The sequence below is a fragment of the Capilliphycus salinus ALCB114379 genome, from assembly GCF_047276495.1.
Lineage (GTDB): Bacteria > Cyanobacteriota > Cyanobacteriia > Cyanobacteriales > Microcoleaceae > Capilliphycus > Capilliphycus salinus.
In genome coordinates, this window is record NZ_CP178543.1 from 7,399,559 (window position 1) to 7,457,229 (window position 57,671).

The window sequence follows — 57,671 nt, forward strand, 5'->3', positions numbered from 1 at the left end:
CCCCTTCTCATTGGCGGAGTTCTCCCGACGGTTTACTCCCGCAGGATCAGCCGTAAACGGTGAAGATGCAGCAGTTCAAACTCCTGGTGGCTCACTTGTTCTAACATATAGACTATTTGTTCGGGACGCAGTTGAGTCCCATCGTTACGACATCCTCCGACATAACGTAATGTTACAGTCTGGTTTTGATCGACATCTGGCGAACCCAAATCTTGGCAAGCGCCCACATCAACTAACTCTAACTCAAACAATTGTTCGCGCAAATTAATGTATCGAGTTTTACCAGATTTCGTGGTTTTTTGATAAATCATCTCCTGAGTCTCAAGAATTGCCCCGATCCATTCCAACCACCGGTGCTGTTCTACACCGACACTCGACCTTAACGTTAACAAATACTCTGCCTGTTCCAAAAACTGAGAAGCGGTTTTCGACTTGACATCAAGACGTTCAACCTGATATACCGGCAAATCAGGCGGTAAATGGCTGATTAAAACCTCTCGAAACGCCCCAACCTCCATCGACTCGGTGAGGTCAAACTCAATAATCTCGCCGCTGCTGGTAGCCCCCAAAGCCAAAGCATTCGCCGAATAAATGCGGGGACTCGGATGATAACCCCCGGTAAACGAAATCGGCAAACCAGCCCGTCGGGTCATGCGATCGAGCAATTTCATCCAGTCCAAATGACCCACCAAGGCCATATTCCCCCGTTTTCCCATCACCACCCGCATCCGTTCAACCCGTTGGGACTCGGGGACGGAATGACCGGAAAATTGGGGTATCGCTGGCGGTTCGATGACAATATTGTGACCAAAATCAACCCCGCAAACCCCACAGTGAGAACAGCCTTCAAAAGAACAGTCGGGAACCGTCGCCGCTTCTAACGCCCGTTGTAAATCTTCCTTCAACCATTTTTTCTCAATTCCGGTATCAATATGATCCCAAGGTAAAGGCTGATCGAGGAGGGCTTGAGTTTCTGTTGTTTCCGAGTCGGTTAACTCCATCACATTCCACTCGCCATTCTCGATCTGTCGGTATTTCCAACTCATCCCGGCTTCTTCAATAGCCTGAGTCCAAGCCGCAAACGCCCGATCTTGGCTTTCCCACCAAGCATCCATTCCGGCTCCGAGTTCCCAAGCCCGACGCACCACCGGGGCCAAGCGGCGATCGCTCCGTCCGACAAAATCTTCCATCGCGGAAATGCGAATATCGGTAAAATTCGCCTTTACCCCTTTTAAACGGCGAAATTCGGCTTTGAGTAACTCCTGTTTGCGTTGAAACTCGGCGGTTGAAACCGAATGCCACTGAAACGGCGTGTGAGGTTTGGGCGTAAAATTAGAGATGGTGAGATTAATATTCAACCGTCGCCGCTTGGGGGCGGTGCATTCCCGTAGCAGCCACCGCACGGTTTCGGCTATCCCCAACACATCGGCATCCGTCTCGCCCGGTAAACCGATCATAAAGTACAGTTTCAGCTTATCCCAACCTTGTTCGTAGGCGGTTTTTACCCCCCGCAGGAGTTCTTCGTTGGTTAACCCTTTGTTAACGATATCGCGCATTCGTTGGGTCCCCGCTTCCGGGGCGAAGGTGAGGCTACTTTGTCGCATTCCGCCGACAATATTGGCGATATTTTCATCAAAGCGATCGACCCGCTGACTGGGTAAGGACAGCGAGACGTTTTGATCTTTGAGGCGATTTTTGATTTCGACTCCCAAGGCGGGTAAGGCTAGATAATCCGAACAACTCAGCGATAATAGGGAAAATTCATTATATCCGGTGGCTTTCATGCCTTTTTCGATGGCATCGACAATGGCTTCGGGTTCCACATCTCGGGCCGGACGGGTTAACATTCCCGGTTGACAAAAGCGGCAACCTCTCGTACAGCCCCGCCTAATTTCCATTGTCAGGCGATCGTGGACGGTTTGGACGTAGGGGACCATTGTGATCGAATAGGCGGGCATGGGAGTCGCCACGCGCCGGAGAATGCGCTTGGGAACGTCTGGGCGGTTGGGATGCACCGATCCGTCTGCTGCCATGTCGTAGAATTGAGGCACGTAGACCCCCGGAATTTGTGCCAAGTCCAGGAGTAGGTCTTCTCGGCTTAAATTGTTGGCCTTGCCTTCTTCGAGAATTAGGCCAATTTCGGGTAATAATTCTTCTCCGTCTCCCAAGGCGATCAAGTCGAAAAAGTCGGCGTAGGGTTCGGGGTTGGAGGTGGCGGTTTGTCCGCCGGCAAAGATTAAGGGATATTGTCCGAAGGGAGTGTTGCCGTCGGGGTTTTGCCGTTCTTTCCAAGTTAAGGGAATTTTGGCTAAGTCTAGCATTTCTAGGATGTTGGTTGCTCCGAGTTCGTAGCTTAGACTGAAGCCGAGAATGTCAAAGTCTTGGAGGTGCCGCCGGGACTCTACGGCAAATAGGGGGGTTTCGGTTTGGCGGAGTTTTTCGGCGAGATCGGGGGCGGGGAGATAGGCGCGATCGCAAAGTTGGCGAGGTTGGGTGTTGAGGATGTTGTAGAGAATGATATGGCCCAGGTTGGAGGCGCCGACTTCGTAAATTTCGGGATAGGTTAATGCCCAACGGACTTTGGCTGAGTCCCAGGGTTTATGTTTGGCCCCCAACTCGTTCCCTAAATAGCGGGCGGGTTGGTGTATATCGGGGGTAATGAGTTTTTCGACTGCTACTGCCACTGTAAACCTCGCTGTGCATCAGTTTCTGGGTTCAAAGATAGATTTTACTGAGTCACCGCATCGTTTATTGACTGTTTCAGTGTGACTCTTGTTTGTTGATTGATTAATAGTTCTTCATTATTTTATCGGAATTTTATCGGATTTTTAACGTTATGGATTGAGCAGATCTCGACAAAAGTGGTAAGTTGAGGTAGGGGAGTTGGATGTACGAGCCGGAACAAATTTGTTTGTCCAGCCATCTGAGTTGATCAGATCCGCTTGGGTTGAGTCGGTTGAAAATTGGACATTCTATCAGGGTTTTTGGTTGGATTGCCAGTTTTGGTGATGCAGATCACTTTAAACTTAACTTTAAGATCACAAGCGTCGAACGGTATTCGTTAGAGAATTAACAAAAGCAGAGTTACCCCAATAGCAATCATGGCAGCTACCAATGTAATTCGCCAACTTGTTTCCAAGGCACTTTATTTCAAGCGCTTGACACCTGAGATCGAACAGGAGATCAATACTGAACTCACTCGACTGGGTTATATTTCGGATACGGACTATGAAGCCCTAGAACTGTTAATGGAAGAAATGGATGCGGGGCGGGTTCAACTGGTTCCGAGTCCTTAAAATCAAACCGCAAAACCTAGAGCAATTGGTGCATCTATATGATAAAATATTGCACCTCATTCTAGAACGGTTTTGACTGAAATTTTAGGTTGAATTTGTATAAATAAATTTTATAGAATTCAAGCTAATCTCTGAGTGGTTTCCCGAAAATTGTTCTATTGTGATTGTTTTTGTACGGCAATAGACCCATCGTTTTTGAACGGCTTATTACATAAGATGGTTTTTCAGTCCGATCTGAACCTCTAAAACTCAACTTTTTTGGTATGATCTCTAGGCTATGCCTATCGCCTGTTATGAGCGCTCATGCAATTTGCCAAACGTCTAGAGAAGATTCCCCCCTACTTGTTCGCCGCAATTAACCGCAAGCGAGAAGAATTACTCGCCCAAGGGATAGATCTGATAAATTTGGGAGTTGGCGATCCGGATTTACCGACTCTAACTCCGGTGCTGCAAGCGATGCACGCAGCTTTAGACGATCCTCAAACTCACAATTATCCGCCCTACCAAGGCTTAAATGAATATCGCCAAGCAACGGTAAACTGGATGGAACGTCGGTTTGGGGTGGTTGGACTGGACCCGCAAACGGAAGTGATTTCTTCGATCGGGTCAAAAGAAGCCATTCACAACACCGCTTTGGCTTTTGTTGAACCGGGAGATTTAACGTTAATTCCCGACCCCGGTTATCCAGTTTATCGCACTTCGACCCTATTTGCAGGGGGAGAACCTTATTTGTTACCCTTGAAGCCTGAAAATCGGTTTCTTCCGGATTTAAGTTTGGTTCCCGAAGAAGTCGCCCGTAAAGCTAAGTTACTTTGGATTAATTATCCGAATAACCCCACCGGTGCGGTTGCTTCTTTGGAAGATTTTGCGGAAATGGTGGCGTTTTGTCGAGAATATAATATCCTGCTTTGCCACGATCACGCCTATTCTGAAATTGCTTTTGATGGCTACCAACCGCCGAGTATTTTGCAAGTTCCGGGGGCGAAAGAAACTGCAATTGAGTTTCACAGCTTATCGAAAACTTACAATATGACCGGTTGGCGAATTGGGTTTGTTGTGGGTAATTGTATCGGAATTCAAGGTTTAAGTCAAGTTAAGAGTAATGTCGATTCGGGCGTGTTTAAAGCGATTCAAAAAGCGGCTATTACTGCTTATTCGACGTTAGAAGCCGACCGCGAACCGATGGTTTCTATTTATCAAAAACGCCGGGATATTTTGGTTGAGGGGTTAAAATCGATGGGATGGTTAATAGAAGCGCCGAAAGCCACGCTTTATGTTTGGGTTCCGGTGCCGTCGGGTTATACTTCTACAGAGTTTGTGACTTTACTATTAGAAAAATGCGGGATTGTTGTTGCTCCCGGTAGCGGTTATGGTTTGGCGGGAGAAGGGTTTATTAGAATGGCAATTACGATTAGTGAAGAACGAATTCAAGAAGCGATTGAACGGATGAAAAAGGCGGGGATTTGTTACTGTTAATCACTTCTTTCTACTGTTGATCGACCTCTCCCCAACTTTCTCCGAACGGGAGAAGAGACCGGAAGAGGATTAAATAAGAATTATTTTCCCGAGGTCAATCAAACTAACAGCTTGACTCGGGCTTTGTGATCAAATAATGAACCCTGAAAACTTCATTCTTAGTCGGATTGGGACTGAATAAAAATTGGCGATCAAGTCTCATCTTAACGCATAATAGAAAATGATCAAGTGTTGAGCAGGATTGTAGAGGTCAAAAACATGGTCTTAACAGCCCAACAATTAGAGGCTTTGATGCCAGATGCGTCAGAACTAGAGAGTGATGAACCTGAAATGGAAAGTTCTTTACATTATACCCAGTTATTAATATTGGTGAGTTGTTTAGAATGGCTCTGGCGAGAACGGGAAGATTTTTTTATTGGAGCTAATTTAACGATTTATTTTAGCCGTCAACAATTGCGAAATCGGGAGTTTCGAGGGCCTGATTTTTTTCTAGTTAAACCTACAGAAAAACATCCCCGCAAGTCTTGGGTCGTTTGGGAAGAAGAGGGAAGATATCCCAATTTAATTATTGAGTTACTCTCGCCTTCCACCGCAAATGTAGATCGAACTGATAAAAAAGAACTCTATCAAAATCGATTTCGGACACCCGAATATTTTTGGTTTTCTCCCGAAAATTTTGAGTTTCAAGGATTTAGATTGATTGGCGATCAATATGAAGAAATTTCTCCCAATTCTAATAACTGGCGTTGGAGCGAACAGTTGGGGTTATATTTAGGTGTTGAACAGGAGGTTTTGCGGTATTGGACAGCCGAAGGAAATTTGGTTCCAACACCGACAGAAGCGGCTCAAGAAGCGGAAATTCGCGCCCAAGAAGCGGAACTTCGCGCCCAACAACTGGCCGAACAATTGCGATCGCTTGGTATTGAACCGCAGTAAAATTTTATTTAATTATTTGGAAAATACATCGGGATAAGCTTGCCAAACCTGACCAATAAAAGCCCGCAGTTGTTGATGGGCGGTTGTCGCCGCGTGGGAGGTTTTTCCGTCGGGAGAGTCTAAGCGAACTAACAGGGGAATCACTTCTGTATCCAAAGCGGGTTGAAATAATTTTAACGGCCAAATGAGGTCAGAACTCTCTCGCAAATTGTATAGCGTTTGGGGCGAATTTTCCCACGAGGGAGGTTGAGGAGAATGAGGATCACCTGAAAATTCTAACAACATTAGTGGCCGTACCCAACAAACCTGACGAGCGCTAACGACTTGGATCACTTCTGCATAGAGAAAATAACGCTCGTGGGTGAGTTTAACAATTTGACCGGATTGAAATGGAAAATTGTCCATTGTTACTCGGGTAAACAAAAAAGATCTAATTGATCTATTTTGGATATAAATTTTAGCACCGATCAAGTTCTGTTAAAACAGTGGTTAAATCACCAATCAGATGTTTTGCATTTTGTTTGGCTGAACCCTGACAATAGTTGGCAACGGATAAGGGTTTCCCAATATTAACTCGAACCCGACAACCCCAACGGGGAACAATAGGCGTGTAATGCAGGGACATGGGTACAATTTGAACATTCAGGTTGGCTTGACTGGATTCGGCTTGTAGGGCCAAACGAGCGAGTCCGGGTTTGAGGGGGTGAACTTCATTATCTTGAAAAATATTACCTTCGGGGAAAATCACCATCATTTCTCCCTGACGGAGCAATTCTACCCCATAGCGGAGCGTGGCAATACTGGGATGTCGGGGATTGACCGCAAACCCTCCTAAACGGCGGATAAACCACCCCTGGATGCCCTTCATTTCGTCTTCTGTGACCATAAATCGTAAATCCCGTCCGGAAACACAACGGCCCGTAGCGTAAGGCATCATTAGGGCATCCCAGCGAGAACGGTGGGTGGGTGCGAGAATCACAGGCCCGGTTTTGGGAAGGTTTTCTTGGCCGATGACCTCTATTTTGCGGAAATAAGAGGGTAGGACGAGGAAACGACCAAGCGGATAAGCTAGAGCAGTTAGCCAGGGCGACACCGGAGAGATGGTCAATTTTCCCTTGGGAGAGGTTGGCATTTTCAGGGGTGATTCTTTGAAGTCAAGTGTCATCATAAGTGGATCGGTGTTGAATTGATTTCTTGACTCTAAGGTAAATTTTTTATCCTGTGCTGTCGTTTATCTAAATGACAGTTCTTATACTGTCTTGGCTTGGAGGGGAAAGGGGCCAATTCACTCACCGCCTCCTGTAGGGGCGGGTTCGGCTTACAATCTTTACTACTACTCAAAGATTTACATAAACCCGTCCCCAAGTCGAAGGAAACAGTCAGGGGTATGTATCCTGAGTTGGGCTAAGATTAACCTTTTTTTAACCTTTGAGCCGGTGATGATCCTGACGACGTTCGGCGAACCAGGATTGTAACTGTTGGCGACAAGCTGACTCCAGAATTCCGCCTAAAACCTCCAAACGGTGGAAGGAATAAGCACTATCGGGAATGTTGGCAACGGTGCGAATTGTACCAGTCTTGGGATCGTCTACTCCGTAAATGAGAAGCTGAATTCTCGCTTGCACAATCGCTCCGGCACACATCGGGCAGGGTTCTAGAGTAACATAGAGTGTACATTGGTTTAAATGCCAATCTTTTAGCTTTTGGCCTGCGGTTCGCAGGGCTAAAATCTCTGCATGAGCGGTTGGATCGCTATCGCGTTCTCGTCGGTTTTCTGCTTCTGCGAGTAACTGACCTTGAGCATTAATAATAACTGCTCCGACGGGGATTTCTCCGGCTTCTCCAGCCCTTTGAGCGAGGTCTAAGGCTCGTTTCATCCAGTGACAATGGGTGCTATACCAATCCATATTTTTGGATTTTTGATCGAATCATTGATTGAGCAAACTGAGAGGGTCTGAAAATCATAGTCAAGTTTCTGAGATTCCATCAATTTTTACTGTTATATCTCGATTGTGTTCGAGAGTATAATCATTGAGGATAACTTAATCTTAGCGTTTTGAAAACTGAGTACAAATCTTAATAAGAAGAATGGGTTTGAGATTCAGAAAAAATTAATACAAGCATCAGATAAAATTTTTAAAATAGGAATAGATAGGCTATTGTTTATCGAGTTGGGGGTGAACAGTGATTCCGGTTGGGGTGGGTTCTGTAGGATATGTACACCCGCTTGGGGATTGAACTGAACTCAAGTCACCTCAGCTTAATTTTAGACAAAAATTAGCCGAAAAGCTAGCCGTTGTACAACTTAGCTTCAAAAAGCCGATAATTCGGTGATGAACTCAGTATAAATTTTCACTTCGGGGTGTTTGAAGCATGATTTTCTGAAATTGATTCGGAAGTCTTCGCTCTATTTCAGAAAGTCGATAGAACTTGTCTCTTAACGAGTTAGGATAATCTCATGTTTAATTTTCTCGAAGATGGCTTTGTTTTAGAAAACAAAGTTAATTCATTTATTGTTGACTCCGGTTTATACACCCATCTAGAAAGTTTATCTGTTTCTAGTGATTATGATCGGATATTGAGTTTAGCAGTTTCCGAGTTTCAAGAGATGAACACGGGAAATGAGAACTTAATGGGCAGCGATATTAATGATACCATTACCGGGGGTGAGGGAGATGATGTTCTTGCCGGAAATGGAGGAAATGATGATCTTTATGGCGAGCCGGGTAATGATACATTGTCAGGCGGTTTCGGGGATGATTTTATCGTCGGACAAGAGGGAAATGATCTGCTAGAGGGCGGTATGGGGATAGATTTTTTGCTGGGGGGTTTGGGAGAAGATACTATCGTTTTAATGAACGAAACCCAAGCGAACTCGATGCCTTTTGCCGATGTAATTGTTGATTTTGACCCGTTATCAGATCGAATAAAATTACCGGATAATTTGCCGGAATCTAACCTGCTTTTAGAGCCGATATTTCTAGAAAATGGTGCGATCAACACTTTAATTATTGATCGGTTAAATAATCGGGTATTAGCTTCGGTATTAAATACAATTCCCAGCCAGTTAGATGGTCGTTTAATTGCGACGGCGATCGCATCGGATTCTACTTTAGGTCAAGCCACAAACTTGGGAACGTTAGGAAGCGTTACGGTGAGTGAATTTGTGGGAGATGTAGCCCCCCAAGATATTTATCGGTTTGATATCGAGATTGATAGCGATATTAATATTGTGCTTGAGGGTTTAACGGCGGATGCGGATGTAGTGTTGTTGCAAGATATTAATAATAATCAAGAAATTGATATTACCGATATTATTAATACCTCTCAAAAACCGGATAATTTGCCGGAGTCTTTGTCAATTAATGCTTTGCTGGCGGGAACTTATTACGTTGTTGTTTATCAATATCAGGGCGATACGGCTTATAATTTAACGGTTTCTGCCACACCCAATCCCCAATTTAATAATCCGACAATCCTTGAAGGGTTTGATAGCCGTTTTGGGTACGGTTTAACCGATGCTTCGGCTGCGGTTTCTCAAAGTTTGGGAGTGCCTGATTTTCCCGATGTTGCCGATTTGGGCGGTAATGATTGGGGGCGAGATTTAATTGGTGCGCCGGAAGTTTGGACGCAGGGAATCACGGGAGAAAATGTGGTGGTTGCGGTGATTGATAGCGGCGTTGATTATAATCATCCCGATTTATTTGCTAATATTTGGAGTAATTCCGATGAAATTCCGAATAATGGGATTGATGATGATAATAACGGCTATGTAGATGATAGTCGAGGTTGGGATTTTGTGGAGCAAGATAACGATCCGATGGATTTGAATGGTCACGGAACTCATGTGGCGGGAATTACCGGTGCGAGTAGGGATGGAGTGGGAATTACAGGGGTTGCTCCCAATGCTGAAATTATGCCTGTACGAGTATTAGATAGAAATGGTTTTGGTAAGGTTAGCGATGCTTTAAGGGGGATTCGTTATGCAGTAGAAAATGGGGCGGATGTGATTAATTTGAGTTTGGGAGGAAATGATTATATTAGCGAGGTTTTAGATACGATTAGTTGGGCGGTTGAACAGGGAGTTGTTGTGGTTATTGCTGCGGGAAATGAAAGCAGAAGTTTCCCGTCTTATCCGGCGCGTTTTGCCAATCAATTTGGAATTGCGGTGGGATCTGTCGATCGCAATAATCAACTTTCAAGTTTCTCCAATCAAGCGGGTATTTTACCGCTTAATTATGTGGTTGCACCGGGAGGAGACGGGGGTTTTTCCGATGTTGGGGATATTTATTCAACGGTACCGGTTGCTTCTGGGGTTCCCTATCGATTTCTTTCGGGAACTTCGATGGCGGCGCCCCACGTTTCGGGTGTGGTGGCGTTGATGTTGCAAGCCAATCCCAATCTAACGCCCACTCAAGTTGAGGATATTTTAATTCAAACCGCAGATCCTTCTACAAAGATTGAATTAACATAAATCCGATCTGAGAAACCGGGTTCGATCACGAAAAATAGAGGGGATTCAGCTAAAAGCAGTCGCCAGAAATCCGGTTTGTGATCAAAAATAAAACTCCCCTAGTATCGATACCAGGGGAGATTTGGGGGAACTCAATCAACCTTTGATAGTATTGTCGTTGAAAGAGGGGGTTTGTGGCTTCATCCTAAAGGATTAAATTTCATCCCAACCCCCTACTCCTGAAGACATGACATAACTGGTAACGCTGGCTTCAAAGAAGTTGGCTTTGGTGTGGGCTTCTTTTTTGGTATCTGAAAAACGTTCCAGGTGAGTGTAGGGACTTTTGCTGTACCGGGGTTCAGAATAGAGGGGTTGCAAACCAATTGAACGCAATCTCGTATTGGCGAGATATTTGGTATATTGTTCGGTGCTGGTGTCGGTAATTCCTAAGATATTAGTGCCGACAATATGATTGGTCCAGCGACATTCGTGTTGTACTGCGGTGTCAAACATTTCATAAATTTGTTCGACGGAATGGGGGAAAATTTGTCGGGCTTCGGGAATTAATTTTTGGAACAAACGAACGTGTGAAAGTTCATCCCGATTAATCATTTTGAAAATATCGGCTGACCCCGGCATTAACATTCGAGAGGCGAGGTTATAGAAATAGATAAACCCGTTATAAAAGTAGAGTCCTTCCAGTAAAAAGTCGGCCATTAATGCGACAAAATAGTTCTCGGCGTTGGGATTATCGATGTAGTTTTGATAGAATCGGGCGATAAATTCACAGCGATCGCGCAAAACCGGATCGGTGCGCCAAAAGTCATAAACAAATGTTCGGCGATCCGAGGGAATAATGGTTTCGATCATGTATTGATAGCTTTGGTTGTGCATGGCTTCTTGAGAGACTTGTTCTGCCATACACAAGCTAATTTCGGGGGCGGTCACACTACTTTTTAGGTGGGGAATATTGCAGGTTTGAATGGAATCTAAGAAGGTTAAATAAGACAATATTCCATCAAATGCCCGACGTTCATCTGCGGTTAAATTTCCATAATCAACGACATCTTGAGTAATATCTAGCTTCTCGGGAACCCAAAAGTTCTCTCGCATTTGTTTATACAAACCAACAGCCCAAGGGTATCGAACATCATTCAATTGCATGAGGTTGGTTGTATCTCCAAACCAAATTGAACGGTGTTCGAGATCGTCATTCCCATCCGGGTTAAAAATGGGATTAATGGGCATTTTTGAGGTGGGTTTGCTGTTAAAAGCGTCCAGGGTTGTTGTCATGGTTTGTGAGTAAATTTGAGCGATGTTCCAGTTGATAGGTTTGAGTTAATCGTCGTTAGTTGGCGCGAGTTATAAACCGCAACAACTAACGACGAATTGACAGATTAGTTCGCGCAGGCGGTACAGGTTTCGTCGGCTTCTTTGAAGCTGTCACGCTGTACCGTTCTAATATAATAGATCGCTTTACAGCCTTCTTGCCATGCCAGAACTAAGGTTTCAAAAATATCCTTAGCTTTGATAGAACGTTCGGGTTCCTCGGGGAAATAAACGCCTTGATTTAAGTTGAAAATCAACTCCATCGAAATTCCGGTATCAATCCATTTTTGAATGGTGGCGACGGCTTTAACAACGGTTTGTTGATTGAGGGTTTTATTTTCGGGGTAAAACCAGAAATAATCCCGAATAAAAGGCGGTGCAATGGGGACGGTTCCTTTCGCCCATTTGTCGTAGAAAAAGCGACTGTAACAGGGTAAAATACTGGCCGTACAGCCTTGAACCAAGGAAGATGAAGTATTGGGGGCAATGGCGGTAATATGAGAGTTGCGAATCCCGTATTTTTGGATATCTAAACTCAATTGTTGCCAGCGTTCTTTTTGGTCAGCATTCTCCAAAAACCATTCTACAGGTTTCGCCCCGATTAACTTTCCTTCACTCCAAGAACTTCCTGCAAAAGCCGGATATGCGCCCCTTTCTTTTGCCAATTCCATTGAGGTTTTTGTGCAGTAGTAACCAATATCTTCAAACAGGTGACTGATGGCGTCTAAATCCTGATAAGAACGTCGATTTTTCGCCAACCAATCCGCCAAACCCATCGCCCCAACGCCAATGGTTCGGTATTTTTGATTGTGAATTTTGCTGTCTTCAAAGGGAGGACAAGTTAACTCAATGGTATTGTCGAGTAAACGCACGGCAATTTCACAAATTTCGGCTAATTCTCCGTCTTCGAGATTGGCTAAATTTAAACTATTGAGGTTGCAGGTATGGGCTTCTTTTCCCGGAGAAACGTTTGACCAACTTTCTTGACACAAATTCCCCCCCGGAATATATCCTTCGTGGGAATTGGGGTTGGCGCGATTTGCAGTATCTTTAAACCAGAGATAGGGCATTCCGGTTTCAACCTGCGATCGCATCATGGTTTTAAACAGTTCCCTAGCATTTATTTTCTTGTAGAGTGTTAAAGTTTTGTCTAAGTTTTGTTCGATTTCTTGATAAGCAAACTCAAACTTTTCACCCCACAATTCTGCCAGTTCAATCCCCAATTTAGTTCGCACCTCAAAAGGGTCAACCAGCGTCCATTCTTCTTTGGCAATCACCCGACGCATGAACTCATCGGGTATTACTAATTGGGGAAAGATATCATAAGCTTTACGACGTTGGTCCGTTAATGTTCATCTTGATTCGCGACATCAAGACTGTCTTCAGTGTCACTTCTTTTTGGGAGAAGAAGTTGTTCTTTTGTAAAGCTTAAACTCGGGGAGATTGAAGACTACTTACACTTTCATGTAAGACCAGACTATATCTTTATCCTGTAATAATTTAGAGATTTTACGACAGGATACCTCCTACTTCCACTCGCTTGAGTGTACTTCCGTTTGGAATAGTCGTTGAACCCGATTCATTTAACAGAATCTCGGCTGCTGATTGCCCATTGTTTCATCTGTTTTATTTTTAAACGTTCACACTGACTATTTCTAGTTATGTTGTCGTTAAAACAGCTTTAGGGTTTCCCAGCAATTCAGGAGGTGCATTCATATCATTACTGATATAAAGGGCTAAAATTAACCATTTTCCGTCTGCATTTCTAGAAATTCTGGCACGTCTAAATGCCAAACATCCAAACTAACCGTAATTGCGCCGGCCCTGCGGCCGCCCTGATTGACTGCGATCGCGGTATCATTTAATAATTTAATCCAAGGAATCACCCCTCCAGAAGTATTTGCTTTGCCCATAACCCAACTGCCGGTGGCGCGAACTCGGCTGACATTTGTACCCACACCGCCCCCATTTTTAGAGATTCTAGCCGCATCTTTGATGGTGTCAAAAATACTCTCTAAGTTATCATCCATGCTGGTAATAAAACAGCTACTTAGAGAACCTTTCGGAATTCTAAGATTCGCTAAAATAGGCGTCGCTAAGGAAATTTTACGCTTGGCAATGGCTTCATAAAATTGTCTTGCCCAATATAATCGTTTTTCCGATTTTTCGACGGAAGCTAACAGCAACGCACAGGTTAATAGAGCTTCTTGGGGCAATTCATCGGTCAACAAATAGCGTTTTGTCAACAACACCGCCCCGGCATAATCATAATCTTTATCCCATTGTGGATCGATCCAAGTTCCCGCTTGTTGCAGTTCTTCTTTGGTGTAGGTTAATATTCTTGAATCATATTCGTGAGTTTTAACTTTTGATTGAACGGTGCGGGCATAGTTTTCGTAGCGATAGCCTCGGTGGGCGAGTGTATCTTTCCACAAACTCCAGATGTGCAGCCTCCCCGCTACATAACGCCAGTCGGGTTCTGAGGGGCTACACAACTCTAACGCACAGTTGATCAGGTTGTCTTGAATTTCGCGGGTTGTCACCCCATCTCGCAGACGAGTTGTTAACCCGGCTTCCAGGGTGATCGGGTTGGCGTCCAAGTCCGCACAAGCCCAATTCACGACTTTACGGATTTTTGAGATGTCCAAGTCGGCTCGCGATCCATCTCGCCGGATCACTTGAATTTCGCTCTTTGTTGAGGGAATGGCCGTTGGGTGTAGGGTCTGCATACTCAAACTTCTTCATTTTAATGACATTTTTCCAATGTACTCTATAACCAGATATAGTGATAGTCATTGACAAACTTTCAAATTTACGCTACATTTGGTGTAATTAAAAGTATAACTTAAGGTAGATTTTTTCAAAATTAGGTATACCTATATACATAAAAATACACTTGATTTCTAAATCAAGAAAGGTGACTAGATTATATTTTAGCGATTGTATTGTTTAAGATAATCTTCCGAATTGTAGGTTCAAAATATTGTTAAAAAAATATTGGGTTGTGACCTCTCCCCCAACCTCCCTCGACCCCTCTATAATCTCCCTCCGATCCCCCCTTAATCCCCCCTTAAAAAAGGGGGTGGGGAGATACAATTGTCCTTAAATATTGGGTTATATCATGTCCGGCTAATCAATCATCATTCTTTCTGTAGGGGCGCGCCTCAGCTAAAATCTTTACTACAACTCCGAGATTAAGGTAAACCCGCCCCCGCCCCCATAACAAGTATTAATCAACCGGACATCATATTATGACCTCTCCCCCAGCCCCTCTCCTACAAGGCGAGGGGGGAATTTTAACACTAATTAAAATTGACAAATAGATTTGGGTTGTACCGGACATTGTTTTTTCTCAATCGGATTTTCTTGTAACCCCAAATAGGTGAGATTATCCAAAGGAGAAAGGGATTCTATCGTTTTAATTTGATTACTCCAAAGGTTAAGTTCGGTTAGGTTGGTTAAACTAGCTAACGGTTTAACGTCGGTAATTTTATTTTCATCTAAATACAAAATCACCAATTCATTTAAATTCGAGAGGGGTTTGACATCAACAATCTCGTTTTTACTTAATCCCAGTCGCGTTAAATCTTGGAGATTTGAGAGGGGTTTGATATCACCAATTTTATTATCAATTAAGTTCAAATCTTCGGTTAAGTTGGAGAGAGAACTTAAGGGTTTAATATCCGAGATTTCATTACTTCTCAGTTGGAGAGTTGTTAAGTTTTCTAAATTAGAAAGGGGTTGAATATTGGTAATGTTGTTTTCGCTCAGACTTAAGGTTTCCAGTTGAGTCAGCGAAGATAAAGAACTAATATTTGTAAGTTTATTACTGTCGAGGTTTAGTTCTTTTAAATTACTGAGATTAGATAAAGAACCAATTTCCTCAATTTCGTTGGTTTTGAGGTTTAATTTCGTTAAATTTGTAAGTTCGGATAAATCGGTTATATTGCTGATTTTATTTGCGTTTAAACTGAGTTGAGTTAAATTTTCTAGATTTGCAATTACACTCAAATCTTGAATTTGATTTTCACTGAGACTCAAATTCGTTAAATTATTCAGTTCTGAAAGCGGAGTAATATCGCCAATTTTATTACTGTCTAAACTGAGTTCGGTTAATCCTGAGAGGTTAGAAAGCGGTTGAATATCTTCGATCTCATTTTTATAAAGAAGTAATATTTCTAAATTCGGTAAATCGGCGAGAGGACTCAAATCTTGAATCAGGTTGCTGCTTAGATTGAGTCGGGTTAAATTGGTTAAAGTCGATAAAGGAGTTACGTCTGTGATTTTATTTTCACTGAGGTTGAGACGGGTAAGATGAGGTAAGGTAATTAACGGAGAAAGATCGCTAATTTTGCTGCGACTGAGATCGATTTCTGTGACTTCCAAAAGTCGTTTTTGAGCTAATTTACAGTCGGTTACTCCGGCGACTTGCAATAAAATATTAACGGTTTGTTGAGTTTCTAACGGCAAAGTTTCACGGCTAGAACACCAATCTGAGAAGGTACGATAATCTTTAGCTTGTGGTGAAGGTGTTGGCTGAGGTGTAGACTCTGAAGACTCGGGAATGAAAGGTTCAAAGGCGGTTTCTAGCACTGAACAATTGGAAATTCCCCAACCCAAACTCAGGACTACAGACAGTTTAATTCCCGCTTTAAGAGGTTGCAATTTCAACATATTTACCTCCAGAAAAACTCATTCGGATTTATCATTTTGTCAAACCTCCTCAGTGAACACACGACCGCCCTTTTTACTATTATTCCATCTTTTGTACCAATTTTGTATCTATCATGGGGTTATTTTTTTCTCCAGTTGTGAATATTCCAGGTGTTTAAATCCCAAGGGGTTAACTCAACGCCTGTAATTTGATTGTTTACTCCGATTATATCGGCTCGATGGACCAACGGAATGACTATCGCATTTTTGACTAACAGATCGTTCATCTGAATAAATAATTGTTGGCGTTTTTGCGGATCGAGTTCCGTTGTTGCCTGTTTCCATAGATTATCATATTTTTGATTACAATAGCGCGAAGCGTTGTCTCCCGTCCAGTTATTGGCTTTTTGGGGGATTTCATCACAAGTATAGGTTTTTAAATAGGCGGTTGGATCGGGACTGGTGTTTCCGGTGGAAAACATTTGTAAGTCTGCATAAAAGTGTTCTACGGTGTCGGAGTTAGCCGGATCTCCGGAAAAATAAACACTCGGATCGATACTTCTGAGTTCAACTGAAATACCAATTGATTCTAATGACTGTTTGATCACTTCTTGGGTTTTTTGTCGAAGGGGATTAACGGAAGTTTGAAATAAAACTTTCATTTCTACGCCGTTTTTATCCCGAATTCCGTTATTGTTGCTATCTTTCCATCCGGCTTCCTCTAATAAATTTTCTGCTTGTTTGAGGTTAAATTCATAGCCGGTATTTTCGGAAACAAATTGTTGGGGTGCGACGATAAAATTCGCCGTTGCTGTTCCCGTAACGCCATAAAGTTGATTGGCTATTGTTTCTCGATCTATCGCCAAACTCAAGGCTTGACGTACAGATTCATCGCTGAAAAAAGGATGGGGATTTTTTAAGCTAGAACGTTCGCCTTCGGAGGTAGATTTATTGGGATCGGTTTGATTGATTAATACTCGTTCCATCAACGAACCAAAGTTAGAAATTATCTTTCCTTTTCCTCCGGTTTCTAACTGTTTTAAAACGCCGGCTTCGACTTGTAAATTGTACGCATAATCAGCATCTCCTGTTTGTAAAACCGCTCTCGCTGCGGATGTTGCATCCCCTCCGCCTTTGAGTTCAATTCGTTGAAAACTGAGCGTTTCTGCGTCTCTAAAATTGGGGTTGGGTTCGTAAATAACCACATCTCCGGGTTTAAATTCTACAACTTGATAAGCACCCGTTCCCACCGGGTTTAAATTGGCGGGTGCTTGACGAGAATTTGCGCCGTTGTAGTCTTGAAATTTGTGTTTGGGTAAAATCATTCCTTCGGTACCCACGAACACTAAAAACCAACCGGGTGTTACATCTTTAAAGTTTATTTTAACGGTAAAATCATCTATTTTTTCAACGTTTTCAATAATTTTATAGGTTCCTGCGCTGGAAGAACCGACATCGGGATTGCTGATAAATTCATAAGTAAAAATCACATCATCGGCTGTGAAAGGCGTTCCATCTGACCATTTTAGATTTGGTTTTAATTTCCAGGTAACTGATTTTCCATCGTTAGCAATTCCGCCATTTTCTACTGTGGGAATTTCTGCGGCTAAAAAGGGTATGAGTTCCCCTTGGTTGTTGAAACTGGCGAGGGGTTCTAAGGTGATGCGACTGGCTTCGGCGTCTTTAAATCCTGTGGATAAATGGGGGTTGAGAATGGTCGGCGCTTGCCAATATAATAGTCTTAAAGTGTTATCTGGGGTTGTGTTAGAATTTGTAGATTGTTGGGTTTGAGGTTGGGATGTACAAGAATTGATCCAGAGTAAACTTACAAAAATGCTAAATAATATTTTAGAGTGTTTTTTCATTGGATGATATCGAGTGAAAATTAATGATTTTAAATATCATACCCCGATTGGATGTTTAGAATCAATTTTCTGTTAAAATTAACTGCATGGCTTGATTTAACATCTCATCTCGACCAACTAACTGTTCTAATTGTTCGGGTTCAAAACGTCCTTCTTCTACTTCTAGAGAAGCTTTGTTAATGGCTTGGGGATAAGCTTCTTTTAGGGTATTTAAGAGTTCTTCTGGCGGTAAATAAACCCCTCCAGATTTCCGACGTTTATTTTTGGCTCTAATTTCTAAAATCGAGTTGCGAATTGACACATCCCAGGAACGAGTTGTGCGATGTTCTGCTTGTTGTTTTATGATATGAATTAATAGAATTACCGCGTAACTGCGAATATTGTTAATAATGTCGTCTCTGCTCATTTCTTCTAATTCATTGACAATCGCTAGCGAACCTTGAATATCACCTTTGAGGAGGAGTTCTTTAAGTTGAAGAATTTCTTCCATGACTCGGATTAAAATTAATCGGGTTTGACTCTATTTTATCAGACTTTTTATTAAAACCAATTTTAAGCCATAACACCCCGAGATAAAATTCCCAATATCTTGTTAACATTGTCGATGAAATATTCTCCTAAATCAATTTCTACGGTATCGTTTTGGAGTCTAATAAATTTCCAAATACTTCCCGTTGTCACCGCACCATAAATCGTTTTAATTTGATTTTCTTCTCGTTCGTTAAACAATCTAGCCGCGACCATTTCTGCAACGCACTGACCCAAACCAGCATTCAAATTTTCTTTCTTCGCTTCAACAATGAGAATAACGGGAGCCGTCATCATCAAAAGTTCTGGAGAACGGCTAATTAAAAAATCACAAATTCCTTTTAAACCTTGTTCTTCATCCACGTTAAATTCTATTCCCGAAAACAAGCTAATTTGTGAGTTTAACTGTTTTCTCAGTTCAATGAGAAGGGGAGCAATGATCATCTCCGAACGTGCTTTTTCACTGTTGCTGGCGAGCGCCAACGGAATATTATATTCTAAAGTCTCTCTCAAATATTGACTGCACTATAACTCTGGAGTATTCTCAAACAGATGTAGTTTTTCGGAGAGTTTTAAGTTAAACTGTTTGATAACTTTGTAGAGTGTAAAATCACTATAAGCCATCACTTTCTCCTTCTGAGTTATGCACAACTTTATTCCCCCGGAGCGCTTTTTTCCCTATCTAACCTGGACAGAAATAAACGAAATGTCCGACAAAGAAAACGTGGTGATTATTCAACCCATTGGATCGATAGAACAACACGGCCCCCATTTACCTGTAATTGTTGATTCTGCCATTGCTACAGCCGTAACCGGTCAAGCTTTAGCTAAACTTAATGCTGAGATTCCCGCCTACGCCCTGTCAACATTATTTTATGGCAAATCCAACGAACACTGGCATTTTCCCGGTACAATTACTTTGAGCAGCAACACCCTTTCTATGGTATTAATAGAAATGGGAGAAAGCATTTATCGGGCCGGATTTCGCAAATTAGTCTTTATAAATGCTCACGGAGGACAACCGCAAATTTTGGAAATGGTAGCGCGAGACTTGCATCAAAAATATGAAGATTTTATGATCTTTCCGTTGTTTGTATGGCGAGTTCCCAATGCGGCGACCGAACTATTAACCCCAAAAGAGTTAGAATATGGAATACACGCCGGCGACGCCGAAACGAGTGTGATGCTGTCAATTTTGCCGGAACAAGTCAGAAAAGATCGGGTTTTGTGCGAATATCCTCACAATTTACCCGAGAACAGTATGCTGAGTATGGAGGGAAAACTACCTTTTGCGTGGGTAACGCGAGATTTAACCCAAAGCGGGGTTTTGGGAGATGCAACGGTTGCAACTCAAGAAAAAGGTGATAAAATTTTAGAGTCTTTGGCTGAGAGTTGGGTGAAAGTGATTGGAGATATCTACAAATTTCGTCAACCTCAGCGTTATCATTTAGAAGAATAAAACAGAGTAACCGGGTTGAACTTTTTCCCAAATTTCTCTGTATAATTGGTGTCTGTAGTGATGCCGAACTCTGTAACAATAAACTTGAAGAAAGTCGAGGCTGAGGTCTTAATATGCTCAACAATTCTCCCATTAAACAAGCACTTCACCAAGGAAAAGCGCTCAAAGTCATTAGCGGCTTGATGAATTTTGACACTCAACGGGTAGTCGCAACGGTGAATGCAGCGACTCAGGGGGGTGCAACCTTCGTTGATATTGCAGCAGATGTCGGTTTGGTGCGGATGGCCCGGAACTTAACCGCTCTCCCCATTTGCGTTTCGGCTGTTGAACCCGCCAAGTTTGTTCCCTGCGTCGATGCGGGTGCGGACTTAATCGAAATTGGGAATTTTGACGCTTTCTACGCCCAAGGACTGCGCTTTGAGGCGGAGGACGTGTTGCGACTCACCGAACAAACGCGATCGCTCCTTCCCGATATTACCCTATCCGTGACCGTTCCCCACATTCTCGAACTCGACCGACAAGTCCAACTCGCTTTAGACTTGGTTGAAGTCGGCGCCGATATCATCCAAACCGAAGGCGGTACCAGTTCCCAACCCGTTCATCCGGGAACGTTGGGTTTAATGGAAAAAGCCGCTCCCACCTTGGCCTCCGCCTACGAAATTTCTCGGGCGGTATCGGTCCCGGTGTTGTGTGCGTCGGGACTGTCCAGCGTTACCGCACCTCTGGCGATCGCATCCGGGGCCTCGGGTATTGGCGTTGGTTCGGCGATCAACCGTCTCAACGATCAGGTCGCAATGGTGGCGGCGGTTCGCAGTTTGGTTGAAGCGTTAGCAACCGTTAGCCCTGCAAAAGTTCGGGTTTAAACCATAATATCATGTCCGACTAATCAATAATTATTGTGTAGGGGCGGGTTCTGCAATTATTTATGTTTTCCCACAGATAACTGATCTAAACCCGTCCCGGCCCCTAACAGAATTAATCAACCGGACATCATATAAAACCTTAGAAGAAAAGATAGGAAATGGGGCGGGTTTAGTTCAACCTCTGCGGGTTACGATAGAAGATTGCAGAACCCGCCCCTACCCAATAATTCTTAGTGAATCAAACCCGATATTACATACAATTCAAAAACCACATCAAATAATCTTCTATCAGTTGATAATTGGGAGAATTTTCATCCGTAACTTCTAAGTCTGCTAGGGGAAGAACAAAGGTTTTTTGATCACTCACTCGCTGAACTTCGACTAACAAACCATCAATTTCTGAGAGCGTTTCTGAAAATTTAACTAAGGTAAAAACATCGGTATAAGAAGGCTGAGTTTTTTTCAGCTTTTCATATTTACTCTGAGAACCTTCTCCAAATAGATAATCTTCCTCCCACAAAAATTCTTCAGTTCCGGTGAGATAGCAAGGTTTTTGAATATTTTTTTTCAGGTATTTCAGATATCGACTCAGGTTGGCTTCATCGACATATATTTCTCGATTTCCCAGAATCTTTTGAATTTTTGCTTCAAATTCTTCTTGATCGACATCTCCAAATTCCTGCATCAATTGTTCGGGGTCTAGTAATCCTAATGACTCCATTTGTTCGAGAACATTTGCCATCGATACCATTAAATGTTCCTGTTGATTTCCTTTACTTTTGTTATTCGGTCCCGTTAAAATCGTTTCATCAATTTGAATGGGTTGGATATCTTCAGGTGTAGGCTGTGGCTGACGTTTTTGATTTTTCTGATAAGATTTAGACATTATATTCTCACCTGACACAGATTGAGCGACTGAGTAGAATTTGATAGAGGCCTTAAAGCATTAACCCGTAGGAGGCAACGATGACACAACAACTGCACTCATTACAACCCGAAGTCTATCAAGGACAGTTCGGCGAATATACCATTACCGATAGCGATCGCATCGGTGTCATTATTTACCGCACTGGCTTAATGATAGCAGCCCTGTGCTTTGCTGTAGCCACAGGATTAGTATTATGGCAAGGGAATAACCCCCTTGTCCTCAAAGCCTTAACACCCCTCTATTTTTGTTTTTGGTTAGCCCTCGGTGTGAGCTTATTCACCATTCATATCTATCTTGCTATTCTACATCGCGCCTTACAACTCTTTTGGTGTATTGGCGGTGTAGCTTCTGTTATTGTAGCGTTTCAAAGTCCCGAACCGTTAGCCCTCACCGTCTACCATCAACCTTTAACTTTACTCGGAATTGGCTTTACTTTTGCGGCTATTACCGGAATTTACTTTAAAGAAGCCTTTTGCTTTAACCGCATGGAAACCAAACTGTTAACCCCTCTGGTTCCCTTACTTTTGTTAGGGTTTATGGTGGGCATTTGGTCTGCGATGAATCAAAAGTTTTTACTGTTTTTCTGGGCAATTCAATTTCTGATTTTTGCCGTCCGCAAATTGTTTCAAGAAATTCCTTCCGATATCGGCGATAAAAGTGTGTTTGACTACCTCCACGCCAAACGTGCAGAAGCCTAAACTCTCTCCCCGATTTAAGTGACTCTAATGCCCTCAATTCTGAACTGCAAAAAACTTCAGAAATTCGACCTAATTCGGCGTCAAGAAACTTGGACACTCACCCTCAAAGGGTGGGTTATTACTTTGTTGTTTTTGATGACAATGACTCTGGTTTCATGTTTCAATCTTTATCCTTTCCTCGCCGTTAACGCTCCCATTCAAGCCGATGCTTTAGTGATTGAAGGATGGATGCCGGACTATGCTATAAAAGCGGCTTTAGTTGAATTTGAAAAGGGGAATTATCAAAAAATTATTACCACCGGACTTCCCCTTTCTAAAGGATACTATTTAGCCGAATACAAAGACTTTGCTAACCTCACCGCAGCCACTTTAGTTAAACTCGGTTTAGATGAAACTCAAGTGATTGCCGTTCCCGCCCCCAATGTTATTCGTAACCGCACAGATGCCACTGCTATTGTACTGCGAGAATGGTTAAAAACCTATGATTTAAACATTAAATCGATTAATCTTTATTCCTTGGGGCCTCATTCCCGTCGGAGTTGGATTATTTTTAAAAAATATCTTCATCCCGATATTAAAGTTGGGATTATTTCTATTCCCTCAAAAGAAGATCAGGCGCAAAATTGGTGGCTTTCCAGTGAAGGATTTCGGACTGTAATTTCCGAATTTATTGGTTATCTTTATACTTGGTTTTTTAACTTTTTGGGTTAATTTTTGCCTGGAAACCAATTAAAAAACCCGGTTTCTCAAAGAAACCGGGTTTTTGGCTTATATGTTCAATTACTTCTGAGAGATTGAGATCAACTCACCCCGCACCGATAACAAACATTAATTAACTGAAAGATTAAAAAACCCGGTGCGCGATAAAGTTACCTGCTTTTTGTCTTATATGTTTAGTGGGGTTGAGGGTGAGGTTCAACACAAATCATCTAATTCAGAATAATCGGGTAAAATTGTATTAATTTGTTTGCCCTTTCTCAACACAATTCTATCATGCTGAGAACGAGATAATACCTCGCTAAAATAACGACCTTGAAAAATTATCAAATCCGCAGGTAATCCGACGCCAATTTGACCTATTTTTGATAACCCCATTAACTCCGCAGGGGTTCGAGTAACGGCTTTAGGCCAGTCTCCAAAGGGATGATCTAAATGGGCAATTCTCACCGCCATTTTAAACACTTCTAACCCGTCGTGATCGCCAAAACCATAAAACGGATCGCGACAATTATCACTCGCTATTGCCACCGGAATTTCTGACTGTTTTAACTCGTGTAATAGGGTTACTCCACGCCAACGGGGAGTTTGAGTTAAATTTAATTGTTGCTCATATTGCCGATCTTGTAAATACAAATTACACATCGGCAAACTAATAATTCCAATTCCCGCTTGTTTAACTAACGCTATAGTTTCTGTTACCTGTTCGGGAGATTGAACCGCCAAACTACAACAGTGACCGCATACTATTTTACCAGAAAACTCTGTTTTTAACGCCGTTTCTGCAACTTTTTTTAACGTCATTGAATCCGGGTCGCCATTTTCATCGGTATGGAAATCTAAATCTAAATTTCGGTCTTTGGCGAGTTCAAAAACCCGTTCAATTTGGCGATCAATCTCCGGGTTCATATAAGCAACACCACCCAAAATCCCGCCGAATTCCGCCACTTTATCCGCCAACTTCTCCCCCGCAGGAGTTAGATATTCTTCCAACGTTACCAAAGCAACCGCCTGTAAAATTAGCCGATAAGACCATTCTTTTTGCAACGTTTTAAAGACGTCCCAACTGATATCCGCCAACTTTCCACCCGAGTCTAAATGAGTTCTAATCGCGTTTGTTCCGTGAGCATAACTACATTTTAATCCAAACTCCATGCGGCGATAAATATCTTCAAAATTCCAAGTTTCTGCATCTTCCCAAACCGCTTTTAACGCGCCTCCAAAGGTTCCGTCTGCGTTGGGTGTTCGCTCCCAAATATGACCTTTATCCAGGTGAGTATGAACGTCAACAAAACAAGGCAAAACCAGTTTTTTCTGTAAATCAACTGTTGGAATTTCTCCGGTTTCAACCGTTCCACTGGTAACAATTTGACGAATCATACCGTCTGCAATTTCTAAATTAACATTCACTAAATCTTCTCGGTTCGGCGTTTGTTCCAAAACAACGTTATTCAACAAACAAGCCGGAATTTGAGCGTTTTTTAGCCAATAATTAGATACTGTTGGAATCATATAATATGAAATATTTGGATGATGACTCTAGTTTTTGTAGACTCTTGCTCGATCCCCCCTAGCCCCCCTTGGAAAGGGGGGGAAAAGAAGGAGAAAGTCCCCCTTTTTAAGTGGGATTTAGGGGGATCAAGTCGCTAACTGCTTCAATTGCTTTTTAACATAAATCATAACTATAAGGTGCAGGCATACTGTTTTTAATCGTCGATCTACTCATCAATCTTATCATACTTTTGTCTTCACTATGGCGCGTATTTATAATATACAGTGAACTTAAGCACTATTTCAAACAAATATCAATTAATCCGACATAAAAATGATATAAACTCTATAAAAGTTAGATTTTTTATTTTTTTATATTGACAGTCAAAATAATTATAGTTAAGATAGTGTTGTAAACATTAATTGAGTAAAAAATGTCAAAAATACAAAAATTTTTCAATAACTTTTCAAGCAAAAGTATGAATCTAAAAAAACAAATAATGCAGCGTAAAATCCTTGATTTTATTAATTCACCCATAGTAATTCTGTTGATTTCTATGGTTTTGCAAATGGCGCCTTGTTCTGGTGATAATACAACAGACACAAGAAACACAATTAACGGTGATCAAGTTACGACGACAGAAGTTAGTGATAATAGTTGTAATTCTCAACGAGAAACTGACCCTCTGATCAAGAATTTCACTCTTGATGAGAATCAGTTTCAGTAAGCTTCTGGGTCTTGGATAGTTTGGCGACTGAAAAGACCCCATATGTAAGCTAATTTAATAGTAACAAACCAGGAAACGTATATCAACTATACGACTTATCCCTGCTTCACCCAAGCAGGGATTTTGTATTTCTGTTGAAAATTCTTCGGCGAGGAATTTGCAGATGTTGTCAAACAGGGTGAAAAGTCTGTCCGAGGGTCGGGGTCTGTGGGTTTATGTTAAAAACGCATTTTGCATATTCCAAAACTTCATATAACTTCAAAATTTGTAGTTTTTGTTACGATTCCTCTTGGTTTCTGCCCTTACTCTAGTGAGTAATCCTGAAGGCTCAGGCTCAAAAGTCCAGTTGTTCAGGGGTTTAAGCTCCTTTTGCTCCGGTGCGGGCAAATGTAACCAAACGTTAACAATTGATCTCCAGAATGTTACATAAAGTACAGACTGGGTTTGTCAGATTGGTTAACCTTTTGCGTGGGGAGCTTGTCAACTTGAAACTCAACTGCTTTTTGAAGCAAACCGAAAGAGGAACACTCAATGACAAGTACACTAGAGCAAACAACAAAGCTCAATAAATTTGAAAAATTAAAAGCCGAAAAGGATGGTTTAGCAGTTCAAACAGAAATTGAAGAATTTGCCCGCATTGGTTGGGAAGCGATGGATGAAACCGATCGCGATCACCGTTTAAAATGGTTGGGGGTATTCTTCAGACCGGTAACGCCAGGTAAGTTCATGTTACGGCTGAGAATGCCGAGCGGAGTCATCACTAGCGAGCAGATGCGAGTTTTGGCTGAAATCGTTCAGCGCTACGGTGATGATGGTAATGCTGATATTACCACAAGACAGAACCTTCAGTTAAGAGGAATTCGCCTCGAAGATGTGCCGGATATTTTTCGCCGGATGGAACAAGTGGGGTTAACGAGCGTTCAGTCGGGGATGGATAACGTCCGCAATATTACGGGTTCGCCGGTTGCTGGACTCGACGCCGATGAACTCTATGATACTCGCGAATTGGTGAAACAAGTTCAAGATATGATCACCAACAATAGCGAGGGAAACCCCGAATTTACAAATTTACCTCGAAAATTTAATATTGCGATCGCCGGATGTCGGGATAATTCGGTTCACGCCGAAATTAATGATATTGCTTTTGTTCCAGCATTTAAAAAAGATGAAACCCAAGATGAAACTTTTGGTTTTAACGTATTAGTTGGGGGGTTCTTTTCCGCCAAACGATGCGAAGCCGCTATTCCTTTAAATGTGTGGGTAAAACCTCATCAAGTTGTGGCAATTTGTCGGGCAATTTTAGAAGTTTATCGCGATAACGGGCTGAGAGCAAATCGTCAAAAATCTCGCCTGATGTGGTTAATAGATGAATGGGGAATGGACAAGTTTCGCAGCGAAGTTGAAAACCAGATGGGTGAGACTTTAGAAGCCGAAGCGGAAAAAGATGAAATTCTCTGGGATAAACGGGATCATATTGGGGTTTATCCTCAGAAACAAGCGGGATTTAATTATGTTGGCTTAAACGTTCCTATCGGACGTTTGTATGCGAACGATATGTTTGAATTGGCGCGTTTGGCTGAGGTTTATGGAAAGGGTGAAATTCGCTTAACTGTCGAACAAAATCTGATTATTCCTTATATTTCAGATTCTCGAATTGATGCGTTTTTAGCCGAACCGTTGTTAGAGAGATTTAGCATCGAACCCGCACCGCTAACCAGAGCGTTAGTTTCCTGCACCGGCGCCCAATTTTGCAACTTTGCTTTGATAGAAACTAAAAATCGCGCTTTGGCATTAGTTAAGGAACTCGAAGCCGAATTAACCTTTACAAAACCCGTTAGAATTCATTGGACTGGCTGTCCGAATTCCTGCGGTCAACCGCAAGTTGCAGATATTGGTTTAATGGGTACAAAAGCCAGAAAAGATGGTAAAATGGTAGAAGGTGTTGACCTGTATATGGGCGGAAAAGTTGGGAAAGATGCCGAGGTGGGAACCTGCGTTCAAAAAGGAATTCCCTGCGAAGATCTTAAACCGTTATTGCGAGATTTGTTAATCGATAAATTCGGCGCAGAAGCTCTATAAATCGTCTGAGTTTCGATACTAAGAATCAGACAATATTCAGTTTTTAACAAGTTCGTCATCATTTTCGTTAATTGAATTAACGATAGGGTTAATTTACCCAATTTTCAGAAATTTAACTCAAAAATACAACAAGGAGAACCTAAAAAATGGTTGCTAACGAAATGACTTCCAACGCCAAAACTTCTCAAGAATCCCCTTTAATTCTCAAGTCAATTACTGCGGTTGGTGTTGCGGTTTTTAGCGGTTTTATGTTTATGAATTGGCAACATACATTATCAGAAGCTAAAGTTGCCAAAGAAGCGGAAAAAACAGTCGCAACTCAAACCACAAATACAACAACATCTTCTACAACACCCGTCCAAACCGAACCCGTTGCGGCTAATTCTACGGCTACAGTTTCTCAAATTCCCGCAGCAGAAACGGCTACAAACCCATCTGTTTCTTCGGTGGTTGAGACAACTATTGTTGAAACCGAAGCCGAAATTACCGACCCGACTTTAATTGCAAGTTTGAACCAAAAACTCTATAATGAAGTCGATCAAGCTTGGCAACAAATCCCCACATTTTCCGATAACTTAGTTTATCAGGTTAAAGTTCAAGAAAACGGAGAAATCGCGGATTATGCGCCGCTAAACGAAGCCGCTGCCAACCATTTATCGGAAGTTCCTCTCGATGAACTTTACAACAAAAAAGCAGCGATGTTATCCGAAAAAGTTGCCAACTTCTTAGTTATCTTAACCCCCAGTGGCAGCTTACAAGTTAACCCTTGGATTGGTCAATAATATTCCAGTAGGGGCGGGTTCAGCAATTATTTATGTTTTCCCTGGAATAACTAACATAAACCCGCCCCACACAAATTTATCTTCTTTGTTCCCTATCTTACTTAAGTCTATCTAAGGAGAATCGTTAATGCTAACAGAATTGTGGTCATTACGCGGCAGATACAAAATTCTGCACATGACTTGGTTTGCTTTCTTCCTAACTTTTGTCGTTTGGTTTAACCTGGCGCCTCTCGCCACAGCAGTACAAGAAGACTTAGGATTAACAGCCGCACAAATTAGAACCCTAGCCATTTGTAACGTCGCCTTAACGGTTCCCGCCCGAATTATTATTGGGATGGTTCTTGATAGATTCGGCCCCAGAATTACCTATACTTGTTTATTAATGTATGCGGCGGTTCCCTCTGTGGGATTTGCCCTCGCACAAGACTTTAACCAACTGGTTATTTCTCGCTTGGCGTTAAGTATTGTTGGTGCGGGATTTGTAATCGGAATTCGCATGGTTGCCGAATGGTTTCCCCCGAAAGAAATTGGTTTAGCAGAAGGAATTTATGGCGGTTGGGGAAACTTTGGTTCAGCAGCAGCAGCCTTTACTTTGCCAACAATTGCAGGGATATTAAGTTTCAGTGGCGGGAGTTTAATTAACTGGCGTCTGGCAATTGCGGGAACCGGAATTATCGCCGCACTTTACGGAATCCTCTACTACTTCAACGTTCAAGATACGCCTTCTGGAAAAGTTTATCAACGTCCCGCAAAAGCGACAGGAATTGAAGTCACCACCGTCAAAGATTTCTGGTTTTTGATGCTGATGAACGTTCCCTTAAACGTTATTTTGGGTGTACTCGCTTGGCGTTTAAGCAAAGTTGGATTCTTAACAACCGGCGGAATGTATATCGTTTGGTTGGGTTTAGTTGGGCTGTATTTATTCCAAGCTTACGGTTGCTGGAGTGTTAACAAAGACCTTCTCACCGGTAAAAAACGTTACGCACCAAACGAGCGCTATAACTTCTCCCAAGTTGCATTATTAGAACTCACTTACTTTGTAAATTTCGGTTCCGAACTTGCTTCCGTTTCCATGCTTCCCGCCTTCTTTGAATTAACCTTTGGTTTAAACAAACAAGCCGCAGGAATGATAGCCGCCAGTTACGCTTTTATGAACCTTGCAGCCCGTCCCGGTGGCGGTTTAATTTCCGACAAATTGGGAAGCCGAAAAGCCACAATGACCGTATTAACCGCAGGGATGGCAATTGGTTATTTAATGATGGGTCGAGTAACGGGCGGTTGGTTCCTTCCCTTTGCGGTTTTATTAACAATGGCTTGTTCCTTCTTTGTACAAGCGGGCGAAGGTTCAACCTTTGCAATTGTACCCCTAATTCGACGCCGCGTAACCGGACAAATTGCGGGAAATGTTGGCGCTTACGGAAATGTTGGGGCGGTGGCTTATTTAACCTTATTTAGCCTGTTACCCGAAGGCGATGTTGGCAACCGAATCTTCTTTGAAGTGTTGGGTGTGGCTTCGATGATTGTTGCTTGTTTATGTTGGTTTTTCCTAAAAGAACCCAAAGGTTCCTTTGCCGAACATCACGAAGGCGAAGAAGAAGTACAAATTATCAGCCAAGAACCGATATTTGTCTCAGAAACCAAGCAATTCTAACCCACTTGTAGGGGCGGATTCTGAAAAAATCTCTAATATCAACTCAGAGGGGCGGGTTTATGTAAATTATTCCTGGGAAAACATAAATTCATTCAGAACCCGCCCCTACACCCGCCCTCTCTAAAAATTAGTCAGATAAATTATCCGGGGCGGCTTTATTTAACTTGTTTGATTGGAGACATAAATCTATGTTGAACTCGCCCCTACATCCAACCCAAAACTCACCCTTAAAACTACCCCAAACCAACGTTTTTTCTGGGCAAAAATTAGAGCGCCCCTACGGTACACCGATAATTGAGAGTTAATAGTTGATAACTGCTTATGACTGAACCGACGAAAACCCTTTGTCCTTACTGCGGTGTTGGCTGCGGTTTAGATGTTTTACCCCCCGCATTACCCGGAAAAGCCACCAACCGAGACAAACAAGGAAACCCAATTTGGCAAGTTCGAGGCGACCGAAATCATCCTTCAAGTCAGGGTAAAGTGTGCGTTAAAGGCGCCACAGTTAGCGAAGCCCTCGATAAAGACCGCCTCAAATATCCGATGATGCGAGACTCGCTTAATGAACCCTTTAAACAAGTGAGTTGGGATGAAGCGTTCGACCGAATTGTACAACAAATTCAAACCGTGCGGGTAACAAAAGGGCCGGAAGCGATTTGTATGTACGGGTCGGGACAGTTTCAAACCGAAGACTATTATATCGCCCAAAAACTGTTAAAAGGATGTCTGGGAACCAACAATTTTGATGCCAATTCTCGCCTCTGTATGTCTTCTGCGGTGTCGGGATATATCCAAAGTTTTGGAACCGACGGCCCGCCCTGCTGTTACGACGATTTAGAAGAAACCGACTGCGCGTTTTTAATTGGTACAAACACAGCCGAATGTCACCCGATTATTTTTAACCGCCTGCGGGTTCACCACAAGAAAAATAAATCGGTGAAAATGATAGTGGTTGACCCCCGTTGTACCCAAACCGCAGAAGCCGCAGATTTACATTTAGCCATTAAACCGGGAACCGATATTGATTTACTCAACGGAATTGCTCATTTGTTAATGAAGTGGGGTTTATTTGACAGTTTATTTATAGAAGATTGTACAAAAGGTTTCCCCGAATATGCAGAAATTATTCGTCATTATCCTCCCGGATTAGTTGCCCGAAAATGTGGGATTCGTTTGGATGATTTAGAAAAAGCCGCCCGGTGGTGGGGAGAATCAAATCGGGTGCTTTCGTTGTGGTCGATGGGGATGAATCAATCCTCAGAAGGAACGGCGAAAGTTAGAACGTTAATTAACCTGCATTTGATGACCGGAAACATCGGAAAACCGGGAGCGGGGCCGTTTTCTTTAACCGGTCAACCCAACGCAATGGGCGGACGGGAAGCGGGCGGACTGGCGCATATTTTGCCCGGTTATCGTGTTGTGAAAAATCCCCAACATCGGGCAGAAGTCGAGGAATTTTGGGGCTTGAAACCCGGAAGTATTTCTCCTAATCCCGGTTTAACGGCCTGGGATATGATAACGGGTTTGGAAGGGGGAAATGTGGGGTTATTGTGGATAGCGGCAACGAATCCGGCTGTTAGTATGCCCGATTTGGAACGCACAAAAGCCGCTTTGAAACTATCGCCTTTTACTGTTTATCAAGACGCCTACTATCCCACAGAAACAGCCGAATTTTCTCACCTAATATTACCTGCCGCCCAGTGGGGCGAAAAAACAGGAACGATGACAAATTCCGAACGCATGGTAACATTATGTCCGGCGTTTCGTTCGCCTGTCGGAGTTGCTAAAGCCGACTGGGAAATCTTCGCAGAAGTGGGGCGACGTTTGGGGTTTGCAGATAAGTTTAATTTTGCAGATTCCGCAGCAGTTAGGCGAGAATTTGTGCAATTAACTCGCGACCGACCCTGTGAAATGACGGGAATTACTCACGAAAGTTTAAGTCAGTTTGGGCCGATACAGTGGCCCTGTTCAGAAAGTAGTAAAGATGAAGGGGTTTATAATAAGCGTTTGTATACAAATTTGCGTTTTAATACCCCCGACGGACGGGCGAAATTTGGCGCTTATCATTCCAAAGGTTTGGCGGAACCTCCCGACCCAAATTATCCCTATGTGTTGACAACGGGGCGGCTTTACGGTCAGTGGCACACCCAAACCCGCACGGGTCGCATCGAAAAAACGGCGAAAATGCACCCGGAACCGTTTATCGAAATTCATCCTCGGGATGCGGCGAAATTAGACATTAATGAAGGGGAAATAATTGAAGTGCGATCGCGTCGCGGAATGGGAAGATTTCCTGCTAAAATAACCAAAGGGATTACACCCGGAACTGTGTTTGTACCGATGCACTGGGGCAGTTTGTGGGCGGAACTTGCCGAGGCGAATAGTTTGACCCATCCCGAATGTTGTCCCGATTCTTTGCAGCCGGAATTAAAAGCCTGTGCAGTTCAACTTTTAGCCGTCAAAAATTTGTTAAATCCCGATTCGGTTAACTCCGACAAACAGCAACTTTTCGTTTAAAATTGCGTCCAATCTAAAAACCCGGTTTTTTGAAAAAACCGGGTTTTTATCGCTAATCTGAATTAATCCACCGAAAAGGGTTTAATTCATCGGGGTTTATTGATGTCAGTCTAATCTTTTAAGGGTTAAACGGTTCAACAATTTTAATTGAGTTAAATTCTTCCAGACTGATATCTCGAAGAATCGCTATCGTTTCCCCCGTTGAACGTACAATAACCTCAATATCGGGGTTTTGAAAACCAATGTTTTCTGTGGCGGTCACAAAGTCCAAATCGGCTTCGGTAATGTTACCGAGTAGGAGAATACTATCAGTATCCCGGCCATAATCGTTAATAATATCTAACCCAAAGCCGGGACCAATTACAAACTGGTCGTTTCCTCCTCCTCCTATAATTGTATCGTTTCCAAGGTCGCCGAAAATAAGGTCATTATTTAAATCTCCATCAATCTCATCATTTCCCTGACCTGCATATATCGTATCATTTCCATTTCCTCCAAAAATCTCATCCTGATTATTGTTCCCAAAAACTAAATCATTCCCACCGCCTGCGGTAAGGACATCGTTTCCGAGGTCGCCAAAAATAGTATCGCTTCCTCCTACAGTTCCCGCTGTTGCAACATCATCCCCTTCTCCTGCAAAAAGCCAGTTATTATCCCCTCTCGAAAATAGAAAATCACTACCGAGACCCGCAATAAGAGTATCATTTCCCTGAGAACTTCCCTCAAGCGTGTCAGTACCACCTAACCCAAAAAGACTATCTGGTTCGTCAGTTCCGACTAAACTATCTGACCCTTCAGTTCCAAAAACTTCAGCCATTTGTGTTTCCTTTTAGAGTAAAGCTTTGAAAGTTTAAGCCCGAAAACCAAAATAGCATACTTTCTCAAAAATAGTATAAAAATTGGAAAGCAAAGAGTTTAAAAGATTTCCGGGTCAGTTGTCCTAAAACAGATGGACTTTCTAGGGGATAAATACAGCCTTAATAGGACTCAAATAAATTATAATCTTTTCTTATGTATAGTTTGATTTTAGGGAATTTTAATAATCTATTTTCTCCCTTTTTCGGATTGAGTATTACAGAATAATTTAGGTTGATATTTTTCAGGCATTATTTTATAACTAACTTTATAGTTAATCAGCAAATATAAACCTGTTTGTTGTAAGAAGTTAAAAAGTTCCCCAGAATTGACGAGCGACCCCCTAAAGGGTTCAGCAGTCACTTCAAGTCGGGGAACCCGCCCAACGTGCTGCTTCACCGCGCCACCTGCGGGCGAATCGCGCAAACTCGCGACTTGGCGGTTTCCGTCGAGAGCGCAAAGTGCGGTCTTGGGGGTTTCCCCCACGCAGCACCGATGCCACGAGAGCGAAGTTTGCAAGAGAGGGAACGCGCGAGGATGGGGTCACGGGGCAAGGGTCTCAAGGGCGGGGAGTTAGGGGGCAGGGGTCACGGGACTCTGTTTTTTAGGAATTTCAATAATGAATTCTGCACCTTCTTCTAACTTAGAATTACACAACAATTTACCTTGATGTTTTTCGGTGATAATTTGATAACTGATGGATAAACCCAAACCCGTTCCTTTTCCTACGGGTTTAGTTGTGAAAAAGGGGTCAAATAAACGGTTTTGAACCGATTCGGAAATCCCACAACCATTGTCTTTAATCCGAATTTCAACCCGTTCATTTTCTATTAATTCTGTCGAAATCTCAATTGTGGGAGCAGTTTCTTGAGTTTCTGATAGCGAGGGCTGATTGTATTCTTCTTGTATCGCATCAATCGCATTCGTTAATAGATTCATAAACACTTGATTTAACCGTCCGGGATAACACTCAACTTTCGGTAAATTACCATAGTTTTTAATTACGTTTATCGGAGTATTTTTTCTCGTCACATTTAGACGATTTTGTAAAATCATCAACGTGCTATCAATTCCTTCGTGAATATTGACTTCTTTTAAATCTGCTTCATCCATGCGAGAAAAGTTTCTTAAAGACACAACAATATCTTCAATTCGTTTTGCTCCGTTTTTCATGGATTTTAATATTTTCGGAAAATCTTCTTCGATAAACTCTAAATCAACAGCTTCTATCTCATCTTGAATTTCCGGTGTTGAGTCTGCTGGATAATGTTCTTGATAAAGATGCAGTAAATTAATTAAATCCTGCATATATTCTTCCGCATGAGTAAGATTTCCATAGATAAAACTAACCGGGTTATTAATTTCGTGGGCGACACCCCCAACCAGTTGACCCAAAGAAGACATTTTCTCATTTTGAATAACCTGGGCTTGGGTGCGTTGAAGTTCGGCTAATGTGGTTTCGAGTTGAGTTGCTTTTTCTCGGAGTTGAGCTTCTGAATAAGCCAAGGCTGTTTCTGCGGCTTTTCGTTCGGTAATATCACTATTAATTTCTAAGATTGCACGGGGATTTCCCTGTTCATCTCGTTGTAAAGTCCAGCGACTAAAAATAACAAGAGTTTCGTTGTCTTTTGTTTGATGTTTTAGTTCGCCATTCCAGCTTCCGTTTTTAAGAAATTTTCCCATAAACTCTGCTTTAGAAGTCAGAAAATTAGTTCCTAAAAAACGGTGAATATTTTGGTTGATTGCTTCGGTTTTTTTCCAGCCATAAATATTTTCAGCCCCTTGATTCCAATAAATGATTTTATCGTTCATATCCCAGATGATAATTCCGTTGCTACTCCGGTCTAACATTTCCATTTTTTGCTGGAGTTGTGCTTGAGCTTCCGAGCGTTCACGTAGGGTTTGATTTAACAGTTCTACTTGTTCTTGTACTTGTTTGTAAAGGTTGGCTTGGGTAATGGCGATGACCAGTTGACCTTGTATTGTATTGAGCAGTTTTAAGATAGCTTTATCGTTTGATATTGGAGTTTTACTTAAACCTATTAAATAACCAATCTGACTTTTATTCACCCGAATGGGTAATGCAAAATAGCAACAGACTCCGGCTTTTTTAAAATCTGCTTTGTATTTTTCTTTTAAATGTACTTCTTCTAATTTACGCAAGTTTATCATTTCTGATGAAACTGAAAAATCGGCAAATGTTTCTTCAATTAAAGCATTGATTTTAGGAAAAGCTTGAGCCAATTTAAACGAAAATGAGCTACAGACAAACTCTAATCTTTTTTGCTCGGTATGATACCAACTGAATCCAACCCAACTTAAACCTAAAACTCTCTTGACTTCATTGACTGTAATTTGTAAAAGAGTGTTCAAGTCTAAAGACGCTCGAATTTGCTCGGTGAGTTGATTAACAAGCGCTTCTCGTGTGGCTCGTTCGCGAGTTTCTTGAAATAATTTAACTTGCCAAATTGCAAAAATTGTTGCTAAAATTAATAGGGTTCCAATCACCCCAGCCAGCAAATTTAACGGTCTGAGTTGAGCTTCTAATCGATCTTGAGGAATGACCAAACCGACAGACCAATCCGCTTTTTGGATGGGAGTATAAGCCACATAAACCCAGGATTTATTTAAGGAAACTAACTCGATTCCTTCTTGAGAGTTTACCATTTTTTTAGCCAGGGTTGCTAGGCGTGTATTGGAATCTGCTAAAAAGCTTTTTCTAGCTTGCACAAATTTCGGGTCAGGATGAGCAATGGGAATCCCATCTCTATCGATAACAACCGCAAAAGAATCGTTTTGAACATTAGAAATTTTTTCGACAATATTAGTAATATTTTTCACCGACACGGAGCCGCACAAAAGACCTCGAACGCTGTTGCTTTCTCTGGAATCATCGGGAAGATTCAAAGCCTTTAAACTTTTAGTTCGCAGCGATGTTTCTTCTGGAGAAACCCGCTGACGATTTAAAGGCGGAACCGACAAAATTGGAGCGCAAATACTAATTTGATAGATTCCCGTACTCCGAGAAATAATCGGTTGAGAAATCGTTGTTTGTCCAGCAAACGTTTTTTGAATGTGAGGTCGGTCAAGCAAATTTTGATCTTCCACAAATCCCACACTTGTGGTATAATAGGAACCGTCAACATTGACCAACGAAAGCATATAATAGTCCGGTAAACGATCCGCTTCAAGCTGTAAAAAAGGTTCCGCTTTTGACCAGTTCATCGAGCGAACCTCGGAATTATTTGCTATGCTTTCAACTTGCGATCGCAATTCCGTTAACCACTGATCAATTTCTAGACTGGCTTTTTGTGCTTCCTTCAGTGCATTTTCCTGAGAACCCGTTAAAATAATACTACGAACCAACCCATAACTAATTCCTGAAACGATACCAACCGCGAGAACCGCACCCACAATGATCAGTTTAGAAATCAGCTTTTTGACAGGCTTTTTTCTAAAAGAAAAATCGACTTTGCTCAAAGACTTTGTTCTCAAGGGTTGGATAGGGTAGTGATTTTCCACAGTAGTTTTTGCTTTGGTTGTGAGGAGTTTATATGGGAGCGGTTGCTATTTGTTCAAATATATCACTAACCGAATCCCTCTATCTTTAAACCGCTGATTAATCATAAGAAATCATAAAATGTTCACCGATTCGGTTAGTTTGTCTGCAATTTCAGTATATTTACCCAGAATGGTATCGATTTTAACAAAAATTTTAGAATTCCTGAAATAATTTTAGCCGATTTTTTTCCAAACGGTAACATCAACTCCAGACTTCTATCTTTAGACAGATAATCGGTCGTGAGAGTTCATCGGTTTAATTAATCGGTTTGAAATTATTCAGTATATTTACGGAAAATTGCGCTGTTGCGAATAACAGTCTAAGGGTTCAATTAAAAACCCAGTTTCTCAAAAAACCGGGTTTCTACAATATAAACTAATTCTACTTGACTCGACTTTTATCAAAAATTAAGGCGAGGAAGTCGATGTTTAAACCCGCACAAAATTTCCCAAGAAATTGTTCCCAAATCCGCCGCCCAGTCATCGGCTGAAATACTATTTTTCCCTTCTTTTCCTAATATTGTGACCACTTCACCCACTTGTAAATCGGGCATAGAAGTCACATCGATCATCAATTGATCCATTGTAATTGCGCCAATTTGAGGTAAAAATTCACCCCGAACTAAAACCTTCATTTTGTTAGAAAGATTGCGAGGAACGCCATCAGCATAACCGATTCCGACAACCGCAATTCGAGTGGTTTTCTCGGCAATATATTGATAACCGTAGCTAACACCCGTTCCCGCTTCAATCGTTTTAATTTGAGTAACTTTTGCTTTCACCTGCATAACCGGTTTGAGGTCAACCGTTGAGCGTAAATGGGGGGCGGGATACAAACCATAAATTCCCAAACCAACCCGAACCCAATCATAATGTAAAGCCGCATCGGTTAAGGTCGCAGCCGAGTTAGAAATATGCAAACAGGGGCGAGAAACAGTCCCTTGATTTAAAGGATTTTTGGGGTTAATTCCGAGAGTTTGAATCACCGTTTGAAAGCGTTGGTGCTGCTGTCTCATTAACGTTTGATCAAGACTGTCGGCTGTGGCAAAATGGGAATAAATTCCAGCAAGTTTTAAATTCGGAAGACGTTGAACTAACTGCACAAATTCAACCCCTTTTTGCCAAGACGTTCCCAAACGAGACATCCCGGTATCAATATTGAGATGAACCTCTAACGTTTGGTTCAGTTTACCGAGAGTTTCTGAGAATAAAAGCGCCTGTTGAGGAGTGCATAAAGTCGGCTGAAGTTGCCAGTGGGAAATGGCTTTAATTTCATCGGAAGTATAAGCCGCACCCAACACTAATATCGGTTGTTTAATTCCCGCTTCACGAAGTTCAATTCCTTCGGGAGTTGTAGCGACAGCAAACGCACCCGCACCCGCTTGAGTAACAGTTTTGGCGACAGAAACCGCCCCGTGTCCGTAGGCGTCCGCTTTGACCACCGCCATCAGCGTGGTTTGGGGAGAAAGCAGGGTTTTAATTTGTTGTACATTGTAAGCGATCGCCGCCAAATCAATTTCAACCCAGGACCGTTGACAAATTTCATCATATCTGCCCCGCCCTCTCAACGCTAAAATGAGGCGATCTCTTTCCGAGGTGGGTTTTCCAGTTACCATATCTAAACTCACTCCTCACGTATTCGCAACATCGGTTGACTATAAAGCTTAGATCGCGATCGCCCATTTGGATCGGGAAAAATCTTGGAGATAGGAAGATGGGAGTCGGGAGTTGGGTTTGTAGGGGCGGGTTCGCAACAAATTGATCATTCTTCGCAATAACTGATATAAACCCGCCCCAGAATGTCGGGTGTCGGGTTTGTGGGGGGCGGGTTTATGTAACTTATTTGCTGAGTAAGATAGATTGATGTAGAACCCGCCCCTACAACACTGGTCACTGAAAACACTGGTAACTGAAAAAACTGGTGACTGGTGACTGGTGAAGCAGTGCGGACTTGGCGGTTTCCGTCGAGGAGCAACTGCTGAACCCGGAGGGTGACTGGTGACTGATTATTCCCTGTCCCGGAAAGCGTTAACCTGTGTTAATATCGGTCAAATACTATAATCGCAGCGAAACGTCAATGGGCAACGTTCTAGTATTGAACGCCTCCTACGAGCCGCTAAATATTACCAGTTGGCGGCGGGCGGTGGTCTTGTTACTCAAACAAAAAGCCGAACAGGTTGAGCATAATGGAAAGTACCTTCTACCCGACTTTCCTCTACCGACGGTGATCAGATTACGCCATTATGTTCGAGTTCCCTACAAAGACATTCCTCTAACTCGCAGGAATATCTTGCACCGGGACGGTCACACTTGTCAATATTGTGGCTATACCGGAGATGAACTCACCCTCGATCATGTGATTCCGCGATCGCGAGGTGGCGGGGAAACCTGGGAAAATTTGGTTTCTGCTTGTGTTCGTTGTAACGTCAAAAAGGGGAGTCGCACGCCGAGGGAGGCGAATATGATACTGCGTTATCCACCGCGAAAACCCTACAGTAGTCTCTACTTTGAAGTGACGAAACACGTCAAAAGCGGGATGAATCAAGAATGGCAAAAATATATGATTGGTCTTTAACCCCTGTTTGCTGAAAAAACAGGGGTTTTGTTGTTTTTGTAACCGTTTTTTCAGTGGCTTTGGCAAACCCTGTTTGCTGAACAATTCTGCTATGCTAAGGTTTCATATAGAATGAGAACCTTTGCGATGACCCATCTTTACTTGATTCGTCATGGCATCGCCGCCGATCGCGAACTGTACGAGATAGACGAAGAACGCCCTCTGACCAAAGAGGGCGCTCGCAAAACCCGTAAAGTCGCTCAAAAGCTGGTAGAGTTGAACCTAAAATTTGAGATCGTGCTATCGAGTCCGTTGGTGCGGGCGCGTCAAACGGCTGATATTCTCAAATCTGTAGGTTTAAGCGATCGCGTCGAAGAATTTCCGCCTTTAGCCCCCGAAGGCGAAATTAACTTTTGGTTGGACTGGTATAGAAACTGGAGTCAAACCGGAAAAGAAAGTCTGGCTTTAGTCGGACATCAGCCGGATCTGGGAAATTGGGCGGAAATGTTAATTTGGGGAGATGTGCGGGGGGCGTTAGTCGTCAAGAAAGCGGGTATCATTGGGATTAGCTTACCCGAAACCGGTTCGCCAATCGGCAACAGTCAACTGTTGTGGCTGAGTCCGCCGAAATTTTTGTTGAGTTAGTGACAATCCTAGAGATCGATTTTTGGCTTCAGGGGTAAGGGTAAAGAACAATCCGAATTAAATGTTGTCAAAATGGTAACTGGATCGGTTGTTAGTGATAATGTACCCTGAATAGGTTATATGTACATCGAGAAACGGCTATGACTTTCGTCGGCGAATACAAGCCTGGTTTAGAAGGTGTTCCTGCAACCTTGTCCAGTATTAGCTACGTCGATGGGCAAAAGGGAATACTAGAATATCGAGGCATTCGGGTTGAGGAACTCGCCCAAAAGAGTTCCTTTCTAGAAGTAGCGTATCTGCTGAGTTGGGGTAAACTACCGACTCAGGAGGAACTCGAAAGCTTCGAGCATGATATTCGCTACCATCGTCGGATCAAATACCGCATTCGGGATATGATGAAATGTTTCCCAGAAACAGGTCATCCGATGGATGCGCTGCAAACCTCTGCCGCTGCATTGGGTTTGTTTTACTCCCGTCGTGCTTTGGATAATCCTCAGTACATTCGAGAAGCGGTTGTGCGACTGTTGGCAAAAATCCCGACGATGGTAGCCGCTTTTCAACTGATGCGGAAAGGAAATGACCCGGTGCAACCGAGAGACGATCTCGACTATTCGGCGAATTTTCTGTATATGCTCAACGAACGGGAACCCCATCCCCTGGCGGCTAAAGTGTTTGATGTGTGTTTGACGCTTCACGCCGAACATACTATCAATGCTTCGACGTTTTCGGCAATGGTGACGGCTTCGACGTTAACCGATCCCTATGCGGTGGTGGCGTCGGCGGTGGGAACGTTGGCCGGGCCTTTGCATGGCGGCGCGAATGAAGAAGTGCTGTTTATGTTGGAAGATATTGGATCGGTGGAGAACGTTCGGCCCTACCTGGATGGACTTTTAGAACGAAAAGCCAAAATTATGGGCTTTGGCCATCGGGTTTACAAGGTTAAAGATCCTCGCGCTACCATTTTGCAAAAGTTGGCCGAGGAATTATTTGAGCAGTTCGGCCACGACAAATATTATGAAATTGCACTGGAATTAGAAGCGGCCGTTCAAGACAAACTCGGACACAAAGGCATCTATCCGAATGTAGATTTTTACTCCGGTTTAGTCTATCGCAAGTTGGGGATTCCGACGGATTTGTTTACCCCCATTTTTGCGATCGCTCGCGTGGCCGGATGGCTGGCCCATTGGAAAGAACAAATCGGCAAAAATCGCATTTACCGACCCACTCAAATCTATACCGGTTCTCACGGTGAGCCTTACATTCCCATCGAGCAACGGGCGGTGCCTCTGGGCGATCCTTTGCAACAAAATGGAAGCGATGGTCGAGAATACAGCGGGGATTAGTTGAAAAGGTCGAATGACGATTTCTTATCTCTTCTAAAAAACCTTCAAATTTCTGGCCCGTGTAAATTAGACGGCGGTCGAACGCTATACTGAGTCTAGAGTAAAGTTTAAATAATCTTTACAAAGAAGGACAGAAGAAGTCTCGCTCAACAGAGCGATGTCAAAATGTCTAGGGTAATTTAAGTTTGAGTTTGGATAAATGAACCCAGGAATTGACTTACAAGGAAGTTTTGTCCAAGCCCTGATGGATTTTGGTATACCCCCAGGTGCCGCTAAAGTCATCTGGATGCCCCTACCGATGGGATTAATGTTGGTGGCGGCAACGGTGGGTGTACTCGGTTCGGTGTGGCTGGAACGGAAAATCTCAGCCGCCGCCCAACAGCGGATCGGCCCGGAATTTATTGGGCCGTTGGGAACTTTGGCCCCGGCAGCCGATGGCTTGAAATTGCTGTTGAAGGAAGATATTGTTCCGGCTTTGGCTGACCCCTGGCTTTTCACCTTGGGGCCAATTATTGTCTCGATCCCGGTCTTTCTGTCCTATCTCATCGTTCCCTTTGGGCAGAATTTGATCATTAGCGACGTGGGAACGGCGATTTTTCTGTGGATTGCCCTATCGAGTATACAGCCGATTGGGTTGCTGATGTCCGGCTATGCCTCCAATAATAAATACTCGCTTCTGGGCGGGTTACGGGCTGCCGCACAGTCGATCAGTTATGAAATCCCCCTGGCTTTGGCGGTTTTGGCCGTTGTGATGATGTCCAACAGCCTCAGCACCATTGATATCGTCGAACAACAGTCCGGTTACGGTATCCTGGGCTGGAATATTTGGCGCCAACCGATCGGTTTTCTGATTTTCTGGATCGCCGCTTTAGCCGAATGCGAACGTCTCCCCTTTGACTTACCCGAAGCTGAAGAAGAACTCGTCGCCGGATATCAAACCGAATATTCCGGGATGAAGTTCGCCCTCTATTATCTGGCTTCCTACGTCAACTTGCTGCTGTCGTCGCTGTTGGTGGCGGTGCTGTATTTGGGCGGTTGGGATTTTCCCATCCCCGTAGAAGCGATCGCCGGGTGGTTAAATCTCAGCGAAACCACACCCTGGTTACAGGTGATTACGGGTACGTTGGGCATTACGATGACCATCCTCAAAGCCTACTTTTTGGTGTTTACAGCCATTCTGCTGCGCTGGACTGTACCTCGGGTGCGGATTGACCAATTGTTAAATCTGGGTTGGAAATTCTTGTTACCTGTGGGTTTGGTGAATTTACTCCTCACCGCAGGTTTGAAATTAGCTTTCCCAATTGCATTCGGGGGATAATTCACGCTAACTTCAAAGACAAGGGTGAGAAAGCAAAAGGAGGGTAGTAGGACATACGGCATACGCCCTCCGAGTCAATACTTCCTCTGCCTTTTGCAATTCGCCCCTTTTGCCTTTTATTACGATACTGTTGCAACTTGAGAGAGAACCCATGTTAAAGTTTCTAAATCAAGTCACGGACTACGCCAAAGAAACCTTTCAAGCCGCTAAATATATCGGTCAGGGCTTATCTGTGACTTTCGATCATATGCGTCGCCGTCCGATTACCGTTCAGTATCCCTACGAAAAATTAATTCCCTCCGAACGTTTTAGAGGTCGGATTCATTTTGAGTTTGATAAATGTATTGCTTGTGAAGTTTGCGTGCGGGTTTGTCCGATTAACTTGCCCGTTGTAGACTGGGAATTTAATAAGGCAAATAAGAAAAAACAACTCAAGCATTACAGTATTGACTTTGGGGTTTGTATTTTCTGCGGAAACTGTGTAGAATACTGCCCGACTAACTGTTTATCGATGACCGAAGAATACGAGTTGGCCGCTTACGATCGCCACGAGTTGAACTATGATAACGTGGCACTCGGACGTTTACCCTACAAGGTGACAAACGATCCGATGGTGACTCCGATGCGAGAACTTGCCTACTTACCGAAGGGCGTTTTAGACCCTCACGATCTTCCGGCTGGTGCGCGTCGGGCCGGTTTGCGTCCTGAAGAAATTCTGGATCAAATGGAAGCCGAACAAGAATCAAAAAGTGAGAATTAGGCAGTTCTCAAGAGAAGATAGGCAATGCGTCGAGTTGCGCTTGTCTTCTCCATTTTCTCACGAATAATTCAGCACAGAAATAAGGAAAAAAGAGTTGTGAATTTAGCCGAAGGGGTTCAAATAGTTTCGTTTGGTTTGCTCACCGTGATGATGCTCGGTGCGGCTTTGGGAGTGGTTTTGCTGGAAAATATTGTTTACTCTGCCTTTTTGTTGGGCGGGGTATTTATGAGTATGGCGGGGCTGTATCTTCTCCTGAATGCCGATTTTGTTGCGGCGGCGCAAGTTCTGATTTATGTCGGTTCGGTTAACGTTTTAATCCTATTCGGGATTATGTTGGTTAACAAGCAAGAACGCTTTAAAACCTTGCCGAATGCTTGGATTCGTAAAGGCGCTACGGCTTTGGTTTGTGCGGGTTTATTTGCCCTCCTGAGTACGATGGTATTGTCTACGCCCTGGATGGCGCAAGCGTCGGTTCCTATTCCCCCAGAAGATAGTTCGATTGTGCTGATCGGACAGCACTTTTTCAGTGACTTTTTATTGCCGTTTGAGTTGGCTTCTGTATTTTTGTTGATGGCAATGGTTGGGGCGATTATTCTGGCTCGTCGCGATTTTATCCCCGATTTAACTCCCGAAGAAGAAATGCAAACTCCCGGTTGGACTTTACAGGAACGCCCTCGCGAGTTGCTTTCGGTTTCCAGTCAACAATCTTCTTCTGAAAGTTAAGAATTTTGTAGATTTTCTCAACTCAACAGGGAGAAATTACTATTTTTAATCGGGTAAAACGTTAGGAGAGAACAACAATTCATGGAATTACAGTTAGAGTATTTTTTGGTGGTTGCGGCGGCTTTATTCTGCATTGGAATTTATGGATTAATTACCAGCAGAAATGCGGTGCGGGTGTTGATGTCTATTGAGTTGCTGTTGAATGCGGTTAACTTGAATTTGATGGGATTTTCCAATTATTTGGACGGAAACAACATCAAAGGTCAGGTGTTTACCGTGTTTGTGATTACCGTAGCGGCGGCTGAAGCGGCTGTTGGTTTGGCTATTGTATTAACCATTTATCGTAACCGCGATACGGTTGATATGGAAGAATTTAACCTGTTGAAGTGGTAAACAGCTAGATTGTAAAATTGCAAAAAATCGCCAGAGATTGAAATCTCTGTCTCATAAATGAAGTCCTCTTAAGAGGACTTTTGTTTTGAGTCGGGGAATTTATTCCCTGACTTTCTTTTTTTAAGACGGTTTCCATTGATATTGACTCAGCTTAATTTTCCCATCTGAAGTAAAGACTATCCCTTCTTCTTCGAGAAGTGTTTTTTGATAATAATCTGTTCCCCGACGCAAAGTAGAGTGAGAAATTTCGCCTTTTGCGTTAATTACCCGATGCCAGGGAATATCAGAAGATTGAGTATCCACCCGATACAACGCATAGCCAACCAAACGCGCTTTTCCCGCTAAATTAGCTAACTCCGCGACTTGTCCGTAGGTGGCAACTTTCCCGGCCGGAATTTTACGAACTATATCATAAATTATATCATAGGTAGACATGAATTTTTGAGGTTTTTATTGATTTTATCTTGACTTTAATTGTCCCAAAAAATCTGAAATTTCAGCAACCAACCATTCCTGTTCTTCTCGAACTAATAAAGAGCCAAATTGATGTTTTTTTATCCCTTCAAATAAAGCGCAGTTCATCACAGGATTTCGGTTGCTTGTAATCCCCGTCTCATTAATAGAGATTTTATCTAAATCTGCCGTTTTTCCTTGAGATTTCCGACTAAATAATAAACATTTCCAGGAAACAGAAAACTCATTGGTATCAATTTGAATACGAGTTTTGCTCGCTGAAGTCCACAGAAGAAAGCCAAGCATAACAACACCGACTATAACATGGAAAATAACAGGTGAAAATAGAACTTGAATTCCACCTGATATGAAAACCAAGAGTAGAAATCCATTCCATAAAACGTTAAAAATCCATAGAAATAAATCTTGACTCCGAAAACCCGCAGGAGGAATATCAACAACTAAGCTTTTGGATGTTTTTTGAATTTTAACTCGACTTCCTTTAGGTTTTTTATGAACCGATTGAATACTAGAGTCAGGAGAAGAAATTATCTCCGAGTTATTTTGAAGTGCATTTAAAGCTTGGGCTGCTGACTGAAACCGATCCTCAAACATCGGTTCTAATATTTTTTCTAACCAATTGGCAAATTGGGGCGAAATTTGTACACAGGAACGAAAATCAATTTTCATTCGTTTTTGAGGAAGTTCATCGGGGGAACGATGAGTTAATAAATACAACAAAGTACCGCCCAAACTATACAAATCAGAAGCACAATAAGCCTTTCCCCGCAACTGTTCCGGGGGGCATATATCCAACCGTTCCGACGAACGTTCCGCTGAAAGAAATTGTATTGCGATAGATATCTTGAACCGCCCCAAAATCCACTAAAAATATTTCCCCGTCCGCTTTTCTGATAATATTTTGCGGTTTGATATCCCGATGAATAATAGGCGGGTTGAGTTGATGTAAATAGCTGAGAATCTCTAAAATTTTTATCGCTATTTGCTTAATTTCTGCTTCTGTGGGATGCCAACCTTTTTCAACCCAAGCGGCTAAAGAGTCTCCAGAAACTAATTCTCGAATTAAATAAAACTGTCTATCTTCTTCTGTATCGAGGTGAAAATAATCCAAATATTTTGGAATTCCCGGATGGTTCAAATTGGCGAGAACTTTGGCTTCCCGTTCAAATAGTTCTAATATTTTCCAATCTTTTGCTTGTCGCAAGGAAACGGCTTTAACGGCGACTCGTTGATAATTTGTCAAATCTTCGGCTTCGTAGGTGGTTCCCATTCCCCCTTCACCCAAAGCGGTGACAATGCGATACCGTTGGGCTATGATATCGTTGGGTTGGTGTAGAGTCATGTTGGCGTTTCTCCAGTTGAACCCGTTATTGGTCTATTATTGCTTACAGTCGTAGGGTGCATCAAATAGGTTAAAGTAATGACTTATATACCAATACTGGGAATTTGATGCACACTACTCGCTATGATCACTTAAAAATTTGGTGCATCAAATAGGTTAAAGTAATGACTTATATACCAATACTGGGAATTTGATGCACCCTACATTAGACTGACCAAACGGTTAAATCTATAGAATCTGAGAGATTTGGGGCGGTTTTAATAATATTATATTTGAGTAAACGTTCGGACATCGTTCGCCAACGTTCCGATGAAATTAAACCCAAAGGTTCATCTAAACTTTCGCCCAGTGTAATATATTCTGAAATCAATTCTAAAGATTGAGTTTGATAGTCTAAATTGTTGTATTTACTCTTGGGATTAACATAATTTTCTATGACAATTTTCGCCGCTTTCGGAATATTTTCTAGGGCGAGTTTCCAACCCTGAAAAGTAGCTTTGAGAAACGCCTGAACCTGTTCTCGCTGGTTTTCTAACAGGGAATTATGAGCAAAAATAGTCTGTACATAAGCATCATAACCGTAATCGCTCAAACGAATAACCGTTGGTTCAATGCCGGTTTGGTAAGCAAAGCCTATCGGTTCATCAACGAGATAACATTGCACCGCATCGACTTCTCCGGTTAACAATTTATCGTATTTTTCATCATAGGAAATATCGACAACTTCAATGTCATCGGGTGGAAGTTTACTATACCCCATTACCAAGTCCATGACTTTTTGAGTATCCGCATGAACCCCGACTTTTTTACCCATTAAATCCTGCAAAGATGCTATATTATTATCGGGCATAGACATCAAACCCAAGGGAGACGTTTGAAACATCGTGGCAACGGCTTTGATGGGTTTTCCTGCGGCTTGGGCGGCTAAAATTACGTCCTGTTCCGCACAACCCAAAATCATCGGATTTTCTGCAACAATTTCGATAACATCAACGCCAAAATCCCAGGGTTGAATGTTTAAATTTAATCCCTCTTTTTGGTAAAGTTGATAATAATCGGCGAGTAAAACCCCGGCAAATTGAACGTTATATTTCCAGTCTAATTGCAGGGTTAATGAGTCCAAAGAGGTTTGATTTAAGGTTTCTAAAACCTCAACAGCTTGAGAACGTTCCCCAAACGCTCCCAACATCCAAAACAGACTAAAAAAACTTGATGTTTTAACAAAATAACGACGGCTTAACACAAGATTCTAAGGATGAAAAGAGGATAAAATAAAACTTAATATTGAGGATGAATTGAGCGACCCAGTAACCCGGTCATCAGGCGTAAAGCCAAATATCGCAAAGGTTTAACCTTCCGCAACCCCCACAAACCCCACCGACGAACGGTCACTTTGGGCAACCAATTTCCCGAAAACATTCGATCTAGAAAATCGGTGAATCCCAAGATAACCAAATTTTCTTTTTGACGCCAACTTTCGTAACGCTTGAGAACCCGAAGCCGTCCGATATCTTCGCCATTTTCAGAGGCTTTTCGCAACACTTGAGCCAACGCCCCCGCATCCCGAACGCCCATATTTAGACCCTGGCCGCCGACCGGATGACAGCAGTGAGCCGCATCGCCAACCAGCGCCAGTCGGTTTTGAATATAGCGGGCGCTTTGCATCAGTTGAACCGGGAAAACATAGCGATCGCTTTCCAACTCCAAACGACCCAAAAGCCCGCCCGTGCGGTATTCTAGCAACTCTAAAAATGCTTTTTCATCGAGATCTTTCAACGCTTGGGCTTCGGCGTGAGGCGCAGTCCACACCACCTGACAGCGGTTTCCCGGTAAAGGCAAAACCCCCATCGGGCCGCTCGGCCAAAACCGTTCAAAAGCAACATTATTGTGAGATTTTTCGGTTTTGATGGTCATGGCGATGCAAGACTGCCAATATTTCCAGCCATAGGTCGAAATTCCCGCAGCTTGGCGCAGTGGCGATCGCGAACCATCGGCGGCGATCACCAACTGAGTTCGTAGGGTTTGAGTAATTCCCTCGGTTTCGACCTCAATTTCGGCAAAATCCGACTGATAATTCACATTGACCACTTTAGCCGGACAAAGCCAAGAAACGTTCTCACAGGAGTCGAGAAAATCGTGCATTGCGGCTAAAATTACCGAATGTTCGCCGACATAGCCCAACGCCTGAGTGCCGAGATCTGCGGGTTGAAAATCAACCACACCGGGATGATCGCTATCGCTGAGACTAATTTGACGAAAAGTGGTAATTTTCGGTAAAATTTCGTCCCAGACTCCTATTCCATCAAGAATGCGTCCGGTTTGCAGCGTTAGGGCGTAGGCTTGTCGGCGGCCGGTGGCGACTGCTTTGGGTTGGGGTTCGATCAAAACAACTCTCAGGGAAGAATTTTTGAGTCCGCAGGCGAGAGTCGCCCCGACAATACCGCCACCCACAATGGCTAAGTCGTAGTCAAGATTAAGCTGAGACTGCCGTTGAGATTGGGTTTTTGTTTGTGAATGCTGCTGAAGAAGCATAATTTACGGAACTAGAAATCAAACTGAACGAATTTATACCTATTTTATTGTGACTGAAAATCGAAAATTTAGCACGCCAGTCGGTGTAGGGGCGCTCCTCGGTCTAGATTGATCACGTCTGGCCAACAACTCATGTAAACCCGCCCCGGAGTCTCTGTAGGGGCGGGTTCTCCATAAATCTATGTTTCCCAGCAATAACTGACATGAACCCGCCCCAGAGTTCAAGAGTGATGAATTATGAATATGAATTTTCCCCTATTCCCTATTCCCTAAGAACTGGTGAGGAGGTGACGGGTTCGGCGGTGACTGAAAGGGGGCGGGTTTATCAAAGTTATTTCTGAGTAAGATACATTGATGCGGAACCCGCCCCTACAACAGGGGTTCGGCGGTGACTGACTCAATAGCGAGGAATATCGGGATCGACGACAATAGAATAGGCATCAATTCCGCCGGCAATATTTTTAACGTTGGTGAACCCCTGACGCATCAACCACTGACACATTTGAGCCGATCGCATCCCATGATGACACATCACCAAAGTTTCTTTTTCGTGATCGAAGTGAGTGTGAATTTGCTCAGACCATTGGCTAAATTCGCTCAAGGGGAGGTTAATAAAACCCTCAACCTGTGCAATTTCCACCTCTTGCGGTTCGCGAACATCCACCAGTTGTAAGTTTTCGGCTGAACCGGCTTGCAAGCGGTGTCCTAATTCTTCGACTGTAATTTCTGGGATGGATTGATAAGAAAATGAGTCGGACATGAGCAGAATCCACCTTTGGGGTAACTAAACAATTATTTTGCCAATCTCATCATCAATTGTAGGGAAAAATACTGCAATTGCAATTGAGATTGTTCCATGATTTCTATTTTAGAGGTAAATTTTGTTAGCGATTCCTCGAATTTGCAATTCTATACGCGGTTGTTCGCTGCTGTAGAACACTGTTCCTTTATAATCTCTCTCGGGACTACCAAAACGAAGTTGATGACCATCAAAAGCATCAATCATCACATCTCCGAGTTTAATTCTACTGCGTTTTCGATCAATTGTAACTTGTAACTCCGATAAAGTGACCGTATCTCGAAGCAGCACCCACAGACTTAATTCCCGTCGAACTCGTTTCACCTCCAGATGAGCAATTTGGAAACTGTAAATTTTAATTTCACTGTTAATCAGTCTAATTTTTGTTCCCGGTGGTAATCCGACAATCCCCAAGTCAGAATCGGATGCAAAAGTAAGTTTTTCCTCATCTTTGCTGGAAATTCCCGGTATTGTTGGCTGAACATCTAAACGGGGCGGTTCGGGTGAAATTTCCGCCGGAATAATCACCCAATCGTAGGCTTTTCGCACTATTTCTTGACGAATTTCTGCGGCTCTTTTCGGTTCGGCAACGCTTGCATAATCCTGTTGTTTTAACTTGGTTGCTATCCATCGTTTGCGAGCAAATTGACTCAAATGGGGATGGTCAGAATTGACGAATTTTTCATAAAATCTCAGGGTGGGGACTAATTCTCCGACTCGTTCTAAAGCGACGCCCATTTCTTCAACAGAAAGTTCTTCTCGCCACTGGGAATGAGATAAGACTTTTTCGATGAAACTCACATATCGACTGCGAAAATCTCGGGCTTGTTCGGGGGTTAAACTGGAACGGGATAACTGTCGCACCAGTTCAAATCTAAACTTAATTGTATCAGCTTTGGGTAATTTTTCAAGGGCGGTGATGGCATCTACCCAACGTTTTGTTCTAATTAAATATTCAATCCAATCTTGTTGTCGGTTCTGTTTTTCTAAGGCTTGTCCGATGCAGTCAATATATTTTAACCACTGTTGGTTTCCGGGTTTTCCGGCTTTCTCCCATTCCCTGACAATTCGTTGATAATCTCCGACTTTTTCTAAGTAGGGAAAACCTTCGGGATATCCAATTAATTCCGCTTCGGCGAGATTATATTCTCGCTTGTTTGTTGCGCCACTTTCCCGCCAGCAGCGCACCGCCCGTCTGAGATTTTGGGCGCGATAAAAACAATCTCCGGCTAGTTCTAAGAGTCCGTGATATTTCGCCTCGTCTAAGCCTTCTAAAACATCCCCCAATCTTTGCCATTCTGATTTTTCGATGTGTTTTTCTCGCATTAAATTGCGAATCAAACGACTGTATTCTTGAACGGCAACTTTCCAGGGTTTGACCAACCGATTTTCAACCAATAATTTACCCGTCAAATTTTCTTCTAAAAAGTGAGTAAACCTTTTCAGAGTCGCGAGGGTTTTTGGAGTCTGCGCCATAAATTCAACGATGGAACGTTCAATCGGTTTTTGTTCGGGAAATTGTTGATACCAGTCCATCAAAGCCTGCCAGCAAGTTCCTTCCCAAAAACAACTCCAAGCCTCTTTTTGTTTTCCTCGCTGTAAGAAAATATCTCCCGCATCGCTAAATTTTTTCTCAAATTTTAACGCCCAAGCCAAACATAAATCCGCCCGTTCTAAATTCCCCAATTCCCGATAAAATTGTTCGGCCCGTCGCAGAGAAGTTGCATCTTTTTGGCTGCGTCCGTTTTCTTCAAATTCTTTCGCCTGAGACGCCCGGTTATCCCGATCTAAACCTCCTAAATTATCCCCCCAACGCAACCCCCCAATTGCACTTTCCCAGAGGATTCTATTTTCGAGTTGCTGTAACCAACTGTCGAGTTGATTTGTAGGATCTGATGTCGCATATTGCCATAATAAACGATCTCCGGCTTCGGTATCAATTACAATTAAATCGGACATTCCCCGACTCGCCGCAACATAGAGTTTATTAAAAAAGTATTCTAACTCTAACGGGTGAGTTTCTTGATTCCCCAAATAATCCCAAATCGGCCGTTTAAATTCTTGGGCAAACTGTTCGCCAAACTTGTATAATATAACCAGGGGAAATTCTAACCCCTTGGCTTGAATCGCACTTAAAACATTTTTGGGCGGATTTTCTTCGCTGACTTGGGGAAATAAACCGGCGAGAAATTCATCGTTTTTAATATATTGAAGTTCGCCCCCCGCTTCACAAGGAACGATAAAAATCGGAGACTTTTCAACGTGGCGTTTCAAGGCTTCTGGGGAAAATCCCCGCCGACCAAAAATAAACTTTTGCGGTTCGTGGGAGTGGGTGTAAGGTTGCCAAGCCGCTTGGGGTTTGAGTTCCTGAATTTGGAATAAAAGATGTCTCCACAAATGAATTAAATTCGTCACTTTAACAATCGATAAACTGGAGCGATAATTGGACTCCAGTTCATAAAAAGTCATGTTCAAATTTAACTGATGACTGGGATCGAGAACCGCTATAACTTGGTCGAAAAAAGCCGCTTTTACACTTTCCCACCGAAACCCCGTTGGGTTTAACGTTTGAAACGGATCGCCCGCAAATGCAAAGGGTAAACTGTGAACCGGAGGATATAAATCGCACTGAGAAAAGGCGGATAACTGCATAATTAACCGCAATTCTAACTTGGTAAAATCTTGGGCTTCATCGCAAAAAATCGCCGTATATTTCGAGTCAAAACATTGTAACTCTAACACCTTGCGAATTAAATCTTGATCGTCCCAATATCCCTCTCGGGTTGTTAGTTGATGATACCAAGACCAAACTTGTTGATAAATCGCTTTAAAAATCTCGGGAGAAATGCTTCTTTCCCGTCTGGGAACTTCTTCATAGTCTTCGGGAGTCATGTACCCTTCTTGTTGACCGGTGAGGGTATATCCTTTAATAAACGTGCGAATAATATGCCAGCACAACTCGGGTGAATAACGGCTGTGTCTGCGGCTGCAATGTTGGCGAAAATCATAAAAAGAAATATATTTATCCGGGTCAAAATGAACGCTGTGTTCCGGCGGAAGTTGGTTGAGGAGAAATTGTTGAAACGACTGAAAACAATCGGTTATTGCGGGTCTTTCTTCTAGATTTCCATTGGTATCGAGAACGTATTTATGATGATTGTTGAGCAGTTTTTCCACCGCTTCTTGAGCTTTGGACAGTAACTTTTCATTGTAGGTCAAAAAGAGCGGGTTGAAAATATCTTGCTCTTTTTTTGGTTGGTTTTTGAGATAATATTTTTGATAGCGATCGCAATAATCGGCAAACAAATAAACCAACATGGTTGACTTGCCACTTCCCGCCCGTCCGTTAATAAAAACCGGTAAAGAATGGGTATGATTTTCGGCGGTAGAAAGTTCGTGGAGAATTTCTTCTTCTTCCACCGAAAGCGCCAAATTAATTCCCGCTTCTTGTTCGAGTTCCAACCAAACCTCAGCATCTAAAATCAAATAACCCGGATAGGAACGGCGAGTATAGCGAGATAAATCATCAAAGGTGACATTTTGAGAAAACAGCGTTTGGGTATTTTTAGGGTCAAAAACATGAGTCACTTGACCAACATCCGCCAGTTCAGTTTCAGCCGGATCGCGATCGAAAGTTGCCAACAAAAACAAAACATTGCGATGGGGAAGATCGGCCGTTTTCACCGAACTATACAAAATATAACGATGTTCGCTCGGTTTCCCACACAGATAAACATTTAACCAGTTTGTATCTTGCCGGCAAATGCCATTATTAAACTCACTTTCTCCGACTAAATTTGTTATAATTTCATGGTAAGTTTTCCATTGAAGTTGAGTCTCTCGTTGCTTAAATTGATTGACCCAAACTTCACTTTCACAGATAATAGTATCGGCCGTATTTCTCGCCCAACTCGGACGTTCTAGCCAGAGATGATATAATTTCTCCGGTAAAGCTTGACGGCGAATAACCGAATGCTGTTCTTCTCGTTGAACGTTCAAACTAATCGCCAATTGTTGCGGATCAACCGCAGGTTCGAGGTGTAATTTGCCGTATTCTTCGGGGTTTCTCAAAAAGGCTTCGTATTCTTTGCCGCCCCGGGTAAAAACATCCAGCAGACACAACACTTCCTCGCCGTCTACGCGCCGAATTTTCCCCACCAGTCGCAAATTGCGGACGGGTCGCTTTAAATAGGGATAATTGCGCTCAAACAACGCTTCTACAGCAGTAATCCCTTGAGTCTTGATGGCAACCAAAAGTTCCGCCACCTGACTTTGAATGCCGTGTTGCCTCGCTTGTTGATCAAACCGAGGGGTGGTGTAAATATACATAAGTGTCCTTCGGCCAACGCCAGTCAATGCCCTATTTAGTCATTGTGCTAGATCGGGTTGACAGTTTTCAAACGGCTTTGACCGTCGGGACCGTGCCAACGCTTCTGTTATCGGGGATTGATGGCTGTATCCCAGAGATAAACTTAACAAAAATTTACTCGAATTCGTGACTTTCTTTACTAAAAATAACGATTTAACCTTGATATCTCAGAATAGGTTGTGAATAGTGGAAATAGGGGCGCTCTGATGTCATGTTCTCAATCATGCCTTCAGACCCCCGATGACTACCGTTAGCAGCCTTGAAGAAGATGAGGTCTTTGTTTATGCCCGTATCTTTTATGAGTGCCACCGATGTCTGCTTTGCAGATTGGTCAAAGACAAGAGATTGGTTGCTGAAATATTCTTTCGACTCCGCAATGACTGGCCCGCTTGAGGTCATTGATGTTACCGGATTGGATACAGAAGGAATTGACTCGTTGAAAACCCATTTAAAACAACTCGAAATTCCGGCTGGATTTCTCGGTGAATTAGTGTTTGAATTGCAAGTCAAAAAAGATCGGATTCGGCGTGTAAGTTGGAACGAACAAGCTTCTACCCTTAATAAAAAAAACATCGTCAAAATCATTCAAAACTCCCTCAAAGATTGGCAAGTTACCCCTGGCGACTTTAACATCTTGACGCTCAAAATTCACATCAATTCCTAATCTCTCGGAGAAACTTAACAAAACTTAATTTCAACCAGGGTCATTTACTTCCGAAAAATCCAAATTTGAATTTGAAGTCTAACAAAACGCTGTAAATCATTGCAATTTGGAGGGCTACTCCTGTGACAGCATCCTCACCCCTTATCGGTGGAATTACCGCCAAATCTCCTGATAATCTTTCTTTAACCTTTCCTCTCAAACATACCGAAGTCTTCGCCCGAATTTCCGGTAACTTATCTCGGGTTGAAGTTAAACAAAGTTTTGAAAACCCTCTAACCCAACCGATGGAAGCGGTTTACACTTTTCCGTTACCGGATGAAGCCGCAGTCGATCAAATGGAGATTAAAATTGGCGATCGCATTATCAAAGGCGATATCAAAAAACGAGAAGAAGCCCAACAAATTTATCAAACCGCAAAACAGCAAGGACGAACCGCAGGATTACTTGAACAGCAGCGAGATAATATCTTTACCCAATCTTTAGCCAATATCAAACCGGGCGAAGAAATTGAAGTGATTATTCGCTATACCGACAGCCTAAAATTTGAAAAAGGGGATTATGAATTTGTTTTTCCGATGGTTGTCGGTCCCCGCTATATTCCCGGTGAAAAAATCGATCAAAGCGGGGATACAGACCAAGTTCCCGACGCTTCTAAAATTACCCCGCCCGTCGTTCCACCCGGAACCCGTTCGGGTCAAGATATCGGCGTAACTGTTGAAATTAATGCGGGTTTACCCATTTCCCAAGTTCGTTCGACTTCCCATCAAATTAATATCACAGAAAGCGGAGAAATTGTTACCGTTAAACTTGACAACGAAGACACAATCCCCAACAAAGATTTAATTCTCCGCTATCAAGTTTCTGGAGACAATACCCAAGCAACGGTATTAACCCAAAGCGACGAACGGGGCGGACATTTTGCTTTGTATTTCATTCCCGCCATCGAGTACAAAACCGATGAAATTGTCGCCAAAGATGTTCTGTTTTTGATGGATACATCCGGTTCGCAACAGGGCGATCCGTTGCGTAAATCTCAAGAGTTAATGCGGCGGTTTATTAACGGGTTAAATCCAAATGACACCTTTAACATTATGGATTTTTCCAATACCACCCGCAAACTTTCAGAAACGCCGTTAGCCAACACTCCTGAAAACCGCAACCTAGCTATCCATTATGTTAATCGACTGCAAGCCAACGGCGGAACGGAACTGCTGAACGGGATTTTAGAAGTGTTAAAATTCCCCGAACTTACCGGGCGGTTGCGGAGTATTGTGCTGTTAACCGATGGGTATATTGGGAACGAAAACGCTGTTTTATCTGAAGTTCAAGACAACTTAAAACCGGGAAACCGCCTGTACAGTTTTGGCGTGGGAAGTTCGGTGAATCGGTTTTTAATTAACCGCATAGCCGAACTCGGTCGGGGAATTTCTCGGGTTGTTCGTCAGGATGAACCGACTCAAGAAGTCGCCGAAAAGTTCTTCCGACAAATTAACAACCCCGTTTTAACTGATATTAATATTCAGTGGGAAGGTAGCGGAGAAACCCCGGAAATTTACCCCGAAATTGCCCCCGATTTATTTGCCGAACAGCCTTTGGTATTGTTCGGGCGAAAAGTTGATTCTGCGGAGGGTAATTTAAAAGTTACCGGAAAAATTGCCAATGGCAACCCCTACGAACAAACCTTTTTAATTGATTTCTCAAATTCGGGAAATGTAGCCATCGCCCAATTGTGGGGACGCCAACGCATTAAACACCTGACGAATCAGATGTTAAGTTACGAGACAAAATCGAATGTAGAAGCCGTTACAGACACCGCTTTAACCTATCAATTGTTATCGCAATACACGGCGTTTGTAGCGGTTAGCGATGACGTTCGAGTTGACACAAACCAGCAGAACATTTCTGTTGAAGTTCCCCTAGAAATACCGGAAGGTGTTAGTTATCTGAGTATGCCGGCGAAAGCTGCTTATGCCCCCGGTTTCAAGGTCTATGGAAGCCCGAGGACGAATGGCTCGGGCTTCTTCAATTGATGACGATGATTTAGAATTTGCGGAGCTTTCATTGCGTTGTTTTGCACCTGAAAGCATTAGTTATGAGCAGCGTTCATTCGGTCTTTCTTCTGCAATTGAAATAACAGAAACTACGGGATTAGATAAAGTTGGAATTGAGTTGTTAAAACAGCACTTAGCAACCTTAGAAATTTCGGGCGAGTTTCAAGGTGAATTGTTGTTTGAACTGCAAGTTAAAGACGGACGTGTTAAGCAAATTGTAGTTGATGAAAAAGCGTCTACCCTGAATGACAAAGCGGTAATAAAGCTAATTCGTCAACGCTTGCAAACCTGGAAAGTTCCGAGTTCAGCCAGCGAACAAATCGTTATCAAATTGCGGATTAATTCCTAAGTTCGTAGTTGCGCTGTTGTTGGGCTTTAGCACCATATAATATAGGGGCTGAAGCCCAACAACGAACTTTTTTTAGGAGTGCGCTTTAGCGCTATATAATATAGGGGCTGAAGCCCAACAACAAGCGATTAGTTTGTAGTTGCGCTTTAGCGCTATATAATATAGGGGCTGAAGCCCAACAACGAACTTTTTTTAGGAGTGCGCTTTAGCGCTATATAATATAGGGGCTGAAGCCCAACAACGAACTTTTTTTAGGAGTGCATCCGGCGTTCAATGGCATTGAAATAACAGTCTTTCATTTCAACAACCCCCATTTCAACCAACGTTAACCCATCCCCCGCCAAAATTTTCAGCGGCGCCGAACCTCCTTCAACCTTCCCCAAACTGTGCCAAAATTCCCCCTTTTCCCCCAACTGTTCTCGAAGATAATTTTCCCAATTTGTTTGTTGTTCAGAACTAACGGAAACCAAAATTCTCGCCCCACCTTCCG

47 protein-coding genes (1 of these 47 cut by a window edge) are annotated in these 57,671 nt (G+C 42.9%); 23 read left to right on the forward strand and 24 right to left on the reverse strand.

The annotated features are described in order from the left end of the window. Positions 1 to 32: 32 nt before the first annotated feature. Positions 33 to 2,684, reverse strand: coding sequence for a TIGR03960 family B12-binding radical SAM protein (locus ACL6C3_RS30085; RefSeq protein ID WP_413163762.1), 2,652 nt, complete (start codon positions 2,682 to 2,684; stop codon positions 33 to 35). 417 nt (positions 2,685 to 3,101) lie between these two features. Here ACL6C3_RS30085 and ACL6C3_RS30090 point away from each other — a divergent pair, with 417 nt between their 5' ends. The 3 genes from ACL6C3_RS30090 to ACL6C3_RS30100 all read left to right on the forward strand — a co-directional run bounded on the left by ACL6C3_RS30090 (position 3,102) and on the right by ACL6C3_RS30100 (position 5,708). Then, positions 3,102 to 3,296: a hypothetical protein gene (locus ACL6C3_RS30090; protein ID WP_413163763.1), complete on the forward strand. Its 195-nt coding sequence runs from the start codon at positions 3,102 to 3,104 to the stop codon at positions 3,294 to 3,296. A gap of 303 nt (positions 3,297 to 3,599) precedes the next feature. Next, positions 3,600 to 4,772 carry a pyridoxal phosphate-dependent aminotransferase gene (locus ACL6C3_RS30095; RefSeq protein WP_413163764.1) on the forward strand — a complete coding sequence of 391 codons (1,173 nt, stop codon included), beginning with the start codon at positions 3,600 to 3,602 and terminating at the stop codon, positions 4,770 to 4,772. A gap of 258 nt (positions 4,773 to 5,030) precedes the next feature. Continuing rightward, positions 5,031 to 5,708, forward strand: a complete 678-nt coding sequence (locus ACL6C3_RS30100) for a Uma2 family endonuclease (RefSeq protein WP_413163766.1) — start codon at positions 5,031 to 5,033, stop codon at positions 5,706 to 5,708. 12 nt (positions 5,709 to 5,720) lie between these two features. Here ACL6C3_RS30100 and ACL6C3_RS30105 read toward each other — a convergent pair whose 3' ends face one another. The 3 genes from ACL6C3_RS30105 to tadA form a co-directional block, all read right to left on the reverse strand. Then, entirely contained in the window at positions 5,721 to 6,113 is a 393-nt protein-coding gene (locus ACL6C3_RS30105) for a hypothetical protein (RefSeq protein WP_413163768.1), read from the reverse strand. Positions 6,114 to 6,165: 52 nt separating this feature from the next. Continuing rightward, a complete protein-coding gene (locus ACL6C3_RS30110) occupies positions 6,166 to 6,876 on the reverse strand; it encodes a lysophospholipid acyltransferase family protein (RefSeq protein ID WP_413163769.1) in 711 nt (236 codons plus the stop codon). Between the two features lie 253 nt (positions 6,877 to 7,129). Further along, entirely contained in the window at positions 7,130 to 7,615 is a 486-nt protein-coding gene (gene tadA, locus ACL6C3_RS30115) for a tRNA adenosine(34) deaminase TadA (protein WP_413163771.1), read from the reverse strand. A gap of 551 nt (positions 7,616 to 8,166) precedes the next feature. Between tadA and ACL6C3_RS30120 the strand changes: the two genes are divergently transcribed. Continuing rightward, positions 8,167 to 10,182, forward strand: coding sequence for a S8 family serine peptidase (locus ACL6C3_RS30120; protein WP_413163773.1), 2,016 nt, complete (start codon positions 8,167 to 8,169; stop codon positions 10,180 to 10,182). A gap of 192 nt (positions 10,183 to 10,374) precedes the next feature. On the opposite strand, the gene ACL6C3_RS30125 is transcribed toward ACL6C3_RS30120, so the two are convergent. The 7 genes from ACL6C3_RS30125 to ACL6C3_RS30155 all read right to left on the reverse strand — a co-directional run bounded on the left by ACL6C3_RS30125 (position 10,375) and on the right by ACL6C3_RS30155 (position 19,049). Then, positions 10,375 to 11,454 (reverse strand): ribonucleotide-diphosphate reductase subunit beta, encoded by a 1,080-nt coding sequence (locus ACL6C3_RS30125; RefSeq protein WP_413163774.1) that lies wholly within the window; start codon positions 11,452 to 11,454, stop codon positions 10,375 to 10,377. Between the two features lie 104 nt (positions 11,455 to 11,558). Continuing rightward, positions 11,559 to 12,776 (reverse strand): ribonucleoside-diphosphate reductase subunit alpha, encoded by a 1,218-nt coding sequence (locus tag ACL6C3_RS30130; protein ID WP_413163776.1) that lies wholly within the window; start codon positions 12,774 to 12,776, stop codon positions 11,559 to 11,561. Positions 12,777 to 13,232: 456 nt separating this feature from the next. Beyond that, a complete protein-coding gene (locus tag ACL6C3_RS30135; protein WP_413163778.1) occupies positions 13,233 to 14,219 on the reverse strand; it encodes a ribonucleotide reductase N-terminal alpha domain-containing protein in 987 nt (328 codons plus the stop codon). 577 nt (positions 14,220 to 14,796) lie between these two features. Then, positions 14,797 to 16,164, reverse strand: a complete 1,368-nt coding sequence (locus tag ACL6C3_RS30140) for a leucine-rich repeat domain-containing protein (RefSeq protein WP_413163780.1) — start codon at positions 16,162 to 16,164, stop codon at positions 14,797 to 14,799. A 119-nt stretch (positions 16,165 to 16,283) separates the two neighbouring features. Further along, positions 16,284 to 18,008 (reverse strand): peptide ABC transporter substrate-binding protein, encoded by a 1,725-nt coding sequence (locus ACL6C3_RS30145; RefSeq protein ID WP_413163781.1) that lies wholly within the window; start codon positions 18,006 to 18,008, stop codon positions 16,284 to 16,286. 61 nt (positions 18,009 to 18,069) lie between these two features. After that, positions 18,070 to 18,498, reverse strand: coding sequence for a DUF29 family protein (locus tag ACL6C3_RS30150; protein WP_413163783.1), 429 nt, complete (start codon positions 18,496 to 18,498; stop codon positions 18,070 to 18,072). Between the two features lie 62 nt (positions 18,499 to 18,560). Next, complete coding sequence (locus ACL6C3_RS30155) at positions 18,561 to 19,049, reverse strand: hypothetical protein (RefSeq protein ID WP_413163784.1); 489 nt, start codon at positions 19,047 to 19,049, stop codon at positions 18,561 to 18,563. A gap of 130 nt (positions 19,050 to 19,179) precedes the next feature. On the opposite strand from ACL6C3_RS30155, the gene ACL6C3_RS30160 reads away from it, so the two are divergent. Then, on the forward strand, positions 19,180 to 19,995 hold the full coding sequence (locus ACL6C3_RS30160) for a creatininase family protein (protein ID WP_413163786.1): 816 nt from the start codon (positions 19,180 to 19,182) through the stop codon (positions 19,993 to 19,995). 113 nt (positions 19,996 to 20,108) lie between these two features. Then, entirely contained in the window at positions 20,109 to 20,858 is a 750-nt protein-coding gene (locus ACL6C3_RS30165; RefSeq protein WP_413163788.1) for a DUF561 domain-containing protein, read from the forward strand. Positions 20,859 to 21,108: 250 nt separating this feature from the next. Here ACL6C3_RS30165 and ACL6C3_RS30170 read toward each other — a convergent pair whose 3' ends face one another. Continuing rightward, positions 21,109 to 21,744 (reverse strand): calcium-binding protein, encoded by a 636-nt coding sequence (locus ACL6C3_RS30170; RefSeq protein WP_413163790.1) that lies wholly within the window; start codon positions 21,742 to 21,744, stop codon positions 21,109 to 21,111. Between the two features lie 80 nt (positions 21,745 to 21,824). Between ACL6C3_RS30170 and ACL6C3_RS30175 the strand changes: the two genes are divergently transcribed. Next, on the forward strand, positions 21,825 to 22,484 hold the full coding sequence (locus ACL6C3_RS30175; RefSeq protein WP_413163792.1) for a DUF2301 domain-containing membrane protein: 660 nt from the start codon (positions 21,825 to 21,827) through the stop codon (positions 22,482 to 22,484). A gap of 27 nt (positions 22,485 to 22,511) precedes the next feature. Continuing rightward, positions 22,512 to 23,195, forward strand: a complete 684-nt coding sequence (locus ACL6C3_RS30180; RefSeq protein ID WP_413163794.1) for a YdcF family protein — start codon at positions 22,512 to 22,514, stop codon at positions 23,193 to 23,195. A 204-nt stretch (positions 23,196 to 23,399) separates the two neighbouring features. On the opposite strand, the gene ACL6C3_RS30185 is transcribed toward ACL6C3_RS30180, so the two are convergent. Next, positions 23,400 to 24,713: a cytosine deaminase gene (locus tag ACL6C3_RS30185; RefSeq protein ID WP_413163796.1), complete on the reverse strand. Its 1,314-nt coding sequence runs from the start codon at positions 24,711 to 24,713 to the stop codon at positions 23,400 to 23,402. Between the two features lie 413 nt (positions 24,714 to 25,126). Between ACL6C3_RS30185 and ACL6C3_RS30190 the strand changes: the two genes are divergently transcribed. From ACL6C3_RS30190 to ACL6C3_RS30210, 5 genes are all read left to right on the forward strand, one after another. Then, a complete protein-coding gene (locus ACL6C3_RS30190; RefSeq protein WP_413163798.1) occupies positions 25,127 to 25,420 on the forward strand; it encodes a hypothetical protein in 294 nt (97 codons plus the stop codon). Positions 25,421 to 25,951: 531 nt separating this feature from the next. Continuing rightward, entirely contained in the window at positions 25,952 to 27,499 is a 1,548-nt protein-coding gene (locus ACL6C3_RS30195) for a ferredoxin--nitrite reductase (protein WP_413163800.1), read from the forward strand. A 146-nt stretch (positions 27,500 to 27,645) separates the two neighbouring features. After that, positions 27,646 to 28,281, forward strand: coding sequence for a hypothetical protein (locus ACL6C3_RS30200; protein WP_413163802.1), 636 nt, complete (start codon positions 27,646 to 27,648; stop codon positions 28,279 to 28,281). A gap of 127 nt (positions 28,282 to 28,408) precedes the next feature. Beyond that, the gene (locus ACL6C3_RS30205; RefSeq protein WP_413163804.1) at positions 28,409 to 29,932 is read left to right on the forward strand and encodes an MFS transporter; all 1,524 of its coding nucleotides are present in this window, start codon (positions 28,409 to 28,411) and stop codon (positions 29,930 to 29,932) included. Positions 29,933 to 30,253: 321 nt separating this feature from the next. Then, positions 30,254 to 32,449, forward strand: coding sequence for a molybdopterin oxidoreductase family protein (locus ACL6C3_RS30210; RefSeq protein ID WP_413163806.1), 2,196 nt, complete (start codon positions 30,254 to 30,256; stop codon positions 32,447 to 32,449). 118 nt (positions 32,450 to 32,567) lie between these two features. On the opposite strand, the gene ACL6C3_RS30215 is transcribed toward ACL6C3_RS30210, so the two are convergent. The 3 genes from ACL6C3_RS30215 to alr all read right to left on the reverse strand — a co-directional run bounded on the left by ACL6C3_RS30215 (position 32,568) and on the right by alr (position 38,481). Then, complete coding sequence (locus ACL6C3_RS30215) at positions 32,568 to 33,266, reverse strand: calcium-binding protein (protein WP_413163808.1); 699 nt, start codon at positions 33,264 to 33,266, stop codon at positions 32,568 to 32,570. A gap of 611 nt (positions 33,267 to 33,877) precedes the next feature. After that, positions 33,878 to 36,826 (reverse strand): ATP-binding protein, encoded by a 2,949-nt coding sequence (locus ACL6C3_RS30220; protein ID WP_413163810.1) that lies wholly within the window; start codon positions 36,824 to 36,826, stop codon positions 33,878 to 33,880. Positions 36,827 to 37,266: 440 nt separating this feature from the next. After that, the gene (alr, locus tag ACL6C3_RS30225; protein WP_413163812.1) at positions 37,267 to 38,481 is read right to left on the reverse strand and encodes an alanine racemase; all 1,215 of its coding nucleotides are present in this window, start codon (positions 38,479 to 38,481) and stop codon (positions 37,267 to 37,269) included. A 461-nt stretch (positions 38,482 to 38,942) separates the two neighbouring features. Here alr and ACL6C3_RS30230 point away from each other — a divergent pair, with 461 nt between their 5' ends. The 7 genes from ACL6C3_RS30230 (at position 38,943) to nuoK (ending at position 44,601) form a co-directional block, all read left to right on the forward strand. Continuing rightward, a complete protein-coding gene (locus ACL6C3_RS30230; protein ID WP_413163814.1) occupies positions 38,943 to 39,440 on the forward strand; it encodes an HNH endonuclease in 498 nt (165 codons plus the stop codon). Between the two features lie 126 nt (positions 39,441 to 39,566). Continuing rightward, complete coding sequence (gene sixA / locus ACL6C3_RS30235) at positions 39,567 to 40,064, forward strand: phosphohistidine phosphatase SixA (RefSeq protein WP_413163816.1); 498 nt, start codon at positions 39,567 to 39,569, stop codon at positions 40,062 to 40,064. Positions 40,065 to 40,204: 140 nt separating this feature from the next. Further along, the gene (locus ACL6C3_RS30240) at positions 40,205 to 41,407 is read left to right on the forward strand and encodes a citrate synthase (RefSeq protein WP_413163818.1); all 1,203 of its coding nucleotides are present in this window, start codon (positions 40,205 to 40,207) and stop codon (positions 41,405 to 41,407) included. Positions 41,408 to 41,606: 199 nt separating this feature from the next. Further along, positions 41,607 to 42,725: an NADH-quinone oxidoreductase subunit NuoH gene (gene nuoH, locus ACL6C3_RS30245; protein ID WP_413163820.1), complete on the forward strand. Its 1,119-nt coding sequence runs from the start codon at positions 41,607 to 41,609 to the stop codon at positions 42,723 to 42,725. A 151-nt stretch (positions 42,726 to 42,876) separates the two neighbouring features. Then, positions 42,877 to 43,485 (forward strand): NAD(P)H-quinone oxidoreductase subunit I, encoded by a 609-nt coding sequence (gene ndhI / locus ACL6C3_RS30250; protein ID WP_413163821.1) that lies wholly within the window; start codon positions 42,877 to 42,879, stop codon positions 43,483 to 43,485. Positions 43,486 to 43,581: 96 nt separating this feature from the next. Continuing rightward, a complete protein-coding gene (locus tag ACL6C3_RS30255) occupies positions 43,582 to 44,208 on the forward strand; it encodes an NADH-quinone oxidoreductase subunit J (protein ID WP_413163823.1) in 627 nt (208 codons plus the stop codon). An 81-nt stretch (positions 44,209 to 44,289) separates the two neighbouring features. Next, the gene (nuoK, locus tag ACL6C3_RS30260; protein ID WP_413163825.1) at positions 44,290 to 44,601 is read left to right on the forward strand and encodes an NADH-quinone oxidoreductase subunit NuoK; all 312 of its coding nucleotides are present in this window, start codon (positions 44,290 to 44,292) and stop codon (positions 44,599 to 44,601) included. 120 nt (positions 44,602 to 44,721) lie between these two features. Here the strand turns inward: nuoK and ACL6C3_RS30265 are convergent, their stop codons facing one another. The 7 genes from ACL6C3_RS30265 to ACL6C3_RS30295 form a co-directional block, all read right to left on the reverse strand. Continuing rightward, the gene (locus ACL6C3_RS30265) at positions 44,722 to 45,036 is read right to left on the reverse strand and encodes an MGMT family protein (RefSeq protein WP_413163826.1); all 315 of its coding nucleotides are present in this window, start codon (positions 45,034 to 45,036) and stop codon (positions 44,722 to 44,724) included. Positions 45,037 to 45,060: 24 nt separating this feature from the next. After that, complete coding sequence (locus ACL6C3_RS30270; RefSeq protein WP_413163828.1) at positions 45,061 to 45,870, reverse strand: hypothetical protein; 810 nt, start codon at positions 45,868 to 45,870, stop codon at positions 45,061 to 45,063. Next, a complete protein-coding gene (locus ACL6C3_RS30275) occupies positions 45,818 to 46,417 on the reverse strand; it encodes a serine/threonine protein kinase (RefSeq protein WP_413163829.1) in 600 nt (199 codons plus the stop codon). Before ACL6C3_RS30275 ends, ACL6C3_RS30270 begins: the two co-directional genes overlap by 53 nt. 205 nt (positions 46,418 to 46,622) lie before the next feature. After that, the gene (locus ACL6C3_RS30280) at positions 46,623 to 47,660 is read right to left on the reverse strand and encodes an ABC transporter substrate-binding protein (protein ID WP_413163830.1); all 1,038 of its coding nucleotides are present in this window, start codon (positions 47,658 to 47,660) and stop codon (positions 46,623 to 46,625) included. 35 nt (positions 47,661 to 47,695) lie between these two features. Beyond that, positions 47,696 to 48,949 carry an FAD-dependent hydroxylase gene (locus tag ACL6C3_RS30285; RefSeq protein WP_413163832.1) on the reverse strand — a complete coding sequence of 418 codons (1,254 nt, stop codon included), beginning with the start codon at positions 48,947 to 48,949 and terminating at the stop codon, positions 47,696 to 47,698. A gap of 397 nt (positions 48,950 to 49,346) precedes the next feature. Continuing rightward, entirely contained in the window at positions 49,347 to 49,709 is a 363-nt protein-coding gene (locus ACL6C3_RS30290; protein WP_413163833.1) for a rhodanese-like domain-containing protein, read from the reverse strand. A 108-nt stretch (positions 49,710 to 49,817) separates the two neighbouring features. Next, positions 49,818 to 54,077: a UvrD-helicase domain-containing protein gene (locus ACL6C3_RS30295; protein WP_413163835.1), complete on the reverse strand. Its 4,260-nt coding sequence runs from the start codon at positions 54,075 to 54,077 to the stop codon at positions 49,818 to 49,820. Between the two features lie 323 nt (positions 54,078 to 54,400). Here ACL6C3_RS30295 and ACL6C3_RS30300 point away from each other — a divergent pair, with 323 nt between their 5' ends. From ACL6C3_RS30300 to ACL6C3_RS30310, 3 genes are all read left to right on the forward strand, one after another. Next, the gene (locus ACL6C3_RS30300; RefSeq protein WP_413163836.1) at positions 54,401 to 54,781 is read left to right on the forward strand and encodes an after-VIT domain-containing protein; all 381 of its coding nucleotides are present in this window, start codon (positions 54,401 to 54,403) and stop codon (positions 54,779 to 54,781) included. Positions 54,782 to 54,903: 122 nt separating this feature from the next. Further along, positions 54,904 to 56,811 (forward strand): VIT domain-containing protein, encoded by a 1,908-nt coding sequence (locus tag ACL6C3_RS30305; RefSeq protein WP_413163837.1) that lies wholly within the window; start codon positions 54,904 to 54,906, stop codon positions 56,809 to 56,811. Beyond that, the gene (locus ACL6C3_RS30310) at positions 56,789 to 57,181 is read left to right on the forward strand and encodes an after-VIT domain-containing protein (RefSeq protein ID WP_413163838.1); all 393 of its coding nucleotides are present in this window, start codon (positions 56,789 to 56,791) and stop codon (positions 57,179 to 57,181) included. Before ACL6C3_RS30305 ends, ACL6C3_RS30310 begins: the two co-directional genes overlap by 23 nt. 251 nt (positions 57,182 to 57,432) lie before the next feature. On the opposite strand, the gene purL is transcribed toward ACL6C3_RS30310, so the two are convergent. Next, positions 57,433 to 57,671: the final stretch of a phosphoribosylformylglycinamidine synthase subunit PurL gene (gene purL / locus ACL6C3_RS30315; RefSeq protein ID WP_413163840.1), read on the reverse strand. The gene runs 2,173 nt beyond the window's last position; 239 of the gene's 2,412 nt are visible here — the last part of the coding sequence; its start codon lies off the right edge, out of view; the stop codon is at positions 57,433 to 57,435.

What these genes read in the sequence shown, in the direction of transcription:
- ACL6C3_RS30290 (WP_413163833.1), bottom strand. Translation starts at nt 49,709, where the DNA reads ATGTCCGACTCATTTTCTTATCAATCCATCCCAGAAATTACAGTCGAA.
- ACL6C3_RS30105 (WP_413163768.1), bottom strand. Translation starts at nt 6,113, where the DNA reads ATGGACAATTTTCCATTTCAATCCGGTCAAATTGTTAAACTCACCCAC.
- ACL6C3_RS30180 (WP_413163794.1), top strand. Translation starts at nt 22,512, where the DNA reads ATGCCCTCAATTCTGAACTGCAAAAAACTTCAGAAATTCGACCTAATT.
- ACL6C3_RS30185 (WP_413163796.1), bottom strand. Translation starts at nt 24,713, where the DNA reads ATGATTCCAACAGTATCTAATTATTGGCTAAAAAACGCTCAAATTCCG.
- ACL6C3_RS30130 (WP_413163776.1), bottom strand. Translation starts at nt 12,776, where the DNA reads ATGCGTCGGGTGATTGCCAAAGAAGAATGGACGCTGGTTGACCCTTTT.
- ACL6C3_RS30170 (WP_413163790.1), bottom strand. Translation starts at nt 21,744, where the DNA reads ATGTCTAAATCTTATCAGAAAAATCAAAAACGTCAGCCACAGCCTACA.
- ACL6C3_RS30095 (WP_413163764.1), top strand. Translation starts at nt 3,600, where the DNA reads ATGCAATTTGCCAAACGTCTAGAGAAGATTCCCCCCTACTTGTTCGCC.
- ACL6C3_RS30190 (WP_413163798.1), top strand. Translation starts at nt 25,127, where the DNA reads ATGTCAAAAATACAAAAATTTTTCAATAACTTTTCAAGCAAAAGTATG.
- ACL6C3_RS30110 (WP_413163769.1), bottom strand. Translation starts at nt 6,876, where the DNA reads ATGATGACACTTGACTTCAAAGAATCACCCCTGAAAATGCCAACCTCT.
- ACL6C3_RS30275 (WP_413163829.1), bottom strand. Translation starts at nt 46,417, where the DNA reads ATGACTCTACACCAACCCAACGATATCATAGCCCAACGGTATCGCATT.
- ACL6C3_RS30230 (WP_413163814.1), top strand. Translation starts at nt 38,943, where the DNA reads ATGGGCAACGTTCTAGTATTGAACGCCTCCTACGAGCCGCTAAATATT.
- ACL6C3_RS30100 (WP_413163766.1), top strand. Translation starts at nt 5,031, where the DNA reads ATGGTCTTAACAGCCCAACAATTAGAGGCTTTGATGCCAGATGCGTCA.
- ACL6C3_RS30090 (WP_413163763.1), top strand. Translation starts at nt 3,102, where the DNA reads ATGGCAGCTACCAATGTAATTCGCCAACTTGTTTCCAAGGCACTTTAT.
- ACL6C3_RS30195 (WP_413163800.1), top strand. Translation starts at nt 25,952, where the DNA reads ATGACAAGTACACTAGAGCAAACAACAAAGCTCAATAAATTTGAAAAA.
- sixA (WP_413163816.1), top strand. Translation starts at nt 39,567, where the DNA reads ATGACCCATCTTTACTTGATTCGTCATGGCATCGCCGCCGATCGCGAA.
- ACL6C3_RS30150 (WP_413163783.1), bottom strand. Translation starts at nt 18,498, where the DNA reads ATGGAAGAAATTCTTCAACTTAAAGAACTCCTCCTCAAAGGTGATATT.
- ACL6C3_RS30125 (WP_413163774.1), bottom strand. Translation starts at nt 11,454, where the DNA reads ATGACAACAACCCTGGACGCTTTTAACAGCAAACCCACCTCAAAAATG.
- tadA (WP_413163771.1), bottom strand. Translation starts at nt 7,615, where the DNA reads ATGGATTGGTATAGCACCCATTGTCACTGGATGAAACGAGCCTTAGAC.
- ACL6C3_RS30215 (WP_413163808.1), bottom strand. Translation starts at nt 33,266, where the DNA reads ATGGCTGAAGTTTTTGGAACTGAAGGGTCAGATAGTTTAGTCGGAACT.
- nuoH (WP_413163820.1), top strand. Translation starts at nt 41,607, where the DNA reads ATGAACCCAGGAATTGACTTACAAGGAAGTTTTGTCCAAGCCCTGATG.
- ACL6C3_RS30175 (WP_413163792.1), top strand. Translation starts at nt 21,825, where the DNA reads ATGACACAACAACTGCACTCATTACAACCCGAAGTCTATCAAGGACAG.
- alr (WP_413163812.1), bottom strand. Translation starts at nt 38,481, where the DNA reads ATGGTAACTGGAAAACCCACCTCGGAAAGAGATCGCCTCATTTTAGCG.
- ACL6C3_RS30135 (WP_413163778.1), bottom strand. Translation starts at nt 14,219, where the DNA reads ATGCAGACCCTACACCCAACGGCCATTCCCTCAACAAAGAGCGAAATT.
- ACL6C3_RS30165 (WP_413163788.1), top strand. Translation starts at nt 20,109, where the DNA reads ATGCTCAACAATTCTCCCATTAAACAAGCACTTCACCAAGGAAAAGCG.
- ACL6C3_RS30140 (WP_413163780.1), bottom strand. Translation starts at nt 16,164, where the DNA reads ATGTTGAAATTGCAACCTCTTAAAGCGGGAATTAAACTGTCTGTAGTC.
- ACL6C3_RS30200 (WP_413163802.1), top strand. Translation starts at nt 27,646, where the DNA reads ATGGTTGCTAACGAAATGACTTCCAACGCCAAAACTTCTCAAGAATCC.
- ACL6C3_RS30145 (WP_413163781.1), bottom strand. Translation starts at nt 18,008, where the DNA reads ATGAAAAAACACTCTAAAATATTATTTAGCATTTTTGTAAGTTTACTC.
- ndhI (WP_413163821.1), top strand. Translation starts at nt 42,877, where the DNA reads ATGTTAAAGTTTCTAAATCAAGTCACGGACTACGCCAAAGAAACCTTT.
- ACL6C3_RS30160 (WP_413163786.1), top strand. Translation starts at nt 19,180, where the DNA reads ATGCACAACTTTATTCCCCCGGAGCGCTTTTTTCCCTATCTAACCTGG.
- ACL6C3_RS30300 (WP_413163836.1), top strand. Translation starts at nt 54,401, where the DNA reads ATGCCCGTATCTTTTATGAGTGCCACCGATGTCTGCTTTGCAGATTGG.
- ACL6C3_RS30265 (WP_413163826.1), bottom strand. Translation starts at nt 45,036, where the DNA reads ATGTCTACCTATGATATAATTTATGATATAGTTCGTAAAATTCCGGCC.
- ACL6C3_RS30295 (WP_413163835.1), bottom strand. Translation starts at nt 54,077, where the DNA reads ATGTATATTTACACCACCCCTCGGTTTGATCAACAAGCGAGGCAACAC.
- nuoK (WP_413163825.1), top strand. Translation starts at nt 44,290, where the DNA reads ATGGAATTACAGTTAGAGTATTTTTTGGTGGTTGCGGCGGCTTTATTC.
- ACL6C3_RS30205 (WP_413163804.1), top strand. Translation starts at nt 28,409, where the DNA reads ATGCTAACAGAATTGTGGTCATTACGCGGCAGATACAAAATTCTGCAC.
- ACL6C3_RS30240 (WP_413163818.1), top strand. Translation starts at nt 40,205, where the DNA reads ATGACTTTCGTCGGCGAATACAAGCCTGGTTTAGAAGGTGTTCCTGCA.
- ACL6C3_RS30120 (WP_413163773.1), top strand. Translation starts at nt 8,167, where the DNA reads ATGTTTAATTTTCTCGAAGATGGCTTTGTTTTAGAAAACAAAGTTAAT.
- ACL6C3_RS30210 (WP_413163806.1), top strand. Translation starts at nt 30,254, where the DNA reads ATGACTGAACCGACGAAAACCCTTTGTCCTTACTGCGGTGTTGGCTGC.
- ACL6C3_RS30285 (WP_413163832.1), bottom strand. Translation starts at nt 48,949, where the DNA reads ATGCTTCTTCAGCAGCATTCACAAACAAAAACCCAATCTCAACGGCAG.
- ACL6C3_RS30310 (WP_413163838.1), top strand. Translation starts at nt 56,789, where the DNA reads ATGGCTCGGGCTTCTTCAATTGATGACGATGATTTAGAATTTGCGGAG.